The following is a 55,163-nucleotide window of genomic DNA, read 5'->3' as shown; positions in this document are numbered from 1 at the left end:
GTACCGGTCAGGATCCCCCGGAATCGCGTCAGGGGTTCGCCGACGCGCACGCCCCGTCCGTCGATGCGAAGCTCGCGGATGGCCTCCTCGTGCGGGCCGCCGCGGTTCTTCAAAACCGAGATCGCCTTGCGGATGCGGCCTCCCGCCTCGAAGAAGCGGATCAAGAACACGGTGTCGGCCACATACGACACGTTGAGCATCCCGGTCGACATGGTCCCCACCAACCCCTGCTGCGGATTGATCAAGAACGTGCCGACGCCCTTCTGGTTCAGATAGGACAGGAGTTCATGGATCTGCAGGATCAGCTGCTGCTCCTGCGGCATCGCGGCGAGATAACCGTTGAGGCTGTCGATCACGAGGAGGCGGCAGTTGCGCTCCTCGACCTCGCGTCGCACCCGCCAGGCGAACTCGCCCGGCGACACCTCCGCCGGGTCCGCCTGCACGATCTTGAGAAGGCCGCTGCGGAGATGAGCCTGGAGGTCGAGGCCCATGGCCAGCGCGCGCACCATCATGGTGCCGATGCGCTCGTCGAATTCGTAGATCGTGCAGGCTTCGCCTCGGCGGCATGCGGCATCGACATATTGCAGGGCGATGGTGGTCTTGCCGGTGCCCGCCGGCCCGGTGATCAGCGTGCTGGTGCCGCGAAGCGGCCCCCCGTTCACCAGCGCGTCGAGTTCGGGCACGCCGCTCGGAATGGGATCTCCGACGAAGGCGGTGTTGTGCTGGGCGGCGATGAGGCGCGGATAGACGTCGAGCCCGCCGCGACGGATCGTGAAGTCGTGGTAGCCGGCAAAGAAATCGACGCCGCGCAGCTTCTGGACCTGGAGGCGCCGGCGGGCGGCACCGAAGTCCAGCGTCAGGCGCTCCAGGGTGACGACGCCGTGGCACAGACTATGGAGATGCGAATCGTGGCGTCCCTCTATGGACGTCAGGTCGTCGATCAGGAGGACGGTGGCGGCGCGCGGCGCGAAGAACTGCTTGAGCTGCAGGACCTGCCGGCGGAAGCGCAGCGCGTCCTGCGCCAGGAGACGCATCTCCGACAGGCTGTCGAACACGACGCGGCTCGGACGCACGCGCTCCACCTCGTCCCGGATCAGGCGGATCGTGCCGCCGAGTTCCATTTCCCAGGAGTGCAGGATCGACTGTTCGCGCCCCTCCCCCAGGACCTCGTCCGCGGAGGAAAGCTCGAAGATGTCGATCCCTGTGAGGTCGAACCCGTGCGAGGCGGCGACCGCCAGGAGCTCCGCGCGCGTTTCCGACAGCGTGATGTAGAGGACCCGCTCGCCCCGCTCCGCTCCATCCAGGAGGAAGCGCAGCGCGAGCGTCGTCTTGCCCGAGCCCGGCGCGCCCTCGATGAGGTAGAGACGGTTCGACGGCAGCCCGCCGTTCAGGATCTGGTCGAGTTCGGCGTTGCCGGACGAGGTCCGATCGGTGGTGTCGCGCATCGGTTACGTCTCGGCAGGTCGGATCGCTCGGCGGCCGCAGGGAACCGCACCCTCTTGACTAGCCAAGCCGGTCCGGCGGCGCAACGCCTTAGCGTGTGCCCGCGCCTCGACAGGGTGAACGTTCCGTCGACGTCGGGTTCCCCCTGGCGGATGGCGGGCCAGGGGCCTCGCCCCGGCGCGTTAGACGCGCTCGGCGACCGCCGCGGCCGAGCCGACCGTGATCAGCCGCGCGAGCGCCTGTGCCACCGTCCGGCGCAAGCGCAGGTCCCCGGCGAGGTCGTCGCCGAACACCTCGCGGACCGACAGGAAGGCGTCCGCGAGGCGCTCGGGGTCCTCGCCCGCCCCGTCGCTGAGCGCGCGCAGCCGAGCGGCCATCGGATCGCGCACGTCGATCGCCCCGCCGCGCTCGTCGCGCCCCCCCACATAGCGGATCCAGCCGGCGAGCCCGAGCGCCAGACGCTCGAAGGGCTCGCCCGCCTTCAGCCGGTCGCGGATCGTGCCCAGCAGGCGCTGGGGCACCTTCTGCGAGCCGTCCATGGCGATCTGCCAGGTGCGATGGCGAAGGGCCGGGTTGCGGAAGCGCTGGAGAAGCTCGGCGCGGTAGGCGGCGAGGTCGAAGCCGAAGAGGGGCGGCAGGGTGGGCGCGATCTCGCGCTCCATCATCGCGGCGAGAAGGTCGGCGAAGGGCGCGTCGGCCATCGCCTCCGACACGGTCTCGTGGCCGGCGAGATAGCCGAGATAGGCGAGCGTCGAATGCGAGCCGTTGAGAAGGCGCAGCTTCATCAGCTCGAAGGGCTCGACGTCGGCGACGAAGCGCGCGCCGCCCGCCGTCCAGTCCGGCCGCCCGTCGGCGAAGTGGTCCTCGATGACCCACTGCCGGAACGGCTCGGTCATCACCGGCCAGGCGTCCTCGACCCCGAGCCGCTCGGCCACCAGCGCCCGGTCGTCGTCGGTGGTCGCCGGCACGATCCGGTCCACCATGGTGGAGGGGAAGGGAACCTCCCGAGCGACGAAGCTGCCGAGCGCGTCGTCGCGCAGTTCGGCGAAGGCGGCCACGACGCGACGCGCCGTCGCGCCGTTGGCGGGAAGGTTGTCGCAGGACAGGACCGTGAAGGGCGGCAGGCCCGCCTCGCGCCGCCGCCGAAGTGCCTCCACCAGGAAGCCGGGCACCGATCGCGGCGCGTGGCTGTTGGCGAGGTCGTGGACGATGTCGGGATGGTCGCGGTCGAGCTCGCCGGTCGCCGGGTTGTGGCAGTAGCCCTTTTCCGTGACGGTCAGCGAGACGATGCGGGTCGCGGGCGCCGCCATCAGCGCCAGCACCGCCTCCGGATCCTCGGGGGCCACCAGCTGGGTGAGGATGGCGCCGATGACCTCCAGCCGGTCGCCGCTCCCTGAGCGCACCGCCACCGTGTAGAGCCCGTCCTGGGGCTGGAGGGCATCGCGCGTGTCGGGGCTGCGCAGGGAGACGCCGGCAATGCCCCATTGGAGGTCGCCCCCTGCCAGCACGGCTTCGGTCGCCACCGCCTGGTGGGCGCGATGGAAGGCGCCGAGGCCGAGATGCACGATCCCGATGCGCGCGGCGCCGCGATCGAACCGGGGCCGCACCACGTCGGCCGGCAGGGTGGGAAGGGCGACGGAGGACAGGCGCTGGATCACGGGCGAAGCCTTGGCACGAGCGGGGGCGGATGCGCGGGCGAACCGGATACCCGGCGCCCGCAGACGGCTCCCTGTTTCTTCGACGCCGCGCCCGGCGCTGTCAATCGACCGGGACGGCGCTTCGCACGGGCGCGGCAGGGACCCCGCCCGGCGCCAGGAGGGCCTCGAACGCCGACACATCCATCGGGCGTCCGAGAAGAAAGCCCTGGAGCGCCTGCACCTTGAGCCCGGCGAGAAGCGCCAGTTCGCCCGGCGTCTCGACGCCCTCGGCCACCACCTTGCAGCCGCACTGGGCGGCGAAGCCGGTCAGCGCGGTCGCCAGCGCCGCGCGCATCGGATCGGCGTCGAGGCCTCGCACGATGCCGCGGTCGAGCTTGATGATGTCGGGCCGGATGGCCACGATATGGCTCATGCTGGCATAGCCGGCGCCCACGTCGTCCACCGCGATGCGCACGCCCCGGGCGCGAAGCGGCGCCAGCGCGGCCACGAGTTCCCCGTAGTCGTCGATCCGCTCGTGCTCGGTCAGCTCCAGGACGACCCGGTCGGCGGGGGCGGCATCGAAGAGGCGGGCGAAGTGCGGATCGAGGATCGCGGCGGGCGAGGCGTTGACCCCGAGCTGCACGCGATGACGGGCCCAGATCGCAGCGTAGGCGTCCAGCGCGTTGCCGATCGCCCGGTGCTCCAGTTCGACGCCGAGGCCGGCCTCGGCGGCATCGGAGAACCACGCCTCGATCGGCCGGTGCGGGTCGTCGGGAAAGCGGGACAGCGCTTCCGAGCCAATCGGGCGAAGCCCGTCGAGAAGGAAGACGGGCTGGAACACGATCGCCGGGCCGCCTCGGTCGAGAAGCTGCCGGATGCGCGCGCGCCTGGCGACCCGCAGGCTCTCGGTCTGCAGGTCGCGGTCGATGCGCTGTGCGACGAGGCCCGCGAAGGTGCGCAGCATGGCGAGGTCGCGCGCGTTGAGCGAATGGTCCGGCGAATGGCCGAAGCAGCAGAAGGTGCCGTAGACCATGCCGTTCGACAGGCGGATGGGCACGCTGAGATGGGCGCCGACCGGCAAGGCGCGGGTGGCGGGCATGCGCTGCGCCTCCGCCACCCCGGCGGTGTCGGGGATCAGTTCCGGCAGCCGTCCGTCCACCACGCGCGCGCAGTAGCTTTCCTCCAGGAGGTCGGCTTCCCCCTCGCGCACCAGGCCGGGGACGGCGGCGTCGACATGGCGGAAGATACGCCGGTCGCCGACGAATTCGCCGATGAAGGCGACGTCGAGCCCGAGGTTCTGCCGCACGAGGCGGAGCATGGCGCGAATGTCGTTGAGGCTGTCAGGCGGGGGTGACTCTGCCGCACGCTGCATGAAGGGAAGCCGGTCCGCCGCGCAAATTCTTCTGAAGGTTATATGACTTATCGGTAAGGTTGCAGGCATGCGCAAGCCCGGATGCGAAGCGTGGACTGCAAACCCCGCATCCAGACACGAAAAAGCCGCCGGGGGGTTCCCGACGGCTCCGCGTCCATTCTGCGAAATGGCAATCCGGCCTCACACCTCGCCAGTACATCCGTGGTCGGACGAAAGGCCGGACGTCTCGGCAGCGCTTCGACCGAAACCGGGACGCGCCGCCTGATCATGAGATGGGAAACGCTCCCGGCGGTTTCAAGAGACCATCTGAAACCGTTACGATCTTAGTCGTAGACCTCGATCACGCTGCGCGTCTGCGGGTCCACGATCACCCGCTGTCCGTTGACCACCGCATAGGCATAGCCGTCGTTGTCGGGGATGACGTGGTACTCCACGGCCTGCGGCAGCGGCTCGCCGACCACGATCTGGCGCTCGTAGGTGACCGACGGAATGCTCTGCTGCGTCACATAGGTGCGCACCGGAGCCGGCACGGCGACCACGGCGGCGGGAGCGGGGGCGGGAACGGCGACGACGGCCGCCGGTGCCGGTTCCTGCGTCACGATCGTAGTGGTGGTGGTCTGTGCGAGCACGGGGGTGGCGATCAGGGTGGCAAGACCCGCGAGGGCGACGAGACGGCGCATGGAAACTCTCCTTCGGACATCCAAATCGAGCCCTCAACGCCGACCCGCGCCCCGAGGTTGCACGCGGCGCCGACGCGGCGGGTCAGTCGCTGCCCTCGTCGGGGATCGCCAGGATGTGGCCGCAGGCCTTGCAGTGCACGGCGTCCGGCTCGTGGCGCTCCAGCGCGCAGGCCGGGCAGCGGAAGGACACCTTGTAGGGGCGAAACACCGTCTGGGCGAGGCGCACGAAGAGCGAGATCCCGACGATCATGATGACGACGGACGTCAGCTTGCCCGCCGGCCCCGGCAGCGTCACGTCGCCGAACCCGGTGGTCGTCATCGTGGCGACGGTGAAATAGAGGGCGTCGACATAGCCCTCGATGCCCGACCCCTCGGCAACGAACGCCGTGTAGATGAAGCCGGTCGCCAGGAACAGGCAGGTGAGGAGGTTGATCACCGCCCGCCCCGCCTCCTCCCATGCCTGCAGCCCCCGGCGGCGCAGCGAGCGCCAAAGCACGTCCTTGCGCGACAGGGTCCACAGCCGCAGGATCCGCAGGAAGCCGAGGTTGAAGAACATCGCCGGCAGAAGCAGCGTCAGGAGGACCAGGGCATCGACCCAGATCACCGGCCGCTTCGCCCAAGACTTGAGACTGGGGGCCGCGAGCGCGCGCGTGGCGAAGTCGAGCGCCAGGAGCGCCGCCAGCGAATAGTCCAGCCACAGGAAGTAGCGCTTCTCCTGCAGCACCGGCGCCAGCACGAAGAAGGCGATGATCACGAGATCGACGATCGCCACCCAGCTCTGGAAGCGCACCGCCGTCGGATGGTCGGCGTGGTAGAGGAAGTCGAGCCGGCGCCGGAAGCGCGCAAAGCGCCCCGGCGGCGGCGGCTGGTCGGTCGAAGCGGTTGCGGCGTCCATCGGCGTCAAGATGGATCACGCCTCCGCTCCCGGCCAGGGAGCGGCGCAACCGCGGCCCGCGCGGCGCTCACGCCGCGTCGAGGCTTTCCAGGATGACGTTGTCGTTGGTGTAGATGCAGATCTCCGCCGCGATGCGCATGGCGCGCCGGGCGATCTCCTCGGCCGGGAAATCCGTCTCCGCCAGCGCGCGCGCCGCCGCCAGAGCGTAGTTGCCGCCCGAGCCGATCGCGATCACGCCGTCCTCCGGCTCGAGGACGTCGCCGTTGCCCGTCAGCGTCAGCGTCACCTTGGCGTCGGCCACGATCATCATCGCCTCGAGCCGGCGCAGATACCGGTCCGTGCGCCAGTCCTTCGCCAGTTCCACGCAGGCGCGCATCAGCTGGTCGGGATACTGCTCGAGCTTGGCCTCAAGCCGCTCCAGAAGCGTGAACGCATCCGCCGTCGCGCCCGCAAATCCGGCAATCACCTTCCCGTCCTTGCCGATGCGCCGGACCTTCTTGGCATTGCCCTTCATCACCGTGTTGCCCAGCGACACCTGCCCGTCGCCCGCAATCACCACCTTGCCGCCCTTGCGCACCGTGACGATCGTCGTCCCGTACATCTTCGCCGGGTCGTGCTGGTCCATCATCTCGTTCAGTCCTCGTTCGTTCCGCGCCCCATATGGGAGCGCCAAGGCGGTGCCAACAAGGGCGCGGGCGGCGGAAGACAGGGGCGCTGCCCCCGGACCCCGCCAGGGGACATGATGTCCCCTGGACCCCTCCTCATTCGAGGCGTGTCCATGATCGGGGAGGGCCAGCGGCCCTCCCCGATCATGGAAATGGTCCCGAACGAGAAGAAGGGTTCGGGAATTCCTTCCCGAGCGGGGCTCGGGGCGGCAGCCCCGCCATCCCATCGCCTCCGCCCTCGGTTGGCGTCGTCCCCGCGCTTCTATATGAAGCGGCGGAACGAGCGAGGACGGACGACAATGGGCGAGACGGCGGGACGGCGGGATGCGTCGGTGGATCGGGCGACGAAGGAGACGCAGATCCGGGTGCGCGTCGATCTGGACGGCCAGGGCCGGGCGGATGTCGCGACCGGCGTCGGTTTCTTCGATCACATGCTGGATCACCTGGCGCGCCATTCGCTGATCGACATCCGCGTCGAGGCCAAGGGCGACTATCACATCGACGATCACCACACGGTGGAGGATGTCGGCATCGCGCTCGGCCAGGCGATCCGCAAGGCCATGGGCGAGCGGCGGGGCATCCGGCGCTATGCGTCGCTGGATCTGGCGATGGACGAGTGCCTGACGCGTGCGGCGGTGGACGTCTCGGGACGGCCCTTCCTGGTGTTCCGGACGCGCTTTCCCACCGAGAAGATCGGCACGTTCGACACGCAGCTGGTGCGCGAGTTCTTCCAGGCCTTCGCCGTGAATGCCGGGCTGACGCTGCACATCGAGACGCTCTACGGCGAGAACGCGCACCACATCGCGGAGACCTGCTTCAAGGCGGTGGCGCGGGTGCTCGGCGAGGCGCTGTCGATCGATCCGCGCCAGGCCGACCTCGTGCCGTCCACCAAGGGCATGCTGGCGTGAGACGATACCGCATCTTCGAGCCGCCGGGCGCGGAAGGGCGGACGGACGGCGCACGGTTCCTGCGCGACGGGTTTCGCCCCTGGGCGCTGGTGGTGCCGAGCCTCTGGCTGCTGCGCCATCGGCTCTGGCTCCCGGCGGTGGCGGCGTTTCTGGCCGAGGTGCTGGTGAAGGTCGCGGCGCCCGAGAGCGGCGTGCCGGTGGCGGCTCTCCTTTCGCTCACGATCGGCCTTCTCGTCGCGCTGGAGGGGCCGAGCCTTCTGGCGCGCCGTCTTTGCCGAGCCGGCTGGCACGAGGCGGGCGCGGTTTGGGCGCGGGACGAGCAAGACGCCGAGCTCCTGTATTTCGCCGGCGAGGTCGAGATCGCGCCAACCCCCGATGCCGGCCGCGCCATGGTCGGCGCTCCACGCCCTGCCCTGCGCCCCGGCCAATCCCTGTTCGACCTTCGGAGCGCCTCCTGATGCCGAGCGTTGCCATCATCGACTACGGCTCGGGCAATCTGCGCTCGGCCGCCAAGGCCTTCGAGCGTGCCGCGCGTGAGGCGGACGACGACAGCCGCATCCTCGTCACCGACGATCCCGCGGAGATCCGTGCGGCCGACCGGCTGGTGCTGCCCGGCGTCGGCGCCTTTGCCGATTGCCGTCGCGGCCTCGACGAGGCGCCCGGCCTTCTGGAGGCGCTGCGCGAGGCGGTGGAAGAGCGGGGCCGCCCGTTCCTCGGCATCTGCGTCGGCATGCAGCTGATGGCCGAGCGCGGACTGGAGAAGACGATCAGCCAAGGCCTTGGCTGGATCGGCGGCGACGTCGAGCCGATCGTCCCGAGCGACCCCGCGCTGAAGATCCCGCAGATGGGCTGGAACACGATTCACGTGAAACACGCCCACCCGCTCCTCGACGGCATCGCGACCGGCGAGACGGGCCTCCATGCCTATTTCGTCCATTCCTACCATCTCGTGCCGCGACGGCCGGAAGAGGTTCTGGCGACTGCGGACTACGGCGGGCCGGTGACGGCGATCGTCGCCTCCGGCAACAAGGCCGGCACGCAGTTCCACCCCGAGAAGAGCCAGACGCTCGGTCTCGCCCTCATCGCCAACTTCCTGCGCTGGAAGCCCTGATGCCCATCCTGTTTCCCGCGATCGACCTCAAGGACGGCGCGTGCGTGCGCCTCAAGCTCGGGCTGATGGAGGAGGCGACGGTCTACAATGCCGACCCCGCCGCGCAGGCCCGCGCGTTCGAGAGCCAAGGTTTCACGCATCTCCACGTCGTCGATCTCAACGGCGCCTTTGAGGGCCGGGCGGTGAACGCAGCGGCCGTGGAAGCCATCGTCGTCGCCGTGGGAACCAGCATGAAGGTCCAGCTCGGCGGCGGCATCCGCACCCTGACGGATGTCGAGCGCTGGCTCGGTGCGGGCCTTTCGCGCGTCATCCTCGGCACGGTCGCGGTGCGCGACCCTGAGCTCGTGCGCGAGGCGGCCAAGCGCTTTCCGGGCCAGATCGCGGTCGGCATCGATGCCAAGGGCGGCCGGGTCGCGGTGGAGGGCTGGGCCGAAGCTTCCGAACTCACCGCCGAGGATCTCGCCCATCGCTTCGAGGACGCAGGCGTCGCGGCGATCATCTACACCGACATCGACCGCGACGGCATTCTGGCCGGCATCAACTGGGACGCCACGATCGCGCTCGCCGAGGCCGTGCGCATCCCCGTGATCGCCTCCGGGGGCCTGGCCTCGATGGCCGACATCGAGCGCCTCGCCGCGCCGGATGCAGCGCTTCTGGAAGGTGCGATCTCGGGCCGTGCGCTTTACGACGGGCGCATCGATCCCGCGGAGGCACTGGCCCGCTTGCGGGGCTGATGTTTCACGTGAGTCGCTTTCGCGATCTTTGCAGCGGGGCGCCGAGAGACTAGATTGACGCCATGAACATCCAGTTGCCTCCTATCCGAACGGCGGACGACTTCCTGCGGGCCTTTGAAGGGCTCGACGGCAAGCGGGAGTTCGTACGGGGGAAGGTGATCGACATGATGGTCAACGTTTCGCGCAACCACGCGAAGCTGACGACGGCGCTTACCGTGTTTCTGGCGCGAACGCTGGACGCCGAGCGCTACGAAGTCGGTGCGGCGGACTTCGGCGTGCGCACGCCGGACGGGGTTCGCTTTCCCGATGTCTATGTCGATCAGACCGGCGGTGGCGGACAGGACCTCGTCGCTCATGCGCCGGTCTTCGTCGCCGAAATCCTGTCGCCGTCGTCCATGGCGCGGGACTTCGGGGAGAAGGTGCGTGACTACACCGCCCTCCCCTCGCTCCTGCATTACCTCGTCCTGTCGCAGGACGAGCCGCGCGTCTGGCTCTGGGCGCGGGGCGAGGATGGCGCCTTCGGCTCGCCCGAGATGGTGGTCGGGGCTGAGGAAAGCGTGACGCTTCAGGGGTTCGGCTTGTGCCTTCCCCTTGCGGACCTTTATCGCGGCATCGCATAAGCTCGGCACGACCGGCCCGATCCGCCGGTATGCGGAACGGAGACGGCTTCCAGGTGACCCTCAAGGCGCGCATCATCCCCTGCCTCGACGTCAAGGACGGTCGCGTGGTCAAGGGCGTCAATTTCGAAGGGCTGGTGGACGCGGGCGACCCCGTCGAGGCGGCGCGTGCCTATGACGCGGCGGGCGCGGACGAGCTCTGCTTCCTCGACATCACCGCCTCCTCCGACAACCGCGAGACGATCTTCGACGTCGTGGCACGCACCGCCGAGGCCTGCTTCATGCCGGTGACCGTGGGTGGCGGCGTGCGCGAGGTCGCCGACATCCGCCGGCTGCTGCTCGCCGGCGCCGACAAGGTGTCGATCAACACGGCCGCCGTGAAGCGCCCCGAATTCGTGGCCGAGGCCGCCGACAAGTTCGGCAACCAGTGCATCGTGGTCGCGATCGACGCCAAGCGCGTGTCGCCCGACGGCGAGGCCGGACGCTGGGAGATCTTCACCCATGGCGGGCGGCAGGCGACGGGCATCGACGCGGTGGCGTTCGCCCGGCGCGTCGTGGCGCTCGGCGCCGGCGAGATCCTTCTCACCTCCATGGACCGCGACGGCACCAAGGCGGGCTTCGATCTCGGGCTGACGCGCACTGTTGCCGACGCCGTGCCGGTGCCCGTCATCGCGTCCGGAGGCGTCGGCACTCTCGATCACCTCGTCGCCGGCGTCCGCGAGGGCGGCGCGACGGCGGTGCTCGCCGCCTCGATCTTCCATTTCGGCACCCACACGATCGGCGAGGCCAAGCGCCACATGGCCGACGCCGGCATCCCGATGCGGCTCGACGGCGCCCGTTCGTCGTTTGTCCCCGTTCCGTCCTGAAAGCTCCACGCCCATGTTCGATCTCTCGCAACTCGAAGCGATCGTCGCGGAGCGCGCGGCATCCGACGACGCCAACTCCTACACCGCCAAGCTCGCGCGGCGGGGGATCGGCAAGGTCGCCCAGAAGCTCGGCGAGGAGGCGGTGGAGACGGTGATCGCGGCGCTGAGCGAGGACGAGGCCGCCCTCAAGGGCGAGGCGGCCGATCTCCTCTACCACCTTCTCGTGCTCCTCCACCTGCGTGGGATTCCGCTCGCCGACGTGATGGCCGAGCTGCAGTCGCGCACCGCGCGCACCGGCCTGGAGGAAAAAGCCGCCCGGCCGCGGGGAACCTGAGGCGCTTGGCGATGGACCAGCTCGTGCCCTCCACCCTCTCGCCCTACCACTTCTTTTCCGCTGCGGAGTGGGCGACGTTCCGTGGTCGCGAGGCGCTGACGCTCACGGCGGACGAGGTCCGGCGCCTTCGCTCGCTCGGCGACACGATCGACCTCGACGAGGTCGAGCGCATCTATCTTGCGGTCTCCCGGCTCCTGTATGCGCATGTCGAATCCAGCCAGGCGCTGTTTCGCCAGCGCAAGCGCTTCCTGCGCGGCTCCGATCAGATGAAGACGCCCTTCATCATCGGGATCGCCGGCTCGGTCGCGGCCGGGAAATCGACGACCGCCCGTATCCTGAAGGAGCTTCTGGCGCGCTGGCCCGGAACGCCCAAGGTCGATCTCGTGACCACCGACGGCTTCCTCTATCCGAACGCCGTCCTGGAACGCGAAGGACTGATGCAGCGCAAGGGCTTTCCCGAGAGCTATGACGTCGCGGCCATCCTGCGCTTCCTGTCCGACATCAAGGCCGGCGCGCGCCACGTGACGGCGCCGGTCTATTCGCACTTCTTCTATGACGTCCTGCCGGGCGACCGGATCGAGGTCGACCAGCCCGACATCCTGATCTTCGAGGGGCTGAACGTCCTCCAGACGCGCGAGATGCCGCGCGACGGCAAGTTCGTACCCTTCGTCTCCGACTTCTTCGACCATTCGATCTATATCGACGCGGACGAGCGCGACCTCCACCGCTGGTACATCTCGCGCTTCATGCGCCTGCGCGAGACGGCGTTCCGCGAGGAGACGTCGTTCTTCCACCGCTACTCCAAGATCTCGGAAGACGAAGCCCTCGAGGTCGCCGAGCGGCTCTGGGCGACGATCAACGCGAAGAACCTCTACGAGAACATCCAGCCGACCCGACCCCGGGCCGACCTGATCCTGCGCAAGGGCGGCGATCACCTGGTGGAGCAGGTGGCGCTGCGCAAGATCTGACGGACTCCGTCCCGGCGTGCCGCGCAGTTGACATTCGCCCCCGCACGGCCCAACTCCCCGCGCGGCTTCGAACAGGGACACAGGACGCGGATGACGATCGACCTCAACCGACGCGAATGGATGATGGGCCTTGCCGCCCTCGGATTGGCGGGCGCCACGCGCGGCGCCCTGGCCGCCGACGGAGACCTCCTCCAGTTCGGCGCGCCGGAGCCCTTCTCCTTCGATCGGCTGGTGGAGCGCGCCCGCGCGCTCGCCGCCAGTCCCTACGTGCCGGAGGTGCCGCGCTCCGGTGACGTGCTCGAGCGCATCGACTTCGACCAGCACTGGCGCATCCAGTACAAGAAGAGTGAGACGCTGGAGCTGAACGACGGCAAGGCGCCGATCCGCTTCTTCCATCTCGGACGCTACTTCAAGCTGCCGGTCGGCATCCATGTGGTGGAGGGTGGCCAGGCGCGCACGCTCCGCTACGATCCCAACCTCTTCACGATCCCGTCGGACTCGCCGGCCAAGGAACTGCCCGACGACATCGGCTTCGCCGGCTTCCGCGTCCTCGAGCCGGGCTCGGACGCCGACTGGATCGCGTTCCTCGGGGCCGCCTATTTCCGCACGTCCGGCGAGGACAACCAGTTCGGCATGTCGGCCAGAGCGCTCGCGATCGACGTCGCCATGCCGACGCCCGAAGAGTTCCCGCGCTTCACCGACTTCTTCCTGGAGCCCTCGGCGGAGGGGCGCCTCGTCATCACCTGCCTTCTCAACAGCCCCCGCGTCGCCGGTGTCCTGCGCATGGACATCCGGAAGGGCGGCCCGATCGTGATGGACATCCAGTCCCGCTATTTCGCGCGCCACGCCATCGAGCGGTTCGGCATCGCCGCGCTCACCTCGATGTACTGGTATTCCGAGACCGACAAGCAGCGGCGCATCGACTGGCGGCCGGAGGTGCACGATTCCGACGGCCTCGCCTTGTGGACGGGCACCGGCGAGCGCATCTGGCGTCCGCTCAACAATCCGCCGCGGGTGATGACGTCGAGCTTCTCCGACCAGACCCCGCGCGGCTTCGGCCTTCTGCAGCGCGACCGCGACTTCGCCAACTACGAAGACGACGGCGTCTTCTACGAAAAGCGCGCGAGCGTGTGGGTGGAGCCGAAGGGCGACTGGGGTGCGGGCATGGTGCAGCTCGTCGAGATCCCGACCGACGACGAGATCCACGACAACATCGCCGCCTACTGGCTTTCGTCGAAGCCCGTCGCCAAGGGCGATGCGATCGCGCTCGACTATGTCCTTCACTGGTCCAACCGCGAGCCCTATCCCGGCGACGTCGGCAAGGTCGTGGCGACGCGGCTGGGGCGCGGCGGCATCGCCGGCCAGCCTCGCCCGGCGGGCGTCACCAAGATCGTGGTGGACTTCGACGGCGGGCTGGTCGCCGCCCTCGACCGCGAGGCCAAGGGCGTCGAGGCCATCGCCTCGGCCTCGCGCGGCACGGTCGGCAAGGTGGACTGCTATTCCGTCAAGGTCGGCACCGCCTGGCGCGTCACCTTCGACCTGACGGCCGAGGGCAGCGACCCGGTGGAGCTGCGCCTCTACATGCGCCAGGGCGACACGGTGCTGACCGAAACCTGGGCCTACCAGTTCCTGCCCGTTTCCATGGGCGCCTGAGGCGCTTGAACCTTCAGGGCCGCGTCACCCGCCGAAGCGTGAGGTTGATGCGGCCCTCCCCTTTCAGGAGCGTCGAGGTTCCCGGATAGATCCGGTCCACGCCGTGGAAGACGAGCCGGCTCGCCCCTCCGAGCACGAGGACGTCGCCGGACGACAAGCGCAGCGAGCGCGTCGGCCCGCCTCGCGTCGTTCCCCCGAAGCGAAACAGCGCCTCGTCGCCGAGCGAGACGGACAGGACGGGCGCGGCGAGATCGTCCTCGTCCTTGTCCTGATGCAGCCCCATGCGCGCGGTGGGCTCGTAGAAGTTGACAAGGCAGGCCTCGGGCGCGTGCGGGTGGTCCGCAAGCTCGCGCCAGAGGTCGAGAAGCATCGCCGGGATCGCCGGCCAGGGGCGGCCGGTCTCGGGGTGGAAGGGCTGGTAGCGGTAGCCCGCCTTGTCCGCCACCCAGCCGAGCGATCCGCAATTGGTCATCCGCACGGAAAACGGCCTGCCCGTTCCCGGCATCGCGGGCCGGTAGAGCGGAGCCTCTGCCGTCGCCGCACGGATCTCGGCCAGAAGCGCGCCCTGCGCGGCCGCGTCGAGCCGCCCGGGGTGGTGGCGGAGCCCGGGCGGCAGCGCGCCCGGCGGGCTCACGAGAGGTAGCCGAGCTGGGCGGCCAGCGCCACCGCATGGGTGCGGTTGGACGCGTCGAGCTTGCGCGTCGCCGAGGTGAGGTACTGCGAGATCGTGTGCTCGGAGAGCTTCAGGATCGTGCCGATCTCGGAGGAGGTCTTGCCCAGCATGGCGAGCTTCAGGCAGTCGCGCTCGCGGCCCGTCAGCGGATTGTTGCGCCGGTTCTCCTCGTAGCGGCACGCCGCCAGGACGCCGAAGGCGGCGAAGGCGAGGAGCTGCAGCCCGTCCGCCTCCGCCTCGTCGACCGCGGCGCGGGACCCCGCCACGGCGAGGACGCCGGTGGAGCCCGAAATGCCGTGCACCGGGCAGTAGGCGCCCGACAGGCACCCGTGGGCGGCCAGGAACCGGCCCTGCGGCGACGAGCCCGCCGGATCGTCCGGATCGAACCCGTAGACGAATTCCGCATCCCAGACGAAGGGCAGCGAACCGCCGATCAGCGCCCGCACCGCGGGCGAGAAGCGATGGAGGCCGAGGCGCTCGAAACCGCTTCGGAACTCGTCCTCCCAGTTCGACAGGATCGGTCGCATCTCCGCGCCCGCCTCGTCCGTCGAGGGGATCGTCATCAGGGCGAACCGGTCGAAGCCCGCGGCATCGGCGATCTCGCCGACCGCCCGGCGAAGCGCCGCTTCCGTCCAGGGCCGCTCCAGGCGACCCGTCAGGCTGACCTGCGGACGGTTCATGCGCCGGACGCGGCCGACACCGACGACAGGAGCGTTGGGGGAACGGTCATGGCGATCCTTTCCAAGGACGTGGCGCGGGCGGCCGGGTCAGGATGGCGATTCGCGACGCGGCGAACCTGCGTTCTCTATCCTACCGCGAAGCGGCCTCGAAACGACCCCCATCCCGCCTTGTTTTTCCGAGCCGGGCGCTGGACCGCAAACCGGCCCCCTCTGGCGGGAGGCGTCGCGCATTCCCATGTCCGGGCGGCGCCAAGCCCGCGGCATCCGGCCGGGGGCCGCATATCTCGAGACTTTTCACGTCCATGACCGACTTTTCCCCTCGCGAGATCGTGTCCGAACTGGACCGCCACATCATCGGCCAGAAGGACGCCAAGCGCGCCGTGGCCGTCGCCCTGCGCAACCGCTGGCGTCGCCAGCAGCTCGACGGGTCGCTCCGCGAGGAGGTGAGCCCGAAGAACATCCTGATGATCGGGCCGACGGGCGTCGGCAAGACCGAGATCTCGCGCCGCCTCGCCAAGCTCGCCGGTGCGCCCTTCATCAAGGTCGAGGCCACCAAGTTCACCGAGGTCGGCTATGTCGGGCGCGACGTCGAGCAGATCATCCGCGACCTCGTGGAGATCGGCATCGGCCTGACGCGCGAGAAGCGCCGCGAGGAGGTGCGCGCCAAGGCCCATGCCGGCGCCGAGGACCGCGTGCTCGACGCCCTCGTCGGCAAGACCGCCTCGCCGGCGACGCGCGACAGTTTCCGCAAGCGCCTGCGCGCCGGCGAACTCGACGACAAGGAGATCGACGTCGAGGTGGCCGACACGTCCAACCCGATGGGCGGCATGGACATTCCCGGCATGCCGGGCGCCAATATCGGCGTCCTCAATCTCTCGGAAATGTTCGGCAAGGCCATGGGCGGGCGCACCAAGTCGCGCCGCACCACGGTGAAGGAGTCCTACGCGCTCCTCATCAACGAGGAGTCCGACAAGCTCCTCGACACCGAGGCGCTGGTGGCGGACGCGATCAAGGCGGTCGAGAACAACGGCATCGTCTTCCTCGACGAGATCGACAAGGTCGCCAACAACGGCGAGGCGCGGGGCGGCGCGGGCGTCAGCCGCGAGGGCGTCCAGCGCGACCTCCTGCCGCTGGTGGAAGGCACGACGGTCGCCACCAAGCACGGGCCGGTGAAGACCGATCACATCCTCTTCATCGCGAGCGGCGCCTTCCACGTGTCGAAGCCCTCCGACCTCCTGCCGGAGCTGCAAGGGCGCCTGCCGATCCGCGTCGAGCTGCGCGCGCTCGACCGCGACGACTTCCGCCGCATCCTGACGGAGACGGAGGCCTCGCTGCTGAAGCAGTACGTGGCGCTCCTGAAGACCGAGAACGTCGATCTCGAGATCACCGACGACGCGGTCGACGCGATCGCCGACGTCGCGGTCGCGCTCAACGGCTCGGTCGAGAACATCGGCGCCCGCCGCCTCCAGACGGTGATGGAGCGGGTGCTCGACGACATCTCCTTCGAGGCGCCGGACCGCGGCGGGCAGAGCTACAAGGTGGACGGCGACTACGTGCGCCGCGTCCTCGACGGCATCGCCGGCAACACGGACCTGTCGCGCTACATCCTCTGATCGAGGCGCTAAGGCCGGGCGCGATCGCCGCCCGGCCCCGTCCTTCCTCCGACCCTCAACCCTCGCGGGCCTTGCGCGCCATCTCGTTGAGCTGCGCGAGCGCGGCGTCGAACCGGTTCTCGCGCTCGGCGTAGCGCAGCGGGCGAACGCGCTCGACGAGGATTTCCGGCGGCGTCGGCGCTTGCGCGAACAGCGCCATCACCTCGTCGATGAAATCGGCCAGCGGCATGTAGCCCGGCCGGTTTTCCTGTCCCGGCGTCAGCGCCGTCTGGACGCCCGGAGGCGCGAGTTCGATGACCTCCACCTTGCCCTTGAGGGCCTCGCGCAGGCTCACCGTGTAGGAATGGATCGCGGCCTTCGTCGCGTTGTAGGTGGGGGTCGCCACCAGCGGCACGAAGGCGAGACCCGACGTGACGTTGACGATCGCGGCGCCCGGCTGTGCCGACAGATGCTCGATGAAGGCATCGGTCAGGCGGATCGGCCCGAGAAGGTTGGTGGTGATCGTCGCCTCGGCGTCGCCGAGGTCGCGCGCAGCGGTGACGTCCTCGAAGCGCATGATCCCGGCATTGTTGACGAGGACGTTGATCGTCGGATGCCGGGCGAGAACGTTGCTGGCGAAGCGCCGGACGTCGTCCGCGCTTTCGACGTCGAGGACATGGCCCTCGATGCCCGGGTGCTCGGCCGCGATCGCATCCAGGTGCTCGCGCCGCCGTCCGGCGACGATCACCTTGTTGCCGGCCGCATGCCAGCGCAGCGCGAGTTCGCGCCCGATGCCGCCCGTTCCACCTGAGATGAGAATGGTGTTGCCGCTCGTCTTCATGGGGGTCGACCCTTTGTTTTCCCTCGGGAGCCCGGCATATGGGCCGCCATGCTTTCCGTTGGGAAGAAGGCACCGGGAAGAATGATACGCACCCGAAGGAGAGCGTCGGCATGACGGCATCGCCATCAAACGTCTCCGCAGCCTGCGAGGCCCCCTCGCCCGTCGTCGATCCGCGCGTCGAGGCCCTCGTCAACGACCTGATCGGCGCGGTCGCCGACAAATGGACGCTTCTGATCCTGGAAGAGCTCGACGCGGCCGGAACGCTTCGCTTCACCGAGCTGTCGCGGCGCATCGGCACGATCAGCCAGAAGATGCTGACGCAGACCCTTCGGGCGATGGAGCGCAACGGGCTGGTGTCTCGCACCGTCCATCCCGTGGTGCCGCCCCACGTGGACTACCGCCTGACCCCGCTCGGCCTCAGCCTCGGGGCGGCCTTCTGCGGGGTCTGGCTCTGGGCGGAAGAGAACCTCGAGACCGTGGACGCCGCGCGCACGCGCTTCGACGCACGCTGAACGAAAAAGGGCGCCGGTCTGCCGACCGACGCCCTTTTCAATCGAAGACCGGGCGGACCCCGCTCAGTCGACCTGGCGCACGGCGCCGCGGGCGGCGCTGGTGGTCATCGAGGCGTAGGCGCGCAGCGCCGTCGTGATCTTGCGCTTGCGCACCTCGGTCGGCTTGAAGGCCTGCGCCCCGCGCTCGGCCATCTCGCCGCGGCGGCGCGCGATCTCGGCATCGTCCACCGCCAGATGGATCGAGCGGTTCGGAATGTCGATCTCGATCGGGTCGCCCTCGTGCACCAGCGCGATCAGACCGCCTTCGGCCGCCTCCGGCGAGACGTGGCCGATCGAGAGGCCTGAGGAGCCGCCGGAGAAGCGCCCGTCGGTGACGAGGGCGCAGGCCTTTCCGAGGCCCTTCGACTTCAGGTAGCTCGTCGGATAGAGCATTTCCTGCATGCCGGGGCCGCCGCGCGGGCCCTCGTAGCGGATCAGCACCACGTCGCCCGGATGCACCTCGCCCGAGAGGATCGCCTTCACGGAGGCGTCCTGGCTCTCGAAGACGCGCGCCTTCCCCGAGAACCGGAGGATGCTCTCGTCGACGCCCGCGGTCTTCACGATGCAGCCGTCTTCGGCGAGGTTGCCGAAGAGCACCGCGAGCCCGCCGTCTTGGCTGAAGGCGTGTTCGCGGTCGCGGATGACGCCGCCCGCGCGGTCGGTGTCGAGTTCCTTCCAGCGGGCGTTCTGGCTGAAGGCGACCTGGGTGGGCACGCCGCCGGGCGCCGCGCTGAAGAGCTTGAGCGCCCTCGGGTCCTTGCTGGTCGCAATGTCCCATTTGGCGATCGCTTCGCGCATCGTCGCGGTGTGAACGGTCGGCACGTCGAGGTTGAGAAGGCCGGCCCGGCCGAGTTCGCCGAGGATCGCCATGATGCCGCCGGCGCGGTGGACGTCCTCCATATGGACGTCGGCTTTGGCCGGCGCGACCTTGGACAGGCACGGCACCCGGCGCGACATGCGGTCGATGTCGGCCATGGTGAAGTCGACCTCGGCCTCGTGCGCGGCCGCGAGAATATGCAGAACGGTGTTGGTGGAACCGCCCATGGCGATATCGAGCGCCATGGCGTTCTCGAACGCGGCCTTCGTGGCGATGGTGCGCGGCAGGGCCGTCTCGTCCTCACCCTCGTAGTAGCGCTTGGCGAGCGAGACGATGCGCTGCCCGGCCTCGAGGAACAGGTCCTCGCGGTCGGCATGGGTGGCGAGCGTCGAGCCGTTGCCGGGCAGCGACAGGCCGAGGGCTTCGGTCAGGCAGTTCATCGAATTGGCGGTGAACATCCCCGAGCACGATCCGCAGGTCGGGCAGGCCGAACGCTCGATCACCTGCACGTCTTCGTCCGACATCCGGTCGTCGGCGGCCGCCACCATGGCGTCGACGAGGTCGAGCGCATGGATCTTGCCGTCGCTGAGCTTGACCTTGCCGGCCTCCATCGGGCCGCCCGAGACGAAGACGACGGGAATGTTGAGGCGCAGCGCCGCCATCAGCATGCCGGGCGTGATCTTGTCGCAGTTGGAGATGCAGACCATGGCGTCGGCGCAGTGCGCGTTGACCATGTACTCCACCGAGTCCGCGATGATCTCGCGGCTCGGCAGCGAATAGAGCATGCCGTCGTGGCCCATCGCGATGCCGTCGTCGACCGCGATCGTGTTGAACTCCTTGGCGACGCCGCCGGCCGCCTCGATCTCACGCGCCACGAGCTGGCCGAGATCCTTGAGGTGGACGTGGCCGGGCACGAACTGGGTGAAGGAGTTGACGACGGCGATGATCGGCTTGCCGAAATCCTCGTCCTTCATGCCGGTCGCGCGCCACAGGCCGCGGGCTCCGGCCATGTTGCGGCCATGCGTGGTGGTGCGGGAACGGTAATGGGGCATCGGGAAACCTGCCGATCTCTTGAGGCGTACCCGCCATTACACCTGTTTGCGGCGGAGACCAACAGGGGACGGGTCAACAAAGGCGATAATCGTTCCAGCGAAGCCGAAACGATCGCCGCGTCAATATGATGGCGAGAGGCGGGACACGCCGGCGACGGGGGCGCGGGTCAGGCGGCGCGGCGCGTGACGACGCTCGCGTCCACCTCGAAGGCGCGCAGCCAGGCACCGCCGGGACCGGCCTCCAGAAGGCTCCCCGACGGCATGGCGACCCAGGCCGCGGGATCGGCGCCGCAGGGCTCCGAAGCGATCATCACGCCGCCGGCGTCGTAGCGCGAATAGAGGGAGGGCGGCTGGCCGTCGCTCGCCCAGCGGAAGGCGAAGAGGCGCTCGCCGTCTGAATGCACGGCGGCAAAGCGCGTCGGCTCGGCGCCGGGGCCTTTCAGGGCCTCGATCGCCCGGAGCGTCCGGGCGAAGGCGCCGGCCGGGTCCTCCTCCAGCCCGTGCGCCAGAGCGGCCAGGAACAGGGCCTCGCTGTCGCAGGTGCCGGTGCGGGCGGCATAGGCGGCGTCGGGGATCATGCCCTCGACCTGCCGGCGCACCCGCGTATAGTCGCCGATCTGGCCGTTGTGCATGAAGAGGCGCGAGCCCAACGCGAACGGATGGCAGTTGGCGGTGGAGACGCCCCCCGAGGTCGCCGCGCGCACATGCGCCAGAAACAGTCCCGAGCGGATCTGCCGGCAGAGCGAGGCGAGGTTGGCGTCCGACCAGGCGGGAAGGACGCCGCGATAGAGGCCGGGTTCCGGCCGCTCGCCGTACCAGCCGAGGCCGCAGCCGTCGCCGTTGACCACCGTTCGCGCTTCGCGCGCCGCCAGGGACTGCGAGACCAGCGAGCCCTCCGGACGGATCAGGAGGTCTTCGAGGAAGAGCGGCGTTCCGAGATAGGCGAGAAGGCGGCACATGGTGGCGGTCCTGCAGGCGTTCGGCCGGTGGGGGTCGAAGCTCCGACGTTTACGCCACCATGCGTTCGCGAAGCTGGTCTCCGGCCGTCCGTGCGAAGCGCGCGGCAGCGGCGGCGTGGATCGCGGTGGAATCGAAGCCCGCCACAGGCAGGGCGTCCGGGTCGAGCGACAGGACGATCTCGGTGCAGCCGAGGATCACCGCGTCCGCGCCGGCCGCCACGCCGCGCTCGACGATGGCCATGAGCTCGCGCCGGGAAGCCTCGAGCACGCGGCCGGCACAGAGCTCCTCGAAGATCACGCGGTGCACGGTCTCGCGGTCGGCGGCGTTCGGCACGACGGGACGCAAGCCCGCCGCCTGCTCCAGCCGGTCGGCGTAGAAGCCGTGCTCCATCGTGTAGCGGGTGGCCAGGAGCAGCGGACGTTTTGCACCCGCCGTCCGCAGGGCCGCGCCCGTCTCGGCGATGATGTCGATCAAGGGGATCGACACTGCGCCGGCCACCTCGGCGGAGACGAGATGCATCGTGTTGGTGCAGATGAGGACGCAGTCGGCGCCCGCCCGCTCCAGGCGCCGGGCGCTGTCGGCGAGCTTGGCTGCGGCCAGATCCCAGCGGCCGGCCTTCTGCAGCGCGACGACTTGCGAGAAGTTCAGCGAATGAAGGAGGATGTCGGCCGAATCCAGGGGACCGCCGGCCTTGCGCACCGCCTCGTTGAGCAGGCGGTAGTAGACGGCGGTGGATTCCCAGCTCATGCCCCCGATCAGCCCGATCCGCTTCATTCCGTTCTCCCGTGCGCTCCAGTTCGATGACGCAGAGCCTAGCGCGCAACCCGCGCAAACGACACGCATAGTTCGGCCCACGCTGAACGATAAACGCTTCTGGCATGCATGATGACGATCTTTCACGCGTATCCATTGCGCGAGGAATACAAACGGCGCATTCTGTCTTCATGCTCGACGACCGCGACCGCCTTCTCCTCGATCTTCTCCAGGACGACGCCGACCGCCCGGTGCAGGAACTCGCCGAACGCGCGTCCCTGTCCGCGTCCGCCTGTTCGCGCCGCATCCAGCGCCTGCGCGACGAGGGCTATCTCAAGCGCCGCGTGGCGCTGGTGGACCGCAAGCGGATCAACCTGCCGACCACGGTCTTCGTGATCGTGAAGACCTCGCGCCATTCGGGCACCTGGCTGGACGAGTTCCGAGCGGCGCTCGCGGCGATCCCGGAGATCGTGGAGGTGCACAGGCTGACCGGCAATTTCGACTACATCCTCAAGGTCGTACTGCCCGACGTCGAGCACTACGACACGATCTACAAGCGGCTCGTCTCGCGCGTCGAACTGTTCGACGTATCCGCCTATATCTCGATGGAGACGGTGAAATCGGACGTGGCGCTGCCCACCCGATACGCCTGATCGCCAAGGGCTCGATGTTTCACGTGAAGCACGGCATCGCCGCTGCCGTGCGCATTTCGCGACCGGGACAGTTGTGATTCTTTGGTCGCACAAGCGGCGTTCCCTGCGCATCTCGGCAGAAAAGGCTTCCCGCGCCCGGCCATGATGGGCTAGCGGAACGCTTGGCATCGTCCCGTAGAGCCGGTCATGATCCGTATCGCAAGCCTCCTCGTCCTCGCCTGCCTCGCCGTTCAGCCGGCGGTGGCGCAGACACGCGTGCCGCCCGGCAACCGCCATGCCGAGCAGCCGGACATTCCCGGCGGCTCGCGCTCGCGCACGAAGGCGACCCGCTCCTCGTTCGAGGCGAAGTACGAGAAGATCCACGCGCTCCTCGCCGACAACACCGCGCTTCAGGACAAGATCCGCAAGGCGGCGCGCGCCTACGGCATCCGGCCGATCCACATCGCGGGGGCCTTGGTCGGCGAGCACACCTACAATGTCGACGCGATGGACCGGCTGCAGACCTACTACGTCAAGGCGGCATCCTACCTCACGTCCGGCGTCGATTTCCGCTATCGCGGGCAAGCGGTGGCCGACTTCGTCGCCCGGCCGGAGTTCGCCGCCTGCACCGATGCGCGCGGCGACGCGCGGCTCTGGGCCTGCCGCGAGGCGGTGTTCGACAAACGGTTCCGCGGCCGGACGGTGGACGGGACGACCTATCCCGACAACCGCTTCGGCGTGGTGTTCTTCCAGCCCTTCTATGCCGGGCAGACCTTCGGCCTTGGCCAGCTCAACCCGCTGACGGCGCTCTCGGTCTCCGACATAGTGCACCGGGTCTCGGGCTATCGGAAGCTCGACATGCGCGACGCCGGCGAGGTCTATGCCGCGATCATGGACCCCGATCAGACGCTCGCCTACATGGCCGCCGTGATCCGCACCTCGATCGATGCCTATCGCGACATCGCGGGCTTCGACATCTCCCCCAACCCGGGCGTCGTGGCGACGCTCTACAACGTCGGCGACCCGTTTGGCCGTGCGCAGACGCTCGCCGCCGCCAACCGGACGGGGGCCGGCCGCCTGCCGGAGGAGAATTACTACGGCTGGCTGGTGAACGAGAAGATCGACGACCTCGAGGCGATCTTCCCCTGACGGTCAGGGGCGCCGGCGCCGGGCGCGCTCCGTGGATTCCGCCCGGGCCGCAGCTTCCTGCAACAGTGTGTCCAGCGCGGCGATGTCGGCCGCGGCCAGAAGCGGCAGGGTCTCGGCGAGACGATTGGCGAAGGCCGTCGCCTCGGGGCTCAAGGCTCCGGTTTCGAGGACCACCTTGGGATGGGACAGCTCGGCCAGGCGCTCCAGCTCTTCGGCGTCGTCCCAGATCACGTTGAGATAGCCGATGATGCGCTGGAGCATCGACCAGGTCGGGCGGCCGCGCTTGCCGTGCTCCAGCGCCGAGAGATAGGCCGCCGAGACGCCGAGCGCCTGCGCCATCTGCCCTTGCGTGATGCCGCGCTCGGCGCGCAGCGTGCGCACCCGGAGCCCGAACGGCGTCATCGCCTGCGCATCCGCACGTAGAACGCACCCTCGCCGCCATGGCCGCGCTCGGCCTGGTCGTAGCCCGACACGAGGGTGCGGAAGTCGGGGGTCGAGAACCAGTGCGGCAGCGCGCGCTTGAGGCTCCCCGTCGAGCCGAACGAGGCGCCCCGCCCGGTTATCACGAGGACATGGCGCAGGCCCCGCGCCTTGGCGGAGCGCAGGAAGTGCAGAAGCGCGCCGTGCGCGACGGCCTCCGTCCAGCCGTGGAGGTCGATCCGGTCCTCCAGCTCGATCCGGCCCTTGCCGATCTTGCGCCGCACCGGCCGGTCGATGGGCTGAAGGGCGGGCGCCGCAGGGGCGGCGCGCGGGCGGACCGTGGCCGGAAAGGCTGCCGCGAGGCCGCCGACCTTCGGCGGTTCGGCTTTGGCGGGCGCCGGCGGGGCTTCGGGCTCCGGCGGAAGCTCCGGCGTCGCCTTTCCCGCAAGCGGCACGGCGGAACGCGCGACGCTCGCCCAGAGGCGGCGCTCCTCGCCCGACAGGTCGCGCCGGCGCCTCACCGCCGGACATCCTTCGGCAGCAGCGCGAGGAAGCGCGCCTCGTGGCGGATCGCCCCGGCGATGCGGCCCGCTTCCTCGCCGGAACCGACGAAGATGTCGCCGCGCGCGGAGCCGAGGATCGCCGATCCCGTGTCCTGCGCGATCAGCAACCGCCCGAACGGCGCGCCGGCGATGACGAGGCTCGGCGCGTCCACGAAGACCGGCATGCCGTAGGCATGGAGGCTCGCATCCACGGCGAGCGAGCCGAGCGGCGTCAGCGGGACGCCGGCCCCGCCGATCGGCCCGGCGCCCGGCTCCACCGCGACCTCGCGGAAGAAGATGAAGGAGCGGTTCTGCGGCAGAAGCGCTTGCGTGCGATCCGGATGCGCCGCCAGCCAGCGGCGGATGCCGTCCATGTCCGCCCCCTCGAGCGGCAGTTCCCCACCTTGCACAAGGACGCGGCCGATCGCGGTGAAGCGATGGCCGTTCTTGGCGGCATAGCCGACGCGCATCGTCTCGCCGTCCGGCAGGCGGAGCCGGGCCGAGCCCTGGACATGGACGAAGAAGGCGTCGACGGGGCTTTCGAGGTAGGCGATTTCCAGCCCCCGTCCCGCAAGGTGCCCCGCCTCGATCGCCGCCCGGTCGGGATAGGCGACGGGGCGTCCCGCCGGTCCCGCCATGGCAAAGCGCGCACCACCCTCCAGCCCCTCGACGCTCTCGCCCTCCTCCACCGAAACGAGGTCGTCCGGCCGGCCGTAGAGGGGAACGCGGAAGCGGGCCGTGGGCGTGCGCGAGGCCGGAAGCTCGGGCTCGTAGTAGCCGGTGACGAAGCCGGGCGCCGGGGTGCCGCCTTCGAGGATCGCGGCGGGACGGAAGAAGTGCTCGAAGAAGGCGCGCGCCTCGTGCGCCGTCGGCTCGCCCGCATCGTCCAGCGCCGCACGGGCTGCCACGGCGAAATCGGAGGGCGACAAGCCGGAGGGCGACGGCGGCACGGCGGAGCCGACGATCGCCGGCGCGGAGCGGCGGAACGCGAAAAGGGCCGGCCGGTGATCGGCGCGGCCCCAGGCGGGCAGGTCGGCGAAGCGGAGCGGCGCGAAGCTCAAACCTTCCTTCGACGCCGGAGATTCAGCGGTGGGCGCGGACATGGATCTCGGCCTGGAGGTCAGTCCTCGGACTCGGTTTCCACCAGGCGCCAGTTCGGATCGCGCGAGCGCGTGTCGCGGGCGAAGGTCCAGACGTCGATCACCTCGACCACGGTCTCGGGATCGCCGTCCGCCACGGTGCCGTCGGCCTTCAGCGTCGCGGAAATGAGCTGCGAGACGATGCGCACCGTCACCAGCGCCTCGCGATCCTTCAGCTCGGCACCGGTGACCGTCGCCTCGTTGATGCCGACGAACGAGGACTGCAGCCGCTCGCCCCGACGCTCGCGCTCGGTGATGGAGGCATCGAAGCCCTGGTACACCTCGGGCGACAGGAGGTTCTGCAGAAGCTTGCGATCGCCGTCGGCAAAGGCGGTGACGATCATCTCGTAGGCGGTCTTGGCGCCCTCGACGAACGTGTCGACCGCAAAGCTCGGATCGGCATCCCGGATCCGGCGAAGGCCCTCGTTCGCCGGGGTGCCGGGCACCGCGACCTTGTCGATCGCCTCGTAGGGGGAGGCGGCCGTCTCGTCCGGGTTGACGCGGCGCGAGGGCAAGGTGACCACGTTGCCCTGCGCGGGCGCCGGACCGTCGGTCGGGCGGGAATAGGGATCGAACGGCGGACGCTCGCTTCCGGTCCGCCGGCCGAGCACGGAGCGCAGCTGGTACAGGACGATCGCCGCCACCACGATAAAGAAGATCGTCCCGAAGCCCATGAAGATGCCGTGTGTCCCGAAGATCAAGCGATGGTTATGTCCGCATCATATAGAGGCATGACCCCGCGCATTCAAATTCACGCTTCCGCGTCCTATGTTGGGTGCCCGGCGGGATCGTCCCGCTGGACCGGAGACTCGAAGAGTTCGCGAATGCCGCTGATCCTCATCCCCCTCGCGCTTCTGGCGCTGCCGCTCGTCGAGATCGGCGTCTTCATCTGGGTGGGCGGCGAGATCGGCGTGTGGCCGACCCTCGCGCTCGTGATCGCCGCGATCGTGCTCGGCGCGGCGCTTCTGAAGCGCCAGACCCTGTCGACCCTGCGCGCGGCGCAGGCCGAGGCGCGGGCGGGCCGCGTCCCCGAGCGCGAGATCGTGCATGGCGCGATGATTGCGCTGGCCGGTATCCTCCTGATCCTGCCCGGCTTCGTCACCGACGTCTTCGGCCTTCTCCTGTTCCTGCCCCCCGTGCGCGACTTCGTCTGGCACCGCCTTCGCTCGCGGATCGTCGTGGTCGGGCCGACCGGACGCCGCGACGCGCCGTATCGCCGACCGGGCCCCGAGGTGATCGATCTCCAGGGCGGCGACTTCCAGCGCCGCGACGGCGACGGCGCCAGTCCGTGGAAGGCGATCGACGGGCGCGACGACGACCCGGCGGACCGCGGACCGCGCACGCTTCACTGAGCGTCCGGGACCGCCTTGCGCTTGTTTCAAACCCCGACCCCGTGATAGCTGCGGCCGCGAGCCGCGGCTGCTGAAGCCGCCATCTTGGAAGGGGCGCCGCGACGCGCCCGAGGAGCCCCGATGTCCCAGATCGACCAGACCAACGGCGCGAACGGCGCCAACGGTGCGAGCCAGGGGGCCCAGCCCTCGCTCAACATCCTTGCCCAGTACATCAAGGACCTCTCCTTCGAGAGCCCCGGCGCGCCGGGATCGCTGCGCGGCCAGGCGCGCGCGCCGGGCATCAACATCGGCGTCAATGTCGGTGCCAACCCGGTCCAGGGTGCCGAGCACGAATACGACGTGCGCCTGACGCTGAACGCGCGCGCCGGCGAGGGGGCCGACACGCTGTTTCACGTGGAACTCGAATATGGCGGCGTGTTCCGCCTCGAAGGATTCCCGCAGGAGCACATGCTCCCGGTCCTCTTCATCGAGTGCCCGCGCTTGATCTTCCCCTTCGCGCGCCAGATCGTCGCCGACGTCACACGCAACGCCGGCTTCCCGCCGCTGATGATCGACCCGATCGACTTCGCCGCCCTGTTCACCCAGCGCCTCGCCGAGGAACGGGCCAAGGCGCAGGTACAGCCGACGGTCTGACCGTACCCATCCAATGATGAGAAAAGGGCGCCCCGAGGGATCGGCGGCGCCCTTTTCGCGTCAGGCCCGGCGGGCCTGCCAGCGCGGGTAGAGAAGGCCGAGCACGAGGCCCGACATCACGAGGAGCGCCGCGCCGATCTTCCAGAACGGCAAGGGCTCGCCGAGAAGCAGCGTCGAGGCGCCCATGCCGAAGAGCGGCACGAGGAGCGCCATCGGGGTGACGAGCGCCGCCGGATGGCGCGACAGGAGCCAGCCCCAGGCGGCGTAGCCGAACATGGTGTTGCCGACCGTCTGCCAGAGGACGGCGCCCCAGGTGAGAGCGTCGGCGTTCGCAAGCCCTGCCCGGATCGCGTCCCAGCCCTCCAGCGCGAAGCTCAGGGCGAAGAGCGGCGGGGCGGAGAAGACGCTGCCCCAGATCACGAAGGGCAGCATGTCGGTGACGCGGCTTGCCCGCGCCACGATGTTGCCGCTCGCCCAGGACAGGGCGGCGACGACCACGAGGCCGAGGCCGAGCGGCGTCGTCGAGCCGTCCGTGTGGGTCAGGATGACGAGAAGCCCCGCCATCCCCAGGCCCAGCGCCGCCCACTGGTAGGGTCGCACCGTCTCGCCCGACAGGCGCATGGCGAGCGCGATGGTGAAGAAGACCTGGGACTGGATCACCAGCGACGCGATGCCGGGCGAGATCTGCCCGTTCATGGCGATGAACAGGAGGCCGAACTGGCCCGTGCCGATCAGCAGCCCGTAGGCGGCGAGAAGGCGCCAGCGCACACGCGGCCGGGGGAACAGGAGGATGCCGGGCAGCGCGGCGAACAGGAACCGCAGGGCGGCGAAGAGAAGCGGCGGCAGATGCTGCAGCCCCTCGTGGATCACCACGAAATTGGTGCCCCAGACGGCCACCACCGCAAGGCCGAGGAGGAAATGGCGAAGCGGGAGAAGGGGCGCGTCCATGCCCGGGCTTCTAGAAGCTCGGACGCCCCTTGAACAGGTGAGTCGGTGTCAGTTTTCGAAACCCTCGACCCGCTGCCAAAGCGCCGCATCTCCGAGCCCTGCCACGAAGGCGCGATGCGCCTCGACTTCGGCGGCGGTCAGGCGCGAGGGCAGCGGCACGGGGCGCGGCGGCAAGGCCCGGGCACCGCCCTCGCCCCCTTCGCCGGTGCGCGCCTCGTCCTCGGTCACCAGCTTGAGCGCCGACTGCCGGCCGCCGATCAGTTCGATATAGACCTGCGCGAGGAGCTCGGAATCGACCAGCGCCCCGTGCTTGTCGCGCTTCGAGGTGTCGATCGAGAAGCGCGAGCAGAGCGCGTCGAGGGTCGCCGGCGCCATCGGGAACTTGCGCCGCGCCATGGTCAGCGTGTCGATCAGGCGCTCGGTCGGGATCGGCGGACGCTCCAGGCGTGCGAGTTCCGCGTTGATGAAGCGCATGTCGAACGTGCCGTTGTGCGCAACGAGGCGGGCGTCGTCGAAGAAGGCGAGGACATCGTCCACGACTTCGGCGAAGACCGGCTTGTCCCGCAGGAAGTCGTCGGAGATGCCGTGGATGTCGAAGGCGCCGGGATCGACCTTGCGTCCCTGCGGTCGGATGAAGCAGTGGAACTCGCGCCCCGTCGGGATGTGGTTCCAGAGTTCGATGCCGCCGATCTCGATGACGCGGTCTTCCGCGAAGTCGAGACCGGTGGTTTCCGTATCGAAGACGATCTCGCGCATGGCCGTTCCCCTACATCTTCCCTTCCATGTCGGACAGGCGGCCGGACGACGCAAGCCTCAAGTCTCCGGACGATCCTCCCCGAGGTCCGCGACGATGGCGGCGACGGCCCGGCGCGCGGCATCTAGTCCTTCGCCGGTGTAGATCACGTAATCGGCGCGCGCGCGTTTCTCCGCATCCGGCATCTGGCTGGCGAGGATCCCGGCGAACTTCGCCTCCGTCATGCCCGGCCGCGCGAGGACGCGGGCGCGTTGCACCTCCGGCGGCGCGGTGACCACGAGGACCGTGTCCACCCGGGCCTCGCCGCCGGTCTCGAAGAGAAGCGGAATGTCGAGGACGGCGAGCGCAGCGCCGTCGGCCCGCGCGGCATCGAGGAACGCCGTCTCCTCCGCGCGCACCAGCGGGTGGACGATCGCCTCGAGGTCGGCGAGCGCTGCGGGCTGGCCGAGCACGCGCGAGCCGAGCGCGGCGCGATCCACCACGCCGTCCCGCACCGTGCCGGGAAACCGCGCTTCCACGAGCGGCGCGGCGCGGCCGGCATAGAGACGATGGACCGCGGCGTCGGCGGAATGGACCGGCACGCCGAGCGCCTCGAACATCGCGGCCGTGGTCGACTTGCCCATGCCGATGGAGCCGGTAAGGCCGAGGATCTTCACGATCCGCCCGCGATGTCGCGGATCACCGCCGCGCGCAACGCCTCGCCGACGGCGGGTCGCCGGCCGAACCAGCGCTCGAAGCCGGGCACCGCCTGATGGAGCAGCATGCCGAGCCCGTCGGCTGTGCGCAGCCCGCGCGCGGCCGCCGCCGCCAGAAGCGGCGTTTCCAGCGGCACATAGACGATGTCGGTGACGAGCGCGCCCTCCGGCAGCGCCTCGATCGCACGCACGTCGGCCGGCGCCAGCCCGTCCGGATCGGCCGGCCGGGTGTTGACGACGAGATCGAAGCGGGGAGCGAGCGCCTCGAATTCGCCCTCCCCGCCGGCCTCCGCACCGAACGCATCCGCCAGCCGCTCGGCCCGCTCGCGCGTCCGGTTGAGGATCGTGACATCAGCGACGCCGGCCGCCTTGAGCGCATGCACCACGGCGCGCGCCGCGCCGCCGGCTCCCAGCACCACCGCCGTTTCGGCCTCGCGCCAGCCGCTCAAGCGCTCGTCGAGATTGGCGGAAAACCCGTAGGCGTCGGTGTTGCTTCCCGTCAGCGCATCGCCCTCGAACCACAGCGTGTTCACCGCCCCGATCGCCTCGGCCGCCGCGTCGCGCCGCGCGCAGGCCGCAAAGGCCGCTTCCTTGTGAGGAATGGTGACGTTGCCGCCGACGAAGCCGTCCGCCCGCAGGCCGCCCAGAAAGCGCGCGAAGGCGTCCGGCGGCACCGCGATCTTCTCGTAGGAGCCGGCGAGCCCCAGCTCGCGCAGCCAGGTGCCGTGGATCAGCGGCGAGCGGGAATGGCTGATCGGCCAGCCGGTGACGAAAGCCTTCGGAGCGTCAGTCATCCAGCGCGCCCCGGGCTCGCAGCTCCGCGATCAGGGGCAGCATCGGCAGGCCGATGACGGTGAAGAGGTCGCCCTCGATCCGCTCCATCAGCTGCAAGCCCCGCCCTTCGACCTGATAGGCGCCGACGCTGGTCAGCACCGCGTCGCCGGCCGCCGCGAGATAGCGGCCGATCTCCGCCGGCGTGAGGGTGCGGAAGGTGATGGAGGCGCGCGAGACATGACGCCAGACCGCCTCCCCGTCCCGCGCCAGCACCACGGCGCTATCGAGATGATGGGTCCGGCCCGACAGCTTCAGGAGCGTGCGGCGCGCGGCTTCCATGTCGGCCGGCTTGTGCAGGATCTCGTCGTCCACCGACAGGACCTGGTCCGCGCCGATCACCAGCATGCCCGGCCGGCGCTCGGAGACATCGACCGCCTTGGCCTCCGCCAGCACGAGCGCGACCTCGTCCGGCGTCGCGCCCGTCTCCTTCAGCGGCGCCTCCACCAGACGCTCGTCGAGGGTCGAGGGATCGCTCTGCGCATCGATGCCGGCCGCGGCGAGCAGCGCCTGACGGTGACGGCTTCCCGAGGCGAGGACCAGTCCTCCCATCGCGATCATCCTTTCCCGCGCCTTGCCGCGCGTCCTTAAATCTTTGTTCAAGTTCGCATTGTCTATTAGAGCCAGCGAAAGGCGGGAAGCCCCGGCATCGGGCGGACTCGATTCTCGGGAGCAGCGCAAGCGGATGCGAGCGCCACCCCCGTGATTCCGGCGCCCTTGTGGGAATCAGGGGACGGGCGGGGCCCGGCGCCTCCAAGCGATTTCTGCCCTTTTGAAAACTCCGCCGTCATCCACAGTTCATGGAAGCGACCGGCCTGTGGCCCGGCGTTTGTGAATTGCGGGGACGCGAACCCGCCCCTTCCCGACACGATCCCGCCCAAATGATTGACGCCGCTGCCGCTTTTTGGCCGCACGGGTGAACGCCGTTTCGCCCGTCGTTTTGCGCCGCCGCGGACGGGTTCTGTGAATTCCCATGATCCACCGACTCATAGAATCAGAATCTTAGATTCATGGATTTCTTTTCTAAGAGGGGCGGACGGGAAAACCCTCAGCGTCTATCTGATCGATCACCGGCGCCTTCCGCACGCCGGCTTCGAAAAGGACTGGACGCGAGGCTGGACGCCGGGCATCCCTCCCCCACGGCCCTCCGGCCGCGAAAGGTGTTCCATGCACGAGCGTAAGCTGATGCGCGTCCTCGCCGGCGAGACCGTGTATCCGCCTCCCATCTGGCTGATGCGCCAGGCCGGCCGCTATCTTCCCGAATATCGCGAGACCCGCGCGCGCGCCGGCGGCTTCCTCGACCTCTGCTACAATCCCGATCTCGCCACCGAGGTCACGCTGCAGCCGATCCGCCGCTTCGGCTTCGACGCCTCGATCCTGTTCTCCGACATCCTCGTGATCCCCGACGCGCTCCGCCGCAACGTGCGCTTCGTGCAAGGCGAAGGGCCGCAGATGGATCCGATCGCCCCGCACGAGATCGCGAACCTCGACCCCGGCAATGCGGAGACCCACCTCGCGCCCGTGATCGCCACCGTCGCCCGCCTGCGCGCCGAACTGCCTGATGAGACCACCCTCATCGGCTTCTGCGGCGCGCCCTGGACGGTGGCCACCTACATGATCGCCGGCCACGGCACGCCCGACCAGGCCCCTGCCCGCCGGTTCGGCTACCAGCACCCGGAGGCGATGGACGAACTCCTCGCCCTCCTCGCCGAGATGAGCGCGGACTACCTCGTCCGCCAGCTCCAGGCCGGTGCCGACTGCGTCCAGATCTTCGATTCCTGGGCCGGCGTCCTCGACGAGCTGAGCTTCGAGCGCTTCTCGATCGGGCCGACCCGCCGCATCGTCGAGCGCGTGCGCGCGAGCGTGCCGGGTGCCCGCATCATCGGCTTCCCGAAGGGCGCCGGTCCCCTCCTGCCCGCCTACCGCGCCGGGACCGGCGTCGACGCCGTCGGCCTCGACTGGTCCGTCCCCTTCCGCTTCGCCGCCGAACTCCAGAAGACCGGGCCCGTCCAGGGCAATCTCGACCCCTTGCGCCTCATCGCCGGCGGCCGGGCCCTCGACGAGGGTATCGACGCCATCCTCCAGCACCTCGGCGGCGGCCCGCTGGTCTTCAACCTCGGCCACGGCATCACTCCGGACGCGCCGATCGCCCATGTCGAGCACCTGATCGAACGGGTGCGGCGGGGGTGAAAGGCGGGGCTGCCGCCCCGATCCCCGCTCGGGGCCTGACGTCCCCGAACCCCTGCTTCGTTTTGAGACCTTTCCGAAGTTCAGGAGGGCCAGCGGCCCCCTGAACTTCGGACACAACGCAACAAGCGAGGGGTCCAGGGGACATCATGTCTCCTGGCGGGGTCTGGGGCAGCGCCCCGGTCTTCACCCCCGCCGCTTCCGTTTGGAGCGGTTCTCGACTAGGCAGGGGGGCGATCGTCCGGAGGATGCCATGACCGTTCAGCCGAAGCCTGCCCAGAAGGACCGTTCGCTGCTCTATTCGCTGGCCGGCGGCGCGGTGCTGGCGGTGGTCTTGTTCGGTCTCGTGCCGTTGGAGGCTCAGCTCTGGGTGAAGAGCCTGCACATCCTGGCGGTGATCTCCTGGATGGCGGGGATGCTCTACCTGCCGCGGCTGTTCGTCTACCACACCGAGGCGGGGGTGGGCTCGCGCGAGGCCGAGACCTTCAAGGTGATGGAGCGGCGCCTGATGCGCGGCATCATCAACCCCGCGATGATCGTGACCTGGGTGGCGGGCCTGTGGCTGGCGATCGAGGTCTTCGCGTTCCGGGGCGGCTGGCTGCATGCCAAGCTCCTGTTCGTGGTGCTCCTGTCGGGCGTGCACGGGTATCTTTCGGCGTCGCGCAAGCGGCTGGAGCGCGACGAGATCACCAAGACGAGCCGGCACTGGCGCGTGGTGAACGAGGTGCCGGCGCTGCTTCTCGTGGTGATCGTGATCCTGGTGGTCGTGAAGCCCTTCTGACCGCGGCTTGCCTTTGGCGCCGGCGGGGCGATCTTACGCGGATCGTTTCTCGCCGGAGCCGAGTTCTTGTCGCAAGCCGCATCGCCAGCCCGTCCCGTCTGCCTCGTCGTCATGGGTCCGTCGGGCACCGGCAAGACGACCACGGCCAAGGGACTGGCCGCGCGCCTGGGCTGGACGTTCGCGGAAGCCGACGAGTTTCACCCCAAGCGCAACATCGACAAGATGTCGGCCGGCATTCCCCTGGGCGACGAGGACCGAGCGCCCTGGCTTGCCGCGATCCGCGACTGGATCTCGTCGAAGGCGGAGGCGGGAGAGTCCACGGTGATCACCTGCTCGGCGCTGAAGCGGCGCTATCGCGACGTACTGCGCGGGGCGGATGCGCGGGTGCGCTTCGTGGAGCTGACGGCCGACGAGGCGGTGATCCGGCAGCGGATGGAGAAGCGGAAGGGGCATTACATGCCGCCCTCCCTCCTCGCCTCGCAATTTGCCGATTTCGAGCCCCTGGGTGCCGACGAGGACGGGGTGCGCGTCTCGGTCGAAGAGGCGCCGGAAGCCGTCCAGGACGACGCCCTGCGCCAGCTCGGCCTAGCGGCGGGCACGATCCGCGGCGGCAGCTGACGCCGCGTGGCCTCCCCCGCTTGCGAAAGTGCTTCCGGCCCACTATAGACTGATCGCGTATCCCGCCTCCGGCGCGACGCGGCCATGCCTGCCGTCCCGCCCCTTCAGCCGAACATCCACCATCATCGTTCCGGCCTGACCGTTTTCCCCGTCTGTTTTACGCCCCCGTGCCGCGTGACTGCCAAAGTCCGGATGGGGTTGGAGCCTTTCCCATGTCCGAGATCAAACTCCAGGACCTAAAGAACAAGAACGCCGCCGAGCTCGTCGCCTTCGCGGAGGAGAACGAGGTCGAGAACGCCTCCGTCCTGCGCAAGCAGGAACTCCTCTTCGCCATCCTGAAGCGCCTGGCCGCGCAGGACATCGAGATTATCGGCGAGGGCGTGGTCGAGGTGCTGCAGGACGGCTTCGGCTTCCTGCGAAGCCCCGAGGCCAACTATCTGCCCGGCCCCGACGACATCTACATCTCGCCCTCCCAGCTGCGCCGCTTCTCCCTGAAGACCGGCGACACGGTGGAGGGCACGATCCGCGGTCCGAAGGACGGCGAGCGCTACTTCGCGCTGATGAAGGTCAACACGATCAACTTCGACGACCCGGAGCGGATCAAGCACAAGAGCCACTTCGACAACCTGACGCCGCTCTACCCGAACGAGCGGTTCAAGATGGAATTCACCGACGCGACCAAGAAGGACCTGTCGGCCCGCGTGATCGACCTGGTCGCCCCGCTCGGCAAGGGCCAGCGCGCGCTGATCGTCGCGCCGCCCCGCACCGGCAAGACGGTGCTCCTCCAGAACATCGCCCACTCGATCACCGCCAACCATCCCGAGTGCTACCTCATCGTCCTCTTGATCGACGAGCGGCCGGAGGAAGTCACCGACATGCAGCGCTCGGTGAAGGGCGAGGTCGTCTCCTCTACCTTCGACGAGCCGGCGACGCGCCACGTGCAGGTGGCCGAGATGGTGATCGAGAAGGCCAAGCGCCTGGTCGAGCACGGCCGCGACGTCGTGATCCTCCTCGACTCCATCACCCGCCTCGGGCGCGCCTACAACACGGTGGTCCCGTCCTCGGGCAAGGTGCTCACCGGCGGCGTCGACGCCAACGCCCTGCAGCGGCCCAAGCGCTTCTTCGGCGCGGCGCGCAACATCGAGGAAGGCGGCTCGCTCACCATCATCGCGACGGCCCTCATCGACACCGGTTCGCGCATGGACGAGGTGATCTTCGAGGAGTTCAAGGGCACCGGCAATTCCGAGCTCGTGCTCGACCGCAAGGTCGCCGACAAGCGCATCTTCCCGGCCATGGACATCCTCAAGTCCGGCACGCGCAAGGAGGACCTTCTCGTGCCGCGCCAGGACCTGCAGAAGATCTTCGTCCTGCGCCGCATCCTCGCCCCCATGGGCACGACGGACGCGATCGAGTTCCTCAACGACAAGCTCAAGCAGACGAAGTCGAATGCCGACTTCTTCGACTCGATGAACACGTAAGGGCGATCGCTCCCGACGCGTATTCCAAGGGCCGCCGTGGCGACACGGCGGCCTTTTTCGTGGGCGGCGCGGCGCCGATGCGCTAGAGGCTGGGGCCAGTCCCGTCGATGGAGCCCTTCATGTCCGACCGTCCTTCCCGACCCGATGCCGTGCGCCGCGTCGAGATCGCGGCGCTCGCCAAGAGCCTTCCGATCCGCGTGGTGGAGACCCGGACAATCGCCCGCACGGCGGAAGAAGCGGCGGCGGCGGTGTCGGTCGCGGTCGGACAGATCGTGAAAAGCCTCGTCTTCAGAGGCCGGGAAACCGGGACCGCCTACCTTCTCCTCGTATCGGGCGCCAACCGGGTGGACGAGACAGCGGCGGGAGCCGTGATCGGCGAGGCCCTGGGGCGGGCGGATGCAGACTTCGTGCGGGACGCCACGGGCTTTGCGATCGGCGGCGTCGCGCCGCTCGGCGCCCCGGCGCCGCTGCGCACCTTCATGGACCGCGACCTCCTCCAGTTCCCCTTCGTCTGGGCGGCGGCGGGCACGCCCTTCCACGTCTTCGAGACGGTGCCGGACGCCTTGCGCATCGCCTGCGATGCCGAGGTGATCGCGGTCCGGTGAGCACCGACGAGACGATCGCGGCGCTCTCCTCGGGCGCCCTCCCCGCCGGCATCGCGGTGCTGCGCGTCAGCGGACCGGCGGCGCGGCTGGCTATGGAGACCCTCGCCGGTGGCGTACCCGAGGCGCGCCGAGCCAGCCTGCGCACCTTCCGGACCGCCGATGGCCAGGCGATCGACCGCGGGCTCCTCCTGTTCTTTCCGGCGCCCCATTCCGTCTCCGGCGAGGATCTCGCCGAGTTCCACATCCACGGCGGCAGGGCGGTTGCGGCCGCCATGCTCCAGGCCCTCACGACGCTTCCTGCGATCCGGCTGGCGGGGCCGGGCGAATTCACCCGCCGCGCCTTCGAGAACGGCCGGATCGATCTCACCGAGGCCGAGGGGCTCGCCGATCTCCTGGCTGCCGAGACGGAGGGCCAGCGGGCCCAGGCGCTCGCGCAGGCCGAGGGCGGCCTGCGGGTCGTCGCCGACGGCTGGATGCGTCGCCTGCTTCGCGCCCGCGCCCTGATCGAAGCCGCGTTCGACTTCTCCGACGAGGGCGACGTCGACGACGACGTGGCCGCGAGCGTCTCCGGCGAGGTCGCCGCGCTCGCCGCGGAGATGCGGGCGAGCCTGTCGGCCGCGCGGCGCGGCGAGATCTGGCGCGACGGGTTTCACGTCGTGATCGCCGGGGCGCCGAACGCCGGCAAGTCCAGCCTCCTCAACGCGCTGGCCGAACGCGAGGTCGCGATCGTCTCGCCGATCCCCGGCACGACGCGTGATGTCGTCGAGACCCGACTCGACCTCGGCGGCATTCCCGTGCGCCTTTCCGACACCGCGGGCCTTCGCGCCTTGGACGACGTGGTGGAGGCGATCGGCATCGAACGGGCGCGCAAGGCCCTCACCGAGGCCGATCTCGTGCTGCATCTCGTCGCGCCGGGCGACGAGCCGGATGCGGTGGAGGCTGCGGCGCCCGTCCTGCGCCTGCGCACGAAGGCCGATCTCGGCCCAGAAGGTTTGCCGGCAAAGTTTGATCTCGCCGTGTCGACGAGGACCGGCGAAGGTCTTGCGGCCCTCGTCGATCGGATCCTCGCGGCCGCAAGCGGGGCAGCGGGCGATCCGGCGCTCGTGGTTCCGGCGCGCCTGCGTCATCGCGAGATCATCACAGGGACGCTTGCCTTTCTCGACGGCTACGACCCCGTATCCCAGCCGCCCGAGGTCGCAGCGGAAACGCTGCGCCTTGCCGCCGATCGCCTCGGTGCGCTCACGGGACGCACCGGCGTCGAGGACCTTCTCGGCGTCATCTTCGGCGAGTTCTGCATCGGCAAGTGAAGCGTGTCGCGCGCGACGCGTTGACAGGCATGCCCGCGTGCGGCTTAACCCTTGTCCCATGACACAGTCTCCAGCGCAATCTTCCGCCGACGTCGTGGTGATCGGCGGCGGCCATGCGGGCGTGGAAGCGGCCTGCGCGGCAGCGCGCGCGGGCGCTGCGACGATCCTTCTCACCCATGCCTTCGCCACGGTCGGCGCGATGAGCTGCAACCCAGCGATCGGGGGCATCGGCAAGGGCCATCTCGTGCGCGAGATCGACGCGCTCGGCGGGGTCATGGGCCGGGCCGCAGACCAGGGCGGAATCCAGTTTCGCCTCCTCAATCGGCGCAAGGGCCCGGCCGTGCGGGGACCGCGCACCCAGGCCGACCGCAAGCTCTACAAGGCGGCGGTGCAGGCGGCGGTGCGCGCACAGGGCGGCCTCGCCGTGATCGAGGGCGACGCCTTCGACCTGGAACTCGACGGGGGCAACCGGGTCCGCGCCGTGGTGCTGGAGGATGGCCGCCGCATCCGCTGCGGCGCCGCGGTTCTCACGACCGGTACCTTCCTCAACGGTCTCATCCACATCGGCACGACCAAGATTCCGGCGGGCCGCGTCGACGAGAAGCCCTCGCTCGGCCTGTCCGGGACGCTCCGCAGGCTGGGGCTTCGGCTCGGCCGCCTGAAGACCGGCACGCCCGCGCGTCTCGACGGCACGACGATCGACTGGGCCGGGCTCGACCGCCAGGGACCGGACGCCGAGCCCTACGCCTTCTCGTACCTCACGACCCGCATCGACAATCCGCAGATCGACTGCGGCATCACGCGCACCACGCCCGAGACCCATCGCATCATCCGCGACAACCTTCATCGCTCGGCACTCTACTCCGGCGAGATCGAGGGGGTCGGGCCGCGCTACTGCCCGTCGATCGAGGACAAGATCGTCAAGTTCGGCGATCGCGACGGGCACCAGGTCTTCCTGGAGCCGGAAGGGCTGGACGATCCGACGGTCTATCCGAACGGGCTGTCCACCTCGCTTCCCGCCGACGTCCAGGAGGCGTTCCTCCGCTCGCTGCCGGGCCTCGAACGCGTGTCGATCCTGAAGCCCGGCTATGCGATCGAGTACGACCATGTCGATCCCCGCGAGTTGACGCGTTCGCTGGAAGTGCGGGCGGCGGCCGGCCTGTTTCTCGCCGGACAGATCAACGGCACGACGGGCTACGAGGAGGCGGCCGCGCAAGGTCTGCTCGCCGGCCTCAACGCGGCGCGCCGGGCGGGCGGGAGCGAACCCGTGGTGATCGATCGCTCCGATGCCTATCTCGGCGTCATGGTGGACGACCTCACGCGCACTGGGGTTACCGAGCCCTACCGCATGTTCACCAGCCGTGCCGAGTTCCGCCTGTCCCTGCGCGCCGACAATGCCGACCGGCGCCTGACGCTGCTGGCGATCGAATGGGGCCTTGCCGAGCCGGAGCGCGTTGAAGCCTTCGCCGCCAGCGAGGCGGCGTTGGATCGAGCCCGCGCGCAGCTCGAAGCCTTGAGCCTCACGAGCAGCGAGGCGGCACGCAAGGGCCTCCCCGTCAACCAGGACGGGCGCACCCGCTCGGCCTGGCTTCTCCTGTCGCATGCCGACATCGGCTTCCGCGACCTCGTCGCCGTCTGGCCGGAACTCTGCGCCATGCCGGGATCGGTTCGCGAGCGGATCGAGATCGAGGCGGGCTACGACGTCTATTTGGAGCGCCAGCGCCGCGATCAGGCTCAGCTGAAACGCGACGAGGCGCGGCATTTCCCGGCGGGCTTCGACTTCGCGGGGATCAAGGGCCTGTCCAACGAACTGCGGCAGAAGCTCGTGGAGCGACGGCCGGCGAGCCTTGCCGAGGCCGAACGCATCGACGGCATGACCCCGACCGCCCTCGCCCTCCTTCTCGTCGCGCTTCGAAAGCAAGATCTTGCCCGCGCCGCGTGATCGCCGCGGCGCGCCGCCGGCCAAGCCTTCCCTTGTGAAGCCACCGGCTCCGAAGCCGAAGATGGGCAAGGCGGCGACGGAGGCGAAGCTGCAGGAGGAGCGGGCGCTGGTGCTGTCGCGTCACGCTGTTTCACGTGAAACAGTGGAGCGGCTCGACGCTTATGTGGCGCTACTGCGCACATGGCAGAAGAGCATCAACCTTGTCTCGCCCTCGACCATTCCCGAGCTATGGACCCGGCATGTGGAAGACGGGCTGGTTCTCGGCGCGAAGGCGAAAAGCGCGGCACGTTGGGCCGATCTTGGCTCCGGTGCCGGTCTGCCGGGGCTGATCCTCGCGATTCTCCTGGCGGAGCGGGACGGGGCGGCGGTGCATCTCGTCGAGAGCAATGCCAAGAAGGCGGCGTTCCTGCGAACGGTCGCCCGCGAACTCGCGCTTCCCGCCACGATCCACGCCAGCCGAATCGAGGACTGCGGCGAAGTTCTCGCCAGCGTCGAGGCGATCAGCGCGCGGGCGCTCGCATCGCTCGACGATCTCTTCGCTCTGGTTGCGCCCCATGCCGGTCCGGATACGACCTACTGGTTCCTGAAGGGCCGCGCGCATGAGAGCGAAATTGCAGGGGCCGCTGCCCATTGGCAATTCGACATGGTAAAGCATCCCTCGCCGGTTGAAGACGGCTCGGTGCTCCTGGAGATCCGCTCGCTGGAGCGCCGCACCTGACGCCGAAGGCGTGGACGGCAACCGACGACATGGGCCCGGCCCTGACAAAAATCCGGGTGGAGTTGAGACATGGACACGCTTTCCGTCCCGCGCATGCGCGTCATTACGGTTGCGAACCAAAAGGGCGGCGTCGGCAAGACCACGACGGCGATCAACCTTGCGACGGCGCTGGCGGCGATCGGCAAGCGCACGCTGCTGATCGACCTCGATCCCCAGGGCAACGCCTCGACGGGCCTCGGCATCGATCGCGAGGACCGGGCCGTCTCGTCCTACGACGTCCTCGTGGAAAGCGCCTCGGTCACCGAGGCCGCGATGGAAACCGCGGTTCCCAATCTCTGGGTGGTTCCCTCGACCATGGATCTCCTCGGAGTGGAGATGGAGATCTCGGGCGCCGCCAGCCGCGCCTACCGGCTACGCGACGCCCTGCATTTCCACGTTGAGGAAACGGCGCGCTTCGACTTCGTCCTCGTGGATTGCCCGCCCTCGCTGAACCTTCTGACCGTCAACGCCATGGCGGCCGCCGATGCGATCCTGGTGCCGCTGCAATGCGAGTTCTTCGCGCTCGAGGGCCTCAGCCAGCTTCTCGAGACCGTCGAGCAGGTGCGCGACACCCTCAACCCGGCACTGTCGCTGCACGGTATCGTCCTCACCATGTTCGACGGGCGCAACAACCTGGCGAGCCAGGTGGTGCGCGACGTCCGCTCCTACATGGGCGACCATGTCTACGAGACCATCATTCCGCGCAACGTGCGCGTGTCGGAAGCGCCGAGCTTCGGCAAGCCGGCGATCCTCTACGACATGAAGTGTCCGGGCAGTCAGGCCTACATCCGTCTGGCGTCCGAGGTCATCCAGCGCGAACGCGATCTGGCTGCGGCCTGACCGCGGCACCACCGAACACGAAGGGCGGGCAACCGCCGCAAAGGGCCGCGATGCCCACCATATTCAGGAGACCGGCATGAACGAGGACAAGGGACGCCAGAGGTTGGGTCGCGGACTCGCGTCCCTCATCGGCGGATCGGCGTCCGCGTCCCTGCCCTCGCGGGCCGGCACGCCCTTTCCCGGCCCCGCCATGGCGCGCGAGGTGCAGGTCGGCGAGCGCCGCGTCGCCGCGGCCGAACTTCGGCCGAACCCGAAGAACCCGCGCCGTCATTTCGACGAGACGGATCTGAACGAGCTGACCGCCTCCGTGCGCCAGCACGGCGTCGTCCAGCCGATCCTGGTGCGCAAGGTCGAAGGCGTATCCGGTTTCGAGATCGTGGCCGGCGAACGGCGCTGGCGTGCGGCCAAGGCGGCCGAGCTCAAGGACGTGCCAGTCGTCCTGCGCGACATCTCCGACCGGCAATCGCTTGAGATCGCGATCATCGAGAACGTCCAGCGCGCCGACCTCGATCCGATCGAAGAGGCGATGGGCTACGAGATGCTGATCGCCGAGCACGGCTACACGCAGGCCGACCTTGCCGACGTCGTCGGGAAAAGCCGCAGCCACGTCGCCAACACCCTGCGCCTCCTGAAGCTTCCCGACAGCGTCAAGGAAATGGTGCAGCGGGGCGAACTGTCGGCGGGCGCCGCGCGCACGGCAGTCGCGCAGGACGATCCCGAGACGTTTGCCCGCCGCATCGTGGACGAGGGCCTCAGCGTGCGTGAGGCGGAAAGCCTCGCGCGCGGCCCGCAAGCCCCCGCCGCCCCGAAGACCGCGCCGCGCCGCCGCACGCCCTTCGCCCCGGCCGCTCCGGAAGCGTCGGACGCCCGGGCGCTGGCGGATCTTCTGACGAGCACGCTGGGCATGCCGGTCGCGATCGACATGGCCGGGCAGGGCGGAACGCTGCAACTGACCTTCCGCGATCTCGACCAGCTCGATGCCGTCTGCCGCCTGCTGCAGGCGGGCGGGAATGCAGCGGCGGAGACGGGGCCGCGAATTCGCAACCTGTAAGCCGGCTTATTGCGGCGGAAGAGGACAGGCGAGATCGCCTTCCTCGCAGGCGAGATAGGCGTCAAGATCGGCGGCGCGCCGCGTCGTCTGATCGGCGAGGCACTGCGATGCGACCATCGGCTGGGCACTTCCGCCCTCCACGGTCGACGCCTGGAAGGCGCATTCGGCGTCGCGATAACCGATCCAGGCACGCTGCGCATCACGCAGGAGACCGAGCTTCCGCTCGTCACCGGCAAGACGTTCGCGAACTTTCGCATAGAGAGGGTTGAGCCGTTCGTCGGCGGCGTCGTGATCCGCAGCCGCGCAGAGGTTCAGAAGGGTCTGGGTCTGCGGGTCGGTGCAGTCGACCTCCTCCGCGGCAGCGGGCGCGCCGAGGGCGATGAGTGCGGCGAGAGCGGCAAAGGCGTAAGCAGAACGCATGGACTGTGTCTCCTGGGGCAAGCGGGCGCCGGACCGGCCGGCGCCCGGCGGCGTCAGCCGTGGTCGATCACGCGGTCGGCCGGACCGAAGCGGTCGCGCGCCGTGTTGTACTGGTGCCAGTAGGGATAGAGCACCGGCGGGCGGCTGACCTCGTCGAGACGCTGGCTTTCCTCGTCCGTGAGCTTGAGGGACGCGGCGGCGATGTTGTCGCGGAACTGGTCCTCGCGGCGCCCGCCGATCACCAGCGAGGCGACGGCCGGGCGGCCGAGCAGCCAGGCGAGCGCGACCTGCGCCGCCGAAACCCCCCTCCCCTCGCCGATGGCGACCAGGACGTCGACGATGCGCCAGAGCCGATCCTCGTCGCGGATCGGCGGTTCGGTCCAGCCGGCGGTGAGGCGCGAGCCCTCCGCGCTTTGGCCGCGGCGGTGCTTGCCCGAGAGGAGGCCGCCGGCGAGCGGGCTCCAGACGAGGACGCCGAGGCCCTGGTCGACCGACAGCGGCAGAAGCTCGTACTCCGCCTCGCGCGCTTCTAGCGTGTAGTGGATCTGCTGCGTGATGAAGCGGGGGTGGTGGTGGAGGTCGGAAATCCCGAGCCCCTTCATCACCTGCCAGGCCGCGTAGTTGGAGCAGCCGATGTAGCGGATCTTGCCTTGGGTGACGAGCGTGTCGAGCGCTGCGATCGTTTCTTCCAGCGGCGTCGTGCCGTCCCATTCGTGGCAGTAGTAGATGTCGATGACGTCGGTCCGCAGGCGCTTCAGCGAGCGCTCGCATTCGCGGATGACGTGATGGCGCGACAGGCCCTCGTCGTTTGGCCCCTCGCCGACGCGCATGCGCACCTTGGAGGCAAGAAGGACGTCGTTCGGGCGGTCGCCAGCGAGTACCTCGCCGATGATCTCCTCCGACAGGCCGTTCGAATACATGTTGGCGGTGTCGATCAGGTTGATGCCGGCGTCGAGGCAGAGGTGGATCAGGCCCCTCGCCTCTTCGGCGCCCGTCGCGCCGACGCTGCCGAAGACGCCTTGGCCGCCGAACGTCATCGTCCCCATGGTGAGCGCCGAGACCTTCAGTCCAGAGCGTCCGAGCGTGCGGTATTCCATGAAAGTGTCCCCCTGTTCGCGACGAGGGACGACCCTCCTGCCGGACCCTCCCGCTCGTTAAAGCATATCCGATGGCGCGGCGGTCGCAGCATTTGCGTTGTTTTGAAGTCGTTTGAGCATATTCCGCCGACCGGGGGGTCGAAAGCCTGCGAAAGGCGTCAGCGGCGGGCGCGGGCGCGCCGCCTCGCCGCCTCGACGCCGATCTCGATGAGGCTGCGGCGCATCACCGTCACCGCGAGCGCACTCTCGCGCCGCGACAGGAGGATGTCGTGTTCGAGGCGTCGCAGGACGCCGGCCACCCCTGCCCCGTCCCAGGCCCCGAGCGCGGCCTCGAGCGCCGGACGGCGGCGGAAATGCGGGCGACGGCGCTCCACCACGGCGGAGATCGGCGTGCCCTTGGCCTCGACCTCGCCGCGCATGACCTGCAGCCCCTGGAAGAAGCGCAGGAGCGCGCCGTGGAGCTGGAAGGTGGAGGTGCCCGACGAGACCAGCCGGCCGATGAGTTCGGGCAGACGCCTCACCTCGCCGCTCGCCGCCGCGTCCACCGCCTCGTCGACCGTCTCGGCCGACACGTCGCCGACGATCGCCTCGACGTCGTCTTCCGTGATCTGTCCCTTGCCGAGCGCATAGAGGCAGAGCTTTCGCACCTCGCCGCGCGAGGCCAGCCGGTCGGCGCCGAGCCGGGCACGCAGCGCCTCGCGCGTCGAGCGGTCGATCGTGAGGCGGCCTTGCGCCAGTTCCTCGTCGATCATCCGGTCGAGCGCCTTGTCCTCGTCCTGGTAGCAGGGCAAGGCCATAGCGGCGCGGCCGCGCTCGACCTGAGTGCGCAAGGGAGCGCTCTTCTTGAGGTCGCCCGCCTCGATCACCACGATGCAGTCCGGTGGGGGCGCGGCGGCGAGATCGGCGACGGCGTCGGCGAGGTTGCGCCCGTTGCCGGCCCCCTTGATGCGCAGGAGCCGACGGCCGCCGAAGAGCGAGACGGTGCGGGCCTCGTCGAAGAGGCGCCCGATGTCGCGCTCGAGATCGTCGGCCTGCAGCACGACGTTCGAGAAAGGGTCGTCGCCGGCGACGCCCGACAGTCTGGCGATCGTCTCGGCACGCTCCGACACGAGACCGGGATCGGGGCCGTAGAGCAGGATCACCGGAAAGGACGTGTCGGGCCGCGACAGGAACGCGTCGACCTCGTGCGCCTTCTTCTGCGCCAAGCTGCCGGCCCCGTCAGTTCTTGGAGACGACGGGGGCCGGGTCCGTGAACGCTTCGCGCTGGATCACCGGCGCGACGGCGCCGAGCACCCGTTCGGCCACCGTCTCGCCCGCCTGGTCGCGTGCGTCGACGACGGCGCGGCTGGCGGCGAAGAGCTGGCTGGTGCGGTCGTAGGGCACGGTCGCGAAGCGCTGGCCCCTGGCGAGCGATTTCAGGTCGGCGGTGCGGATGAGCTCGTAGTCCACCGTCATGCGGTAGAGCGCGGCGCTGGGCGTGCCGGTGCCGGCCTCGACGGCGGCGATCTGGTCGGTGGCCGAAACGGTGTAGCGCAGCTCGTAGAGCGGGGCCGATACCGGCGTCGCGCCGTTCAGCTTGTAGAGCATCGCGTTGCGGAAGACCTGCGCCGTTCGGGTCTGGGCCGGGGTCAGCGCGATGCGGCCGCGCAGCTCGGTGAGCACCGAGGAGCGCGCGCCCGTCGCCGGATCGACCGAAGTCGTGCCGTAGAGCGGGCCGGCGGTGCAGCCCGCCAGCGCGAGAGCGGCTGCGAGAACGAGGAGGCGGTTAGGCGACGACATTGACGATCCTTCCCGGAACCACGACGAGGCGCTTGGGCGCCGCGCCGTTCAGAGCCTCCGCCACGAAGGGCAGCGCCAGCACGGCGGCTTCCACCTCGGCCTTCTCGGCCTTCGCGGAGACGGTGATGTCGCCGCGCTTCTTGCCGTTGATCTGGACCGGCAGCGTGATCTCGTCGTTCACGAGCAGCGCCGCGTCGGCCTTCGGCCAGGGCGCGCTGGCGCACAGACCCGTCTGCCCCAGCGCCCGCCAGCATTCCTCCGCCAGATGCGGCATCATCGGCGCGACGAGCCGCACGAGGATCGACAGGCTCTCGCGCGCCGCCTCGCGCAAGGACGCGTCGCCCTCAAGCGCCGCCTCGTTGAAGGCGGCGGACAGCGTGTTGACGAGCTCGTAGAGCCGGGCGACGGCCTTGTTGAAGGCGAGGCGCTCGATGTCGTCGCCGACGCCGGCCGCGGTGCGATGGGCGGCGCGGCGGACGGCCGTGGCGGCGTCGCTGGTCTCGCCGAGCCCCGTGCCCAGCCGGTCGAGCGTCTCGGCGGTTTCCGCGACGAGCCGCCAGACGCGCTGCACGAAGCGATGCGCGCCCTCGGCGCCGGCCTCGGTCCAGATCACGTCGCGCTCGGGGGGCGAGTCGGAGAGCATGAACCAGCGCGCGGTGTCGGCGCCGAGCGAGCCGATGATGTCGTCGGGATCGACGACGTTCCGCTTCGACTTCGACATCTTCTCGATGCCGCCGATGGTGATGTCCGCGCCGGTGGACAGGCGCCGTGCCGTGCGCACGCCGTCCGTCTCCTCGATCGCGACATCGGCGGGCGGCACCCATTCGCGCCCGTCGCGATAGGTCTCGTGCACCACCATGCCCTGCGTGAACAGGCCCTTGAACGGCTCGTCGAGGTTGAGGTGACCGGTCTCGCGCATCGCCCGCGTGAAGAAGCGCGAGTAGAGAAGATGCAGGATCGCGTGTTCGATGCCGCCGATATACTGGTCCACCGGCAGCCAGCGGTCGGCGATGGCGGGCACGGTCGGCTCCGGCGCGTGCGGGCTGGTGAAGCGCGCGAAGTACCAGGAACTGTCGACGAACGTGTCCATCGTGTCCGTCTCGCGCAGCGCGGGCCCGCCGCATTGCGGGCAGGTGGCGTGGCGCCAGGTCGGATGACGGTCGAGCGGGTTGCCGGGCTTGTCGAAGTCGATGTCGTCGGGCAGGCGGACGGGGAGGTTCTCTCGAGCCTCCGGCACCGTGCCGCAGGCCTCGCAATGGAGCACCGGGATCGGGCAGCCCCAGTAGCGCTGACGCGACACGCCCCAGTCGCGCAGGCGGAAGTTGACCCGCCGTTCGGCCACCGGGCGATTGCCGAGGCTCTCGGCGGTGAGACGGGCGGCCACCGCCTCGAAGCCCTCGTCCGGCGTCATGCCGTCGAGGAAGCGCGAGTTGAAGAGGCGGCCTTCGCCGTCGTGGGCCGTATCGCCGACGGAGAACGCGGCGGCGTCCATGTCGTCCGGCAGGACGACCGGCGTCACCGGCAGGGCGTACTTGCGCGCGAAATCGAGGTCGCGCTGGTCGTGCGCGGGGCAGCCGAAGATGGCGCCCGTGCCGTAGTCCATCAGCACGAAGTTCGCGACATAGACCGGAACGGTCCAGTTGGGATCGAGCGGATGCACGGCGCGAAGGCCCGTATCCATGCCGCGCTTCTCGGCGGTTTCGATCTCGGCCGCGGAGGTGCCGCCACGCTTCAGCTCGTCGATGAAACCGTTGAGATCCGCATTCGTTTCGGCAGCGGCACGAGCCAGCGGATGGTCGGCCGCGATGGCCAGGAAGCTGGCGCCGAACAAGGTGTCGGGCCGCGTCGTGAAGACCTCGACCTCACCGATCCCGCCCGCCGGCTCAGCGAGCGCCCAGCGCAGCGACAGCCCTTCCGACTTGCCGATCCAGTTGCGCTGCATGAGGCGCACCTTTTCCGGCCAGCCGGGCAGGGCATCGAGCGCCTGGAGGAGGTCGTCGGCGAACTGGGTGATGCGGAAGAACCACTGCGTCAGCTCGCGTTGCTGAACTTCAGCGCCCGAGCGCCAGCCGCGCCCGTCGATCACCTGCTCGTTGGCGAGCACGGTCTGGTCGACCGGGTCCCAGTTGACCTTGGACTTGCGGCGATAGGCGAGGCCCTTGTCCAGCATGTCGAGGAAGAGCGCCTGCTGTTGCGCGTAGTATTCGACGTCGCAGGTCGCGAATTCCCGCGACCAGTCGAGCGACAGGCCCATCGACTTCAGCTGGCCGCGCATCGTCGCGATGTTCTGATAGGTCCAGTCGCGCGGATGGACCTTGTTCTGCATCGCCGCGTTCTCGGCCGGCATGCCGAACGCGTCCCAGCCCATCGGATGCAGCACGTTGAAGCCCATGGCCCGCTTGTAGCGCGCGACGACGTCGCCCATCGCGTAGTTGCGCACGTGGCCCATGTGGATGCGCCCGGACGGGTAGGGGAACATCTCGAGGACGTAGTAGGCCTCGCCGCCGGCATCCGTGTCCGTCTCGAAGAGCTTCGCCTGTTCCCAAGCCTCCTGCCAGCGGGGTTCGGAAGAGCGCGGATTGTATCGTTCGATGGCCATTGCGGACGGGATTCTCGTAAGCGGGACGCGGGCGGGCGAGGGGGCGCGAAGCGCCGATTGCCCAAGTCAATATTGACTTATGTCCGCCTTCACAAGCTTGGCGCGCCGCCGCATAAACGGCCATCGGACGGCAGAAGCAGACGCGTGAGACCAGCCCACGCCGCCGCGGAGGATGAGCCACCGCGGCCGAGGCATCGGCTTTGCCGTCCGAAGGAGTGAAGCGATGTGGATGATTCCGCTGAGCGTCACGCTTGAGGTGAAAAGGACCCGGAGCGGCTGGTCGGTCGTTCTCCGGGTCCAACTTCTCACCTAAGGCGACGGGTGTCGGAGTTAGCGCTCCGGCACCCACTCCTCAAAATAGCTTCAAACCGTCTTGCCTTCAAGGAATGCCATGAGCGACACCGCCGTCGACCGCCTCCGGGATATCCGCGCTCGCATCCGTGCCGCGGAAGGTGATGCCGACCGCCCTGCGGGCTCGGTCGAGCTCGTCGCCGTGTCGAAGACCTTCGACGCCCACGAGATCCGCCCGGTGCTCGAAGCCGGGCAGCGCATCTTCGGCGAGAACCGGGTGCAGGAGGCGGCGGGGAAATGGCCGGAGCTGCGGGCCGAGTTCGCCGGCGTCGAGCTCCATCTCATCGGTCCGCTCCAGTCCAACAAGACGGCCGAGGCGGTGGCGCTGTTCGACGTGATCGAGACGGTGGACCGCGACAAGATCGCCCGCGAGATCGCCAAAGAGATGGCGCGCCAGAACCGCCGGCCGCGCCTCTATGTCCAGGTCGATATCGGCGAGGAGGCGCAGAAGGCCGGCATTCCGCTGCGCGAGGCGGCCGCGTTCGTCGCCCGCTGCCGCGAGGAGCATGGGCTCGCCATCGAGGGGCTGATGTGCATTCCGCCGGTGGGCGAGCATCCCGGCCCCTATTTCGCGCTTCTCGGCAAGATCGCGGGCGAGGCGGGGGTGGAGAAGCTCTCCATGGGCATGTCGGGCGACTTCGAGCGCGCCATTCCCTTCGGCGCCACGAGCGTGCGCGTCGGCTCGGCGATCTTCGGCTCGCGCGGGTGAGGGTCGGGCACGGAAGGGGCGACGAGGCCTTGAGCCGTCGGGCGCATCGCGGCGGGTGACGAGCGGCGATGGGGCATCGGCGTCGCCGGAGACATCTTCGCCCGGCAGCGATCGCCCCCCTGGGGCGCAATCCTCCGGTTGGCGAGACGGAGCGGCAGGGCAGGGAGCGGCAGCGCGACGCGGCACCTTTCGGCGGGGAGAGACAGGCGGGGACTTCGTCGGTTCCCGATGGTGCCGATCGCCATATATGCCGCCGCATAGGCTCGGCGGACCGTTGCGCGGCTGCCCGGGTGCCGGGCCCGCAAGCACCCCTTTCGTTTTCGAGAATGGATACGCCGTGAGCGATCTCGCCCCCCATCCCGCCGCCGTCCCCACGCGCCTCGCCTACCGGACGGTGACGATGGCGGCGATCGTGCTCGGCATGATCCTCACCGTGGTGGTCTTCGCCTGGGCGTCCTCGGCCTTCTTCCTGATCTTCGCCGGCCTCCTGATCGCGGCGATCTTCTGCGGGCTGGCGCGGCTTCTCCAGCGCCTCGGCCTGCCCCGCATGGCGGCTCTCGGCCTCGTCTATCTCCTGACCTTCGCCCTGATCATCGCGCCCGTCGCCTGGGGCGGGGTGACGCTGGTGCAGCAGTTCAACGACGTCCTCGCCGGCGTGCGCAACCAGGCGGACCAGCTCATGACCTCGCTCAGCCAGATGGGCCTGCCGGTCGAGAAGGAGATCGGCTCGGGCGATCTCCAGTCGCTGCTGCCCGATCCGTCCGGCTTCGTGTCCTCGGCCGGGCGCGCCCTGTTCGGCGCGCTGGGGGGCCTCGGCAACTTCTTCATCGTCCTGTTCCTGGCGATCTTCGTCTCCTGGCAGCCCCGGCTCTACCGCAACGGCATCGTGTCGCTGTTCCCCAAGGAGAAGCGGGCGCGGATCGGAGAGGTGCTCGACAAGAGCGCCCACTCGCTCCTGATGTGGGTGGCGGGCGACGCCGTCTCGATGGCGCTGATCTTCTCGGTCTCCTGGGTCGGGCTGTGGGCGATCGGCGTCAACAACGCCTTCCTCCTGGCGCTGCAGGCGGGACTTCTGGCCTTCGTGCCGACGCTCGGGGCTTTCGTCGCCGGCGTCATCATCGTTCTGGCCGCGTTGGCGCAGGGGGTCGACATGGCGCTCTATGCGCTCGGGCTCTACATCGTTCTCCAGGGCATCGAGAGCAACATCGCCCAGCCCATCGCCCAGCGCTACACGACGGCGCTGCCGCCCGCCCTCACCATGTCCGCGCAGGTGATCTTCGGCCTCCTGTTCGGCATCCTCGGCTTCGTGCTGGCGGTTCCGGTGGTGGCGGCGCTGATGACCCTGGTGCAGGAACTCTATGTCGAGGACGTGCTCGGCGGCCCGGTGGAGCCGGACAAGGCCGGCTAGACCCCGCCGTTTTCTGGCGCACGACGGTTTTCTCCGCCCGCGAGCCGTTCTAGTTTCGCTTCCGCGCCGCGGGGAGCGGCGCCGGCGCGAAATGCCGAGGGAGGAGACAGACATGACCACGATCGCCGTCAAGGATGCCTGGAAGGCCGGCACGCAGATCACCGAGGCCACCTACGAGGCCTGGTACGGCGCGAGCGTCTCCGACCCGGAGGGCTTCTGGCGCGAGCACGGGGCGCGGCTCGACTGGATCCGACCCTTCACGAAGGTGAAGAACACCTCGTTCGAGCCCGGCGCCGTTTCGATCCAGTGGTTCGAGGACGGCACGCTCAACCTCTCGGCCAACTGCCTCGATCGGCATCTCGCGACGCGGGGCGACCAGACCGCGATCATCTGGGAAGGCGACGATCCCGCCGATTCGCGTCGCATCTCCTATCGCGAGCTGCATGCAGACGTCTGCCGCATGGCTAATGTCCTGAAGGACCTCGGCGTCGAGCGGGGCGACCGCGTCTCGATCTACATGCCGATGATCCCGGAAGCCGCGGTGGCGATGCTCGCCTGCGCCCGGATCGGCGCCATCCATTCCGTGGTCTTCGGCGGCTTCTCGCCCGACGCGCTCGGCGGGCGGATGGAGGATTCGTCCTCGAAGGTCCTGGTGACGGCCGACGAGGGCCTGCGCGCCGGACGCCGCGTGCCCTTGAAGGCCAATGCCGACAAGGCGCTCGGCATATCGGCCAAGGCCGGCCACACGGTGGAGAAGGTGCTCGTGGTGCGCCGCACCGGGGCCGATGTCGCCATGGAAGAGGGCCGCGACCACTGGTGGCACGAAGCGCGCGAGACGGTGTCGGCCGAGTGCGCGCCCGCCGAGATGAGCGCAGAGGACCCGCTCTTCATCCTCTACACCTCGGGGAGCACCGGCAAGCCGAAGGGCGTCCTCCACACCACCGGCGGCTATCTCGTCTGGGCCTCGATGACGCATCAATACGTCTTCGACTACCGACCCGGCGAGGTGTTCTGGTGCACGGCGGACGTCGGCTGGGTGACGGGCCACAGCTACACCGTCTACGGGCCGCTCGCCAACGGCGCGACGACGCTGATGTTCGAGGGGGTGCCGAACTATCCCGACGCCGGGCGCATGTGGCAGGTGGTCGACAAGCACCAGGTCAACATCTTCTACACCGCGCCGACCGCCATCCGCGCGCTGATGGGCGCGGGCGACGGTTTCGTGACGAAATCCTCGCGCCAATCGATCCGGCTCCTCGGCTCGGTCGGCGAGCCGATCAACCCGGAGGCCTGGAACTGGTACTACACCGTCGTCGGCGAGGAGCGCTGCGCGATCGTCGACACGTGGTGGCAGACCGAGACCGGCGGCATCCTGATCTCGCCGCTGCCGGGCGCGGTGGCGCTGAAGCCCGGCTCGGCGACCAAGCCCTTCTTCGGCGTGCGGCCGGAACTCGTCGACACCGAAGGAAAGGTGCTGGAGGGGGCGGCCGACGGCAACCTGTGCATCGCCGACAGCTGGCCCGGCCAGATGCGCACGGTCTACGGCGACCACGCGCGCTTCGAGCAGACCTATTTCTCGACCTATCCCGGCAAGTACTTCACCGGAGACGGCGCGCGGCGCGATGCGGACGGCTACTGGTGGATCACCGGCCGCGTCGACGACGTGATCAACGTGTCGGGGCACCGCATGGGCACGGCCGAGGTGGAATCGGCGCTGGTCTCGCATCCCAAGGTCGCCGAAGCCGCGGTGGTCGGCTACCCGCACGACCTGAAGGGGCAGGGCATCTACTGCTACGTCACGCTGATGGAGGGCGAGACACCGACGGACGAGCTGAGGAAGGAACTCGTCGCCCATGTGCGGGGCGAGATCGGCCCGATCGCCTCGCCGGACAAGATCCAGTGGGCGCCGGGCCTGCCGAAGACCCGTTCGGGCAAGATCATGCGCCGGATCCTGCGCAAGATCGCCGAGGACGAATTCTCCGCGCTCGGCGACACCTCGACGCTCGCCGATCCCGGGGTCGTGGATGAGCTGATCGAGAACCGGCAGAACCGCAAGGGCTGATCGGCCGGGGGCGGGCATCCCCCTGTCGGGGATGTCCGCGCTCTCAAGCCGAGGGAGGGCGCGTCGTCCGGTTTGTGACGCCGATGCTGACGAAGAACCGGCCGAGCAGGACGGGGTCGAAATGGCCCTCCCATCGCCACATCCGGCTATAGGCGGTCTTCGCCGACCAAGCTTCCTTGTAGGGGCGGACCGAGGTCACGGCGTCGTAGACGTCGCAGATCGCGGCGATGCGCACCGCCTGCGAGAGCTGGTCGCCGGCCAGCCCATCCGGGTATCCGCCGCCGTCCATCCGCTCGTGGTGGTGCAGGCACACGTCGCGCACCAAGTCCGGCACGTCCTGTCGCTGCAGCATCCGGAAGCCTTCCGTCGGATGCGCCCGCACGATCAGGGCCTCCTCCTCGCTGAGCGTTCCCGCCTTGCCGAGGATCTCGGTCGGCAGCAGCACCTTTCCGATGTCGTGCAGGAGGCCGGCGAGGCCGAGCTGCTGGACGACATCGGGATCGAGGCGCAGGAACCGCCCGAAATGCGTCATCAGGGCGCAGACCGCCACCGAATGGAGAAAGGTATATTCGTCCTTGGACTTCAGCCGGGTGATGCCGAGGAGCGCGCGGGGCCGGTGGCGCATGGCGACGGCCACCTCGTCGACCACGGCGCGCGCCAGCGCCGGATCGACGGAGCCGCCCCCGCGGATCGACGCGACGATGCCGCGCATCGCCGAATTCGTCCGGCGCAACGTCTGCTGCGCCTTCGCGACGTCGGCGTGAAGAAGCGCCGAGTGGGGTGCGGGGAGGGTCGCCCGGCCGCGGGGCGAGCCCATGTCGCCGACGGGGCCGATGCCCTTGTCGAGGTCGATCAGCAGCGAAGCGACGCGGCTGTCGCGCATCTTCGCCAGCGTCGCCGCGTCGTCGATCCTGCGGCTTCTGAACCAAAGCGGAATATCGATCCAGGCGCCCTCGACCTCCTCGACATACATGCCGATCCTGACCTCACGGCGCTCGATCCGCAGCAGCATCCGCCATCCCCCTTTCCCCGACGGTAGAATGCCGGCGAAGGCTTTAAAAGGGCGTTGCGGGCGAGAGTTTGCCGCGCGATCCGTTGCGTCCCTGACGAATTGCCGCTCCCCACCCCCTTGCGGGCCGCAACCGCCCATCCCATACTTTCCCTCGTGTTCAACGAAGCGAAAGGAGGTGATCCGATGTCGAGTGGTTATCCTATGTCGGCCGGGTCTATGGTTCTGACGATGGTGAAGGGGCAGCCTTCTTCTCGCATCTGACGATCCCGTGCCCTCTGGCTAGAGTCCGCATCGGACCGGCCGGCATGGCAAAGATCACGGAAGGCCGCTTTCCCGGGAGGGAAGGCGGCCTTTTTTTCATCGGCGACGTGGCGCCGGCAAGTGGCCGCGCAGTCTTTCGAGACCCGATGCGGCCCCGCCGATCACGTGGCCTTGACCGCGGGGGTCACGAGGCGCATATCCCTCGTGAGCCTCCGGCTAGTCCCAATCATCAGCCGATCCCGAGAAGGATCATGTCCAGCAACGATCTCAGTCGATCGACCGGGCCGCTCGCGCGGTCGCGCCGGAGCTGATCCCGTCGGCTCACCGGAGCGACCACCGCACGAGCGGCCGGTCGTCCCCATAGGTGAGCCCATGAACGCGGCAATCCGTTACGTCGCCGGCCGTCTGCGCCGGACCACCACCACCCGGGATCCCCACGAGGTGTTCACCGAAGGCATGACCTTCGGCGAGCGCCTGGCCGACCGCGTCGCATCGATCGGCGGTTCCTGGAGTTTCATCATCGGCTTCGCGGTCTTCCTGGCCGCGTGGGTGCTTCTCAACGTCTGGATCCTGGCGGCCAATGCCTTCGATCCCTTCCCCTTCATCTTCCTCAACCTGATGCTCTCCATGCTGGCGGCGCTGCAGGCGCCGATCATCATGATGAGCCAGAACCGGCAGGCCGCGAAGGATCGCCTCGAGGCGCGGCTCGACTACGAGACCAACACCCGCGCCGAGATGCAGATCCTGGCACTCTCGGACGAACTCGCCGCCCTGCGCGAGGACATGCGCGTCCTCGTGGCGGCGGTGGGTGCCGCGCCCGACGGCGTGCCGGGCGCGGTGGGCTATCAGGCGTAGAGGTCGGCCCGCGTCGGCGGCAGGCCGGACGGGCCCTTGTCGCGCTTGGACACGAGGGTCTGGTTGATCATCACCGTGCCGCGCTCGAAGGCGAGGGCACAGCCGGCGAGATAAAGCAGCCAGAGGCGGGCGACGGGCGCGCCCGCC

General features: G+C 69.2%; 56 protein-coding genes and 1 pseudogene (1 of these 57 running past the window's edge). 29 read left to right on the top strand and 28 right to left on the bottom strand.

All coding sequences use genetic code 11. From position 1 onward, the window contains the following. The 6 genes from AUL34_RS20030 to hslV form a co-directional block, all read right to left on the bottom strand. A protein-coding gene (locus AUL34_RS20030; protein WP_061937933.1) for an ATPase domain-containing protein crosses the window boundary here: on the bottom strand, positions 1-1,445 show its 5' portion. 55 nt of this gene lie to the left of the window's left edge; the window shows 1,445 of its 1,500 coding nt (coding positions 1-1,445); it begins with the start codon at positions 1,443-1,445; the stop codon falls past the left edge of the window. 180 nt (positions 1,446-1,625) lie between these two features. Then, positions 1,626-3,101 carry a mannitol dehydrogenase family protein gene (locus AUL34_RS20025; RefSeq protein WP_061937928.1) on the bottom strand — a complete coding sequence of 492 codons (1,476 nt, stop codon included), beginning with the start codon at positions 3,099-3,101 and terminating at the stop codon, positions 1,626-1,628. 100 nt (positions 3,102-3,201) lie between these two features. Beyond that, entirely contained in the window at positions 3,202-4,452 is a 1,251-nt protein-coding gene (locus AUL34_RS20020) for an EAL domain-containing protein (protein WP_192845797.1), read from the bottom strand. Between the two features lie 323 nt (positions 4,453-4,775). Continuing rightward, entirely contained in the window at positions 4,776-5,132 is a 357-nt protein-coding gene (locus AUL34_RS20015; RefSeq protein ID WP_082653531.1) for a DUF1236 domain-containing protein, read from the bottom strand. Between the two features lie 82 nt (positions 5,133-5,214). After that, positions 5,215-6,027, bottom strand: a complete 813-nt coding sequence (locus tag AUL34_RS20010; protein ID WP_061937923.1) for a potassium channel family protein — start codon at positions 6,025-6,027, stop codon at positions 5,215-5,217. Between the two features lie 67 nt (positions 6,028-6,094). After that, a complete protein-coding gene (gene hslV, locus AUL34_RS20005) occupies positions 6,095-6,652 on the bottom strand; it encodes an ATP-dependent protease subunit HslV (protein WP_061937963.1) in 558 nt (185 codons plus the stop codon). A 339-nt stretch (positions 6,653-6,991) separates the two neighbouring features. Between hslV and hisB the strand changes: the two genes are divergently transcribed. The 9 genes from hisB (at position 6,992) to AUL34_RS19960 (ending at position 13,883) form a co-directional block, all read left to right on the top strand. Continuing rightward, positions 6,992-7,600, top strand: a complete 609-nt coding sequence (gene hisB / locus AUL34_RS20000) for an imidazoleglycerol-phosphate dehydratase HisB (protein ID WP_061937921.1) — start codon at positions 6,992-6,994, stop codon at positions 7,598-7,600. After that, positions 7,597-8,058 (top strand): DUF2628 domain-containing protein, encoded by a 462-nt coding sequence (locus tag AUL34_RS22680; RefSeq protein WP_061937919.1) that lies wholly within the window; start codon positions 7,597-7,599, stop codon positions 8,056-8,058. The genes hisB and AUL34_RS22680 overlap by 4 nt, the downstream gene beginning before the upstream one ends. Beyond that, entirely contained in the window at positions 8,058-8,711 is a 654-nt protein-coding gene (gene hisH, locus AUL34_RS19990) for an imidazole glycerol phosphate synthase subunit HisH (RefSeq protein WP_061937916.1), read from the top strand. Before AUL34_RS22680 ends, hisH begins: the two co-directional genes overlap by 1 nt. Then, entirely contained in the window at positions 8,711-9,445 is a 735-nt protein-coding gene (gene hisA / locus AUL34_RS19985; protein ID WP_061937914.1) for a 1-(5-phosphoribosyl)-5-[(5-phosphoribosylamino)methylideneamino]imidazole-4-carboxamide isomerase, read from the top strand. The genes hisH and hisA overlap by 1 nt, the downstream gene beginning before the upstream one ends. A 62-nt stretch (positions 9,446-9,507) precedes the next feature. Continuing rightward, the gene (locus AUL34_RS19980; protein ID WP_061937912.1) at positions 9,508-10,065 is read left to right on the top strand and encodes a Uma2 family endonuclease; all 558 of its coding nucleotides are present in this window, start codon (positions 9,508-9,510) and stop codon (positions 10,063-10,065) included. 53 nt (positions 10,066-10,118) lie between these two features. Further along, positions 10,119-10,928: an imidazole glycerol phosphate synthase subunit HisF gene (hisF, locus tag AUL34_RS19975; RefSeq protein WP_061937960.1), complete on the top strand. Its 810-nt coding sequence runs from the start codon at positions 10,119-10,121 to the stop codon at positions 10,926-10,928. A 13-nt stretch (positions 10,929-10,941) separates the two neighbouring features. Continuing rightward, positions 10,942-11,262: a phosphoribosyl-ATP diphosphatase gene (locus tag AUL34_RS19970; RefSeq protein WP_061937909.1), complete on the top strand. Its 321-nt coding sequence runs from the start codon at positions 10,942-10,944 to the stop codon at positions 11,260-11,262. An 11-nt stretch (positions 11,263-11,273) separates the two neighbouring features. Then, positions 11,274-12,230 (top strand): type I pantothenate kinase, encoded by a 957-nt coding sequence (gene coaA / locus AUL34_RS19965; RefSeq protein WP_061937958.1) that lies wholly within the window; start codon positions 11,274-11,276, stop codon positions 12,228-12,230. A 90-nt stretch (positions 12,231-12,320) separates the two neighbouring features. After that, a complete protein-coding gene (locus AUL34_RS19960) occupies positions 12,321-13,883 on the top strand; it encodes a glucan biosynthesis protein (RefSeq protein ID WP_061937906.1) in 1,563 nt (520 codons plus the stop codon). 13 nt (positions 13,884-13,896) lie between these two features. Here AUL34_RS19960 and AUL34_RS19955 read toward each other — a convergent pair whose 3' ends face one another. Together AUL34_RS19955 and AUL34_RS19950 are read right to left on the bottom strand one after the other, a co-directional pair. After that, on the bottom strand, positions 13,897-14,517 hold the full coding sequence (locus AUL34_RS19955; protein WP_061937903.1) for an alpha-ketoglutarate-dependent dioxygenase AlkB: 621 nt from the start codon (positions 14,515-14,517) through the stop codon (positions 13,897-13,899). Further along, the gene (locus AUL34_RS19950; protein WP_061937900.1) at positions 14,514-15,236 is read right to left on the bottom strand and encodes a LuxR family transcriptional regulator; all 723 of its coding nucleotides are present in this window, start codon (positions 15,234-15,236) and stop codon (positions 14,514-14,516) included. The genes AUL34_RS19955 and AUL34_RS19950 overlap by 4 nt, the downstream gene beginning before the upstream one ends. A gap of 302 nt (positions 15,237-15,538) precedes the next feature. Here AUL34_RS19950 and hslU point away from each other — a divergent pair, with 302 nt between their 5' ends. Continuing rightward, positions 15,539-16,849, top strand: coding sequence for an ATP-dependent protease ATPase subunit HslU (gene hslU, locus AUL34_RS19945; protein ID WP_061937897.1), 1,311 nt, complete (start codon positions 15,539-15,541; stop codon positions 16,847-16,849). 55 nt (positions 16,850-16,904) lie between these two features. Here hslU and AUL34_RS19940 read toward each other — a convergent pair whose 3' ends face one another. Beyond that, positions 16,905-17,669 (bottom strand): SDR family oxidoreductase, encoded by a 765-nt coding sequence (locus AUL34_RS19940; protein ID WP_061937896.1) that lies wholly within the window; start codon positions 17,667-17,669, stop codon positions 16,905-16,907. A 110-nt stretch (positions 17,670-17,779) separates the two neighbouring features. Here AUL34_RS19940 and AUL34_RS19935 point away from each other — a divergent pair, with 110 nt between their 5' ends. Next, positions 17,780-18,181, top strand: a complete 402-nt coding sequence (locus tag AUL34_RS19935; protein WP_061937955.1) for a helix-turn-helix domain-containing protein — start codon at positions 17,780-17,782, stop codon at positions 18,179-18,181. 63 nt (positions 18,182-18,244) lie between these two features. On the opposite strand, the gene ilvD is transcribed toward AUL34_RS19935, so the two are convergent. The 3 genes from ilvD to AUL34_RS19920 all read right to left on the bottom strand — a co-directional run bounded on the left by ilvD (position 18,245) and on the right by AUL34_RS19920 (position 21,823). Next, complete coding sequence (ilvD, locus tag AUL34_RS19930; protein ID WP_061937895.1) at positions 18,245-20,089, bottom strand: dihydroxy-acid dehydratase; 1,845 nt, start codon at positions 20,087-20,089, stop codon at positions 18,245-18,247. Between the two features lie 167 nt (positions 20,090-20,256). Continuing rightward, on the bottom strand, positions 20,257-21,048 hold the full coding sequence (locus AUL34_RS19925) for a class II glutamine amidotransferase (RefSeq protein ID WP_061937894.1): 792 nt from the start codon (positions 21,046-21,048) through the stop codon (positions 20,257-20,259). Between the two features lie 49 nt (positions 21,049-21,097). After that, entirely contained in the window at positions 21,098-21,823 is a 726-nt protein-coding gene (locus tag AUL34_RS19920; RefSeq protein ID WP_061937893.1) for an aspartate/glutamate racemase family protein, read from the bottom strand. A gap of 170 nt (positions 21,824-21,993) precedes the next feature. Here AUL34_RS19920 and AUL34_RS19915 point away from each other — a divergent pair, with 170 nt between their 5' ends. Both AUL34_RS19915 and AUL34_RS19910 read left to right on the top strand, forming a co-directional pair. Then, positions 21,994-22,455, top strand: coding sequence for an Lrp/AsnC family transcriptional regulator (locus AUL34_RS19915; RefSeq protein WP_061937892.1), 462 nt, complete (start codon positions 21,994-21,996; stop codon positions 22,453-22,455). Positions 22,456-22,641: 186 nt separating this feature from the next. Further along, a complete protein-coding gene (locus AUL34_RS19910) occupies positions 22,642-23,583 on the top strand; it encodes a DUF1402 family protein (protein WP_061937890.1) in 942 nt (313 codons plus the stop codon). A gap of 3 nt (positions 23,584-23,586) precedes the next feature. Here the strand turns inward: AUL34_RS19910 and AUL34_RS19905 are convergent, their stop codons facing one another. From AUL34_RS19905 to AUL34_RS19890, 4 genes are read right to left on the bottom strand one after another with little or no spacing between them, the layout of a single operon-like run. Then, positions 23,587-23,985: a helix-turn-helix domain-containing protein gene (locus AUL34_RS19905; RefSeq protein ID WP_061937888.1), complete on the bottom strand. Its 399-nt coding sequence runs from the start codon at positions 23,983-23,985 to the stop codon at positions 23,587-23,589. Next, positions 23,982-24,524, bottom strand: a complete 543-nt coding sequence (locus tag AUL34_RS19900) for a Smr/MutS family protein (RefSeq protein WP_061937886.1) — start codon at positions 24,522-24,524, stop codon at positions 23,982-23,984. The genes AUL34_RS19905 and AUL34_RS19900 overlap by 4 nt, the downstream gene beginning before the upstream one ends. Further along, positions 24,521-25,648, bottom strand: coding sequence for an MltA domain-containing protein (locus AUL34_RS19895; RefSeq protein ID WP_082653530.1), 1,128 nt, complete (start codon positions 25,646-25,648; stop codon positions 24,521-24,523). The genes AUL34_RS19900 and AUL34_RS19895 overlap by 4 nt, the downstream gene beginning before the upstream one ends. A gap of 17 nt (positions 25,649-25,665) precedes the next feature. Then, positions 25,666-26,358, bottom strand: coding sequence for a Tim44/TimA family putative adaptor protein (locus AUL34_RS19890; RefSeq protein ID WP_061937952.1), 693 nt, complete (start codon positions 26,356-26,358; stop codon positions 25,666-25,668). A gap of 150 nt (positions 26,359-26,508) precedes the next feature. Here AUL34_RS19890 and AUL34_RS19885 point away from each other — a divergent pair, with 150 nt between their 5' ends. Both AUL34_RS19885 and secB read left to right on the top strand, forming a co-directional pair. Continuing rightward, positions 26,509-27,036 (top strand): FxsA family protein, encoded by a 528-nt coding sequence (locus AUL34_RS19885; RefSeq protein ID WP_061937880.1) that lies wholly within the window; start codon positions 26,509-26,511, stop codon positions 27,034-27,036. Positions 27,037-27,156: 120 nt separating this feature from the next. Then, positions 27,157-27,669, top strand: a complete 513-nt coding sequence (secB, locus tag AUL34_RS19880) for a protein-export chaperone SecB (RefSeq protein ID WP_061937877.1) — start codon at positions 27,157-27,159, stop codon at positions 27,667-27,669. A gap of 60 nt (positions 27,670-27,729) precedes the next feature. Here the strand turns inward: secB and AUL34_RS19875 are convergent, their stop codons facing one another. The 5 genes from AUL34_RS19875 to AUL34_RS19855 are packed head-to-tail and all read right to left on the bottom strand — an operon-like array spanning position 27,730 to position 31,449. Continuing rightward, entirely contained in the window at positions 27,730-28,617 is an 888-nt protein-coding gene (locus AUL34_RS19875; RefSeq protein ID WP_061937874.1) for an EamA family transporter, read from the bottom strand. Between the two features lie 48 nt (positions 28,618-28,665). Then, positions 28,666-29,373: a DNA polymerase III subunit epsilon gene (gene dnaQ / locus AUL34_RS19870; RefSeq protein WP_061937871.1), complete on the bottom strand. Its 708-nt coding sequence runs from the start codon at positions 29,371-29,373 to the stop codon at positions 28,666-28,668. A gap of 57 nt (positions 29,374-29,430) precedes the next feature. Beyond that, positions 29,431-30,027 carry a dephospho-CoA kinase gene (gene coaE, locus AUL34_RS19865; RefSeq protein WP_061937868.1) on the bottom strand — a complete coding sequence of 199 codons (597 nt, stop codon included), beginning with the start codon at positions 30,025-30,027 and terminating at the stop codon, positions 29,431-29,433. After that, complete coding sequence (locus AUL34_RS19860) at positions 30,024-30,860, bottom strand: shikimate dehydrogenase (protein WP_061937864.1); 837 nt, start codon at positions 30,858-30,860, stop codon at positions 30,024-30,026. Before AUL34_RS19860 ends, coaE begins: the two co-directional genes overlap by 4 nt. Continuing rightward, positions 30,853-31,449 carry a Maf-like protein gene (locus AUL34_RS19855; RefSeq protein WP_061937950.1) on the bottom strand — a complete coding sequence of 199 codons (597 nt, stop codon included), beginning with the start codon at positions 31,447-31,449 and terminating at the stop codon, positions 30,853-30,855. Before AUL34_RS19855 ends, AUL34_RS19860 begins: the two co-directional genes overlap by 8 nt. Before the next feature lie 615 nt (positions 31,450-32,064). Between AUL34_RS19855 and hemE the strand changes: the two genes are divergently transcribed. From hemE to AUL34_RS19805, 10 genes are all read left to right on the top strand, one after another. Then, a complete protein-coding gene (gene hemE, locus AUL34_RS19850) occupies positions 32,065-33,087 on the top strand; it encodes a uroporphyrinogen decarboxylase (RefSeq protein WP_061937861.1) in 1,023 nt (340 codons plus the stop codon). Positions 33,088-33,337: 250 nt separating this feature from the next. After that, entirely contained in the window at positions 33,338-33,865 is a 528-nt protein-coding gene (gene hemJ / locus AUL34_RS19845; protein WP_061937858.1) for a protoporphyrinogen oxidase HemJ, read from the top strand. 111 nt (positions 33,866-33,976) lie between these two features. After that, positions 33,977-34,483 carry a gluconokinase gene (locus tag AUL34_RS19840; protein ID WP_061937947.1) on the top strand — a complete coding sequence of 169 codons (507 nt, stop codon included), beginning with the start codon at positions 33,977-33,979 and terminating at the stop codon, positions 34,481-34,483. Between the two features lie 212 nt (positions 34,484-34,695). Then, positions 34,696-35,961: a transcription termination factor Rho gene (gene rho, locus AUL34_RS19835; protein WP_061937855.1), complete on the top strand. Its 1,266-nt coding sequence runs from the start codon at positions 34,696-34,698 to the stop codon at positions 35,959-35,961. Between the two features lie 119 nt (positions 35,962-36,080). Then, on the top strand, positions 36,081-36,566 hold the full coding sequence (locus tag AUL34_RS19830; protein ID WP_061937944.1) for a YbaK/EbsC family protein: 486 nt from the start codon (positions 36,081-36,083) through the stop codon (positions 36,564-36,566). Beyond that, complete coding sequence (gene mnmE / locus AUL34_RS19825) at positions 36,563-37,873, top strand: tRNA uridine-5-carboxymethylaminomethyl(34) synthesis GTPase MnmE (protein WP_061937852.1); 1,311 nt, start codon at positions 36,563-36,565, stop codon at positions 37,871-37,873. The genes AUL34_RS19830 and mnmE overlap by 4 nt, the downstream gene beginning before the upstream one ends. A gap of 58 nt (positions 37,874-37,931) precedes the next feature. After that, entirely contained in the window at positions 37,932-39,815 is a 1,884-nt protein-coding gene (gene mnmG / locus AUL34_RS19820; RefSeq protein ID WP_061937849.1) for a tRNA uridine-5-carboxymethylaminomethyl(34) synthesis enzyme MnmG, read from the top strand. Beyond that, complete coding sequence (gene rsmG, locus AUL34_RS19815) at positions 39,799-40,533, top strand: 16S rRNA (guanine(527)-N(7))-methyltransferase RsmG (RefSeq protein WP_244492656.1); 735 nt, start codon at positions 39,799-39,801, stop codon at positions 40,531-40,533. The genes mnmG and rsmG overlap by 17 nt, the downstream gene beginning before the upstream one ends. 93 nt (positions 40,534-40,626) lie before the next feature. Further along, the gene (locus tag AUL34_RS19810) at positions 40,627-41,412 is read left to right on the top strand and encodes a ParA family protein (protein WP_370539068.1); all 786 of its coding nucleotides are present in this window, start codon (positions 40,627-40,629) and stop codon (positions 41,410-41,412) included. A 76-nt stretch (positions 41,413-41,488) separates the two neighbouring features. Next, the gene (locus AUL34_RS19805) at positions 41,489-42,463 is read left to right on the top strand and encodes a ParB/RepB/Spo0J family partition protein (protein WP_061937844.1); all 975 of its coding nucleotides are present in this window, start codon (positions 41,489-41,491) and stop codon (positions 42,461-42,463) included. Between the two features lie 6 nt (positions 42,464-42,469). Here the strand turns inward: AUL34_RS19805 and AUL34_RS19800 are convergent, their stop codons facing one another. From AUL34_RS19800 to leuS, 5 genes are all read right to left on the bottom strand, one after another. Further along, positions 42,470-42,883, bottom strand: coding sequence for a lysozyme inhibitor LprI family protein (locus AUL34_RS19800; RefSeq protein WP_061937841.1), 414 nt, complete (start codon positions 42,881-42,883; stop codon positions 42,470-42,472). 53 nt (positions 42,884-42,936) lie between these two features. After that, positions 42,937-43,980, bottom strand: a complete 1,044-nt coding sequence (locus tag AUL34_RS19795) for an aldo/keto reductase (RefSeq protein ID WP_061937838.1) — start codon at positions 43,978-43,980, stop codon at positions 42,937-42,939. A 158-nt stretch (positions 43,981-44,138) separates the two neighbouring features. Then, positions 44,139-45,185, bottom strand: a complete 1,047-nt coding sequence (holA, locus tag AUL34_RS19790) for a DNA polymerase III subunit delta (protein ID WP_061937835.1) — start codon at positions 45,183-45,185, stop codon at positions 44,139-44,141. Positions 45,186-45,198: 13 nt separating this feature from the next. Next, positions 45,199-45,759 carry a hypothetical protein gene (locus AUL34_RS19785; RefSeq protein WP_061937832.1) on the bottom strand — a complete coding sequence of 187 codons (561 nt, stop codon included), beginning with the start codon at positions 45,757-45,759 and terminating at the stop codon, positions 45,199-45,201. After that, positions 45,746-48,358: a leucine--tRNA ligase gene (gene leuS / locus AUL34_RS19780; RefSeq protein ID WP_061937828.1), complete on the bottom strand. Its 2,613-nt coding sequence runs from the start codon at positions 48,356-48,358 to the stop codon at positions 45,746-45,748. The genes AUL34_RS19785 and leuS overlap by 14 nt, the downstream gene beginning before the upstream one ends. A gap of 391 nt (positions 48,359-48,749) precedes the next feature. Here leuS and AUL34_RS19775 point away from each other — a divergent pair, with 391 nt between their 5' ends. The 3 genes from AUL34_RS19775 (at position 48,750) to acs (ending at position 52,888) form a co-directional block, all read left to right on the top strand. Beyond that, a complete protein-coding gene (locus tag AUL34_RS19775; protein WP_061937825.1) occupies positions 48,750-49,418 on the top strand; it encodes a YggS family pyridoxal phosphate-dependent enzyme in 669 nt (222 codons plus the stop codon). Positions 49,419-49,755: 337 nt separating this feature from the next. After that, positions 49,756-50,826: an AI-2E family transporter gene (locus tag AUL34_RS19770; RefSeq protein WP_061937821.1), complete on the top strand. Its 1,071-nt coding sequence runs from the start codon at positions 49,756-49,758 to the stop codon at positions 50,824-50,826. Between the two features lie 112 nt (positions 50,827-50,938). After that, complete coding sequence (gene acs / locus AUL34_RS19765; RefSeq protein WP_061937818.1) at positions 50,939-52,888, top strand: acetate--CoA ligase; 1,950 nt, start codon at positions 50,939-50,941, stop codon at positions 52,886-52,888. Between the two features lie 43 nt (positions 52,889-52,931). Here acs and AUL34_RS19760 read toward each other — a convergent pair whose 3' ends face one another. Next, complete coding sequence (locus tag AUL34_RS19760; protein WP_061937815.1) at positions 52,932-53,900, bottom strand: HD-GYP domain-containing protein; 969 nt, start codon at positions 53,898-53,900, stop codon at positions 52,932-52,934. A gap of 633 nt (positions 53,901-54,533) precedes the next feature. On the opposite strand from AUL34_RS19760, the gene AUL34_RS19755 reads away from it, so the two are divergent. Then, positions 54,534-55,016 (top strand): DUF1003 domain-containing protein, encoded by a 483-nt coding sequence (locus AUL34_RS19755; RefSeq protein WP_061937812.1) that lies wholly within the window; start codon positions 54,534-54,536, stop codon positions 55,014-55,016. Here the strand turns inward: AUL34_RS19755 and AUL34_RS22960 are convergent. Further along, positions 55,007-55,163, bottom strand: a pseudogene (locus tag AUL34_RS22960) (SAM-dependent methyltransferase); the annotation flags it as partial. The gene AUL34_RS19755 and the pseudogene AUL34_RS22960 overlap by 10 nt on opposite strands.

The organism is Aureimonas sp. AU22 (assembly GCF_001463745.1).
Lineage (GTDB): Bacteria > Pseudomonadota > Alphaproteobacteria > Rhizobiales > Rhizobiaceae > Aureimonas.
The sequence above is the reverse complement of the archived record's forward strand: the minus strand, read 5'-3'. Positions and strand labels throughout refer to the sequence as shown.

What these genes read in the sequence shown, in the direction of transcription:
- AUL34_RS20020 (WP_192845797.1), bottom strand. Translation starts at nt 4,452, where the DNA reads ATGCAGCGTGCGGCAGAGTCACCCCCGCCTGACAGCCTCAACGACATT.
- AUL34_RS20015 (WP_082653531.1), bottom strand. Translation starts at nt 5,132, where the DNA reads ATGCGCCGTCTCGTCGCCCTCGCGGGTCTTGCCACCCTGATCGCCACC.
- AUL34_RS20010 (WP_061937923.1), bottom strand. Translation starts at nt 6,027, where the DNA reads ATGGACGCCGCAACCGCTTCGACCGACCAGCCGCCGCCGCCGGGGCGC.
- hslV (WP_061937963.1), bottom strand. Translation starts at nt 6,652, where the DNA reads ATGGACCAGCACGACCCGGCGAAGATGTACGGGACGACGATCGTCACG.
- hisB (WP_061937921.1), top strand. Translation starts at nt 6,992, where the DNA reads ATGGGCGAGACGGCGGGACGGCGGGATGCGTCGGTGGATCGGGCGACG.
- hisH (WP_061937916.1), top strand. Translation starts at nt 8,058, where the DNA reads ATGCCGAGCGTTGCCATCATCGACTACGGCTCGGGCAATCTGCGCTCG.
- hisA (WP_061937914.1), top strand. Translation starts at nt 8,711, where the DNA reads ATGCCCATCCTGTTTCCCGCGATCGACCTCAAGGACGGCGCGTGCGTG.
- AUL34_RS19980 (WP_061937912.1), top strand. Translation starts at nt 9,508, where the DNA reads ATGAACATCCAGTTGCCTCCTATCCGAACGGCGGACGACTTCCTGCGG.
- AUL34_RS19970 (WP_061937909.1), top strand. Translation starts at nt 10,942, where the DNA reads ATGTTCGATCTCTCGCAACTCGAAGCGATCGTCGCGGAGCGCGCGGCA.
- coaA (WP_061937958.1), top strand. Translation starts at nt 11,274, where the DNA reads ATGGACCAGCTCGTGCCCTCCACCCTCTCGCCCTACCACTTCTTTTCC.
- AUL34_RS19960 (WP_061937906.1), top strand. Translation starts at nt 12,321, where the DNA reads ATGACGATCGACCTCAACCGACGCGAATGGATGATGGGCCTTGCCGCC.
- AUL34_RS19950 (WP_061937900.1), bottom strand. Translation starts at nt 15,236, where the DNA reads ATGAACCGTCCGCAGGTCAGCCTGACGGGTCGCCTGGAGCGGCCCTGG.
- hslU (WP_061937897.1), top strand. Translation starts at nt 15,539, where the DNA reads ATGACCGACTTTTCCCCTCGCGAGATCGTGTCCGAACTGGACCGCCAC.
- AUL34_RS19940 (WP_061937896.1), bottom strand. Translation starts at nt 17,669, where the DNA reads ATGAAGACGAGCGGCAACACCATTCTCATCTCAGGTGGAACGGGCGGC.
- AUL34_RS19935 (WP_061937955.1), top strand. Translation starts at nt 17,780, where the DNA reads ATGACGGCATCGCCATCAAACGTCTCCGCAGCCTGCGAGGCCCCCTCG.
- ilvD (WP_061937895.1), bottom strand. Translation starts at nt 20,089, where the DNA reads ATGCCCCATTACCGTTCCCGCACCACCACGCATGGCCGCAACATGGCC.
- AUL34_RS19925 (WP_061937894.1), bottom strand. Translation starts at nt 21,048, where the DNA reads ATGTGCCGCCTTCTCGCCTATCTCGGAACGCCGCTCTTCCTCGAAGAC.
- AUL34_RS19920 (WP_061937893.1), bottom strand. Translation starts at nt 21,823, where the DNA reads ATGAAGCGGATCGGGCTGATCGGGGGCATGAGCTGGGAATCCACCGCC.
- AUL34_RS19915 (WP_061937892.1), top strand. Translation starts at nt 21,994, where the DNA reads ATGCTCGACGACCGCGACCGCCTTCTCCTCGATCTTCTCCAGGACGAC.
- AUL34_RS19910 (WP_061937890.1), top strand. Translation starts at nt 22,642, where the DNA reads ATGATCCGTATCGCAAGCCTCCTCGTCCTCGCCTGCCTCGCCGTTCAG.
- AUL34_RS19905 (WP_061937888.1), bottom strand. Translation starts at nt 23,985, where the DNA reads ATGACGCCGTTCGGGCTCCGGGTGCGCACGCTGCGCGCCGAGCGCGGC.
- AUL34_RS19895 (WP_082653530.1), bottom strand. Translation starts at nt 25,648, where the DNA reads ATGTCCGCGCCCACCGCTGAATCTCCGGCGTCGAAGGAAGGTTTGAGC.
- AUL34_RS19890 (WP_061937952.1), bottom strand. Translation starts at nt 26,358, where the DNA reads ATGGGCTTCGGGACGATCTTCTTTATCGTGGTGGCGGCGATCGTCCTG.
- AUL34_RS19885 (WP_061937880.1), top strand. Translation starts at nt 26,509, where the DNA reads ATGCCGCTGATCCTCATCCCCCTCGCGCTTCTGGCGCTGCCGCTCGTC.
- secB (WP_061937877.1), top strand. Translation starts at nt 27,157, where the DNA reads ATGTCCCAGATCGACCAGACCAACGGCGCGAACGGCGCCAACGGTGCG.
- AUL34_RS19875 (WP_061937874.1), bottom strand. Translation starts at nt 28,617, where the DNA reads ATGGACGCGCCCCTTCTCCCGCTTCGCCATTTCCTCCTCGGCCTTGCG.
- dnaQ (WP_061937871.1), bottom strand. Translation starts at nt 29,373, where the DNA reads ATGCGCGAGATCGTCTTCGATACGGAAACCACCGGTCTCGACTTCGCG.
- AUL34_RS19860 (WP_061937864.1), bottom strand. Translation starts at nt 30,860, where the DNA reads ATGACTGACGCTCCGAAGGCTTTCGTCACCGGCTGGCCGATCAGCCAT.
- AUL34_RS19855 (WP_061937950.1), bottom strand. Translation starts at nt 31,449, where the DNA reads ATGGGAGGACTGGTCCTCGCCTCGGGAAGCCGTCACCGTCAGGCGCTG.
- hemE (WP_061937861.1), top strand. Translation starts at nt 32,065, where the DNA reads ATGCACGAGCGTAAGCTGATGCGCGTCCTCGCCGGCGAGACCGTGTAT.
- hemJ (WP_061937858.1), top strand. Translation starts at nt 33,338, where the DNA reads ATGACCGTTCAGCCGAAGCCTGCCCAGAAGGACCGTTCGCTGCTCTAT.
- AUL34_RS19840 (WP_061937947.1), top strand. Translation starts at nt 33,977, where the DNA reads ATGGGTCCGTCGGGCACCGGCAAGACGACCACGGCCAAGGGACTGGCC.
- rho (WP_061937855.1), top strand. Translation starts at nt 34,696, where the DNA reads ATGTCCGAGATCAAACTCCAGGACCTAAAGAACAAGAACGCCGCCGAG.
- AUL34_RS19830 (WP_061937944.1), top strand. Translation starts at nt 36,081, where the DNA reads ATGTCCGACCGTCCTTCCCGACCCGATGCCGTGCGCCGCGTCGAGATC.
- mnmG (WP_061937849.1), top strand. Translation starts at nt 37,932, where the DNA reads ATGACACAGTCTCCAGCGCAATCTTCCGCCGACGTCGTGGTGATCGGC.
- AUL34_RS19810 (WP_370539068.1), top strand. Translation starts at nt 40,627, where the DNA reads ATGCGCGTCATTACGGTTGCGAACCAAAAGGGCGGCGTCGGCAAGACC.
- AUL34_RS19805 (WP_061937844.1), top strand. Translation starts at nt 41,489, where the DNA reads ATGAACGAGGACAAGGGACGCCAGAGGTTGGGTCGCGGACTCGCGTCC.
- AUL34_RS19800 (WP_061937841.1), bottom strand. Translation starts at nt 42,883, where the DNA reads ATGCGTTCTGCTTACGCCTTTGCCGCTCTCGCCGCACTCATCGCCCTC.
- AUL34_RS19795 (WP_061937838.1), bottom strand. Translation starts at nt 43,980, where the DNA reads ATGGAATACCGCACGCTCGGACGCTCTGGACTGAAGGTCTCGGCGCTC.
- AUL34_RS19785 (WP_061937832.1), bottom strand. Translation starts at nt 45,759, where the DNA reads ATGTCGTCGCCTAACCGCCTCCTCGTTCTCGCAGCCGCTCTCGCGCTG.
- leuS (WP_061937828.1), bottom strand. Translation starts at nt 48,358, where the DNA reads ATGGCCATCGAACGATACAATCCGCGCTCTTCCGAACCCCGCTGGCAG.
- AUL34_RS19775 (WP_061937825.1), top strand. Translation starts at nt 48,750, where the DNA reads ATGAGCGACACCGCCGTCGACCGCCTCCGGGATATCCGCGCTCGCATC.
- acs (WP_061937818.1), top strand. Translation starts at nt 50,939, where the DNA reads ATGACCACGATCGCCGTCAAGGATGCCTGGAAGGCCGGCACGCAGATC.
- AUL34_RS19760 (WP_061937815.1), bottom strand. Translation starts at nt 53,900, where the DNA reads ATGCTGCTGCGGATCGAGCGCCGTGAGGTCAGGATCGGCATGTATGTC.
- AUL34_RS19755 (WP_061937812.1), top strand. Translation starts at nt 54,534, where the DNA reads ATGAACGCGGCAATCCGTTACGTCGCCGGCCGTCTGCGCCGGACCACC.